59 protein-coding genes and 1 other annotated feature (2 of these 60 cut by a window edge) are annotated in these 57,671 nt (G+C 54.0%); of the genes, 28 read left to right on the top strand and 31 right to left on the bottom strand.

Features of this window, described 5'->3' with window-relative positions; all coding sequences use genetic code 11:
- The 15 genes from K0A93_01305 to coaBC form a co-directional block, all read left to right on the top strand.
- A protein-coding gene (locus K0A93_01305; GenBank protein ID MBW6510739.1) for a hypothetical protein crosses the window boundary here: on the top strand, nt 1–203 show its end. Its footprint begins 913 nt before the window's first position; 203 of the gene's 1,116 nt are visible here — the last part of the coding sequence; its start codon lies beyond the left edge, outside the window; it ends in the stop codon at nt 201–203.
- Between the two features lie 63 nt (nt 204–266).
- A complete protein-coding gene (gene rlmN / locus K0A93_01300; GenBank protein ID MBW6510738.1) occupies nt 267–1,337 on the top strand; it encodes a 23S rRNA (adenine(2503)-C(2))-methyltransferase RlmN in 1,071 nt (356 codons plus the stop codon).
- 21 nt (nt 1,338–1,358) lie between these two features.
- On the top strand, nt 1,359–2,225 hold the full coding sequence (gene mtnP, locus K0A93_01295) for an S-methyl-5'-thioadenosine phosphorylase (GenBank protein ID MBW6510737.1): 867 nt from the start codon (nt 1,359–1,361) through the stop codon (nt 2,223–2,225).
- 94 nt (nt 2,226–2,319) lie between these two features.
- Nucleotides 2,320–3,228, top strand: a complete 909-nt coding sequence (locus K0A93_01290; GenBank protein ID MBW6510736.1) for a sugar kinase — start codon at nt 2,320–2,322, stop codon at nt 3,226–3,228.
- A gap of 12 nt (nt 3,229–3,240) precedes the next feature.
- The gene (locus K0A93_01285) at nt 3,241–3,921 is read left to right on the top strand and encodes a hypothetical protein (protein ID MBW6510735.1); all 681 of its coding nucleotides are present in this window, start codon (nt 3,241–3,243) and stop codon (nt 3,919–3,921) included.
- An 8-nt stretch (nt 3,922–3,929) separates the two neighbouring features.
- Nucleotides 3,930–4,676: a tetratricopeptide repeat protein gene (locus tag K0A93_01280; GenBank protein ID MBW6510734.1), complete on the top strand. Its 747-nt coding sequence runs from the start codon at nt 3,930–3,932 to the stop codon at nt 4,674–4,676.
- A 1-nt stretch (nt 4,677) separates the two neighbouring features.
- Nucleotides 4,678–5,424 carry a helix-turn-helix domain-containing protein gene (locus K0A93_01275; protein MBW6510733.1) on the top strand — a complete coding sequence of 249 codons (747 nt, stop codon included), beginning with the start codon at nt 4,678–4,680 and terminating at the stop codon, nt 5,422–5,424.
- Between the two features lie 19 nt (nt 5,425–5,443).
- On the top strand, nt 5,444–5,977 hold the full coding sequence (locus K0A93_01270) for a zinc-ribbon domain-containing protein (GenBank protein ID MBW6510732.1): 534 nt from the start codon (nt 5,444–5,446) through the stop codon (nt 5,975–5,977).
- A 139-nt stretch (nt 5,978–6,116) separates the two neighbouring features.
- Nucleotides 6,117–6,527 carry a response regulator gene (locus K0A93_01265; GenBank protein ID MBW6510731.1) on the top strand — a complete coding sequence of 137 codons (411 nt, stop codon included), beginning with the start codon at nt 6,117–6,119 and terminating at the stop codon, nt 6,525–6,527.
- Nucleotides 6,528–6,529: 2 nt separating this feature from the next.
- The gene (locus K0A93_01260) at nt 6,530–6,976 is read left to right on the top strand and encodes a universal stress protein (GenBank protein MBW6510730.1); all 447 of its coding nucleotides are present in this window, start codon (nt 6,530–6,532) and stop codon (nt 6,974–6,976) included.
- A gap of 123 nt (nt 6,977–7,099) precedes the next feature.
- The gene (locus K0A93_01255) at nt 7,100–8,287 is read left to right on the top strand and encodes a response regulator (GenBank protein ID MBW6510729.1); all 1,188 of its coding nucleotides are present in this window, start codon (nt 7,100–7,102) and stop codon (nt 8,285–8,287) included.
- 36 nt (nt 8,288–8,323) lie between these two features.
- The gene (locus K0A93_01250) at nt 8,324–9,916 is read left to right on the top strand and encodes a hypothetical protein (GenBank protein ID MBW6510728.1); all 1,593 of its coding nucleotides are present in this window, start codon (nt 8,324–8,326) and stop codon (nt 9,914–9,916) included.
- Nucleotides 9,913–11,049, top strand: a complete 1,137-nt coding sequence (locus K0A93_01245; GenBank protein MBW6510727.1) for an HD domain-containing protein — start codon at nt 9,913–9,915, stop codon at nt 11,047–11,049. Before K0A93_01250 ends, K0A93_01245 begins: the two co-directional genes overlap by 4 nt.
- 18 nt (nt 11,050–11,067) lie before the next feature.
- The gene (locus tag K0A93_01240; GenBank protein MBW6510726.1) at nt 11,068–11,691 is read left to right on the top strand and encodes an MBL fold metallo-hydrolase; all 624 of its coding nucleotides are present in this window, start codon (nt 11,068–11,070) and stop codon (nt 11,689–11,691) included.
- 9 nt (nt 11,692–11,700) lie between these two features.
- Nucleotides 11,701–12,894: a bifunctional phosphopantothenoylcysteine decarboxylase/phosphopantothenate--cysteine ligase CoaBC gene (coaBC, locus tag K0A93_01235; GenBank protein MBW6510725.1), complete on the top strand. Its 1,194-nt coding sequence runs from the start codon at nt 11,701–11,703 to the stop codon at nt 12,892–12,894.
- A 32-nt stretch (nt 12,895–12,926) separates the two neighbouring features.
- On the opposite strand, the gene K0A93_01230 is transcribed toward coaBC, so the two are convergent.
- Entirely contained in the window at nt 12,927–13,847 is a 921-nt protein-coding gene (locus tag K0A93_01230; GenBank protein MBW6510724.1) for a zinc dependent phospholipase C family protein, read from the bottom strand.
- Between the two features lie 223 nt (nt 13,848–14,070).
- Between K0A93_01230 and K0A93_01225 the strand changes: the two genes are divergently transcribed.
- The 4 genes from K0A93_01225 (at nt 14,071) to K0A93_01210 (ending at nt 16,953) form a co-directional block, all read left to right on the top strand.
- Nucleotides 14,071–14,829, top strand: a complete 759-nt coding sequence (locus K0A93_01225) for a uracil-DNA glycosylase (GenBank protein ID MBW6510723.1) — start codon at nt 14,071–14,073, stop codon at nt 14,827–14,829.
- The gene (locus K0A93_01220; protein MBW6510722.1) at nt 14,826–15,563 is read left to right on the top strand and encodes an ATP-binding cassette domain-containing protein; all 738 of its coding nucleotides are present in this window, start codon (nt 14,826–14,828) and stop codon (nt 15,561–15,563) included. Before K0A93_01225 ends, K0A93_01220 begins: the two co-directional genes overlap by 4 nt.
- On the top strand, nt 15,556–16,371 hold the full coding sequence (gene fetB / locus K0A93_01215; GenBank protein MBW6510721.1) for an iron export ABC transporter permease subunit FetB: 816 nt from the start codon (nt 15,556–15,558) through the stop codon (nt 16,369–16,371). Before K0A93_01220 ends, fetB begins: the two co-directional genes overlap by 8 nt.
- Nucleotides 16,372–16,524: 153 nt before the next feature.
- Nucleotides 16,525–16,953, top strand: a complete 429-nt coding sequence (locus K0A93_01210; protein ID MBW6510720.1) for a peptidylprolyl isomerase — start codon at nt 16,525–16,527, stop codon at nt 16,951–16,953.
- Nucleotides 16,954–17,054: 101 nt separating this feature from the next.
- Here the strand turns inward: K0A93_01210 and K0A93_01205 are convergent, their stop codons facing one another.
- Nucleotides 17,055–20,147, bottom strand: a complete 3,093-nt coding sequence (locus tag K0A93_01205; GenBank protein ID MBW6510719.1) for a PAS domain-containing protein — start codon at nt 20,145–20,147, stop codon at nt 17,055–17,057.
- A gap of 185 nt (nt 20,148–20,332) precedes the next feature.
- On the opposite strand from K0A93_01205, the gene K0A93_01200 reads away from it, so the two are divergent.
- Both K0A93_01200 and K0A93_01195 read left to right on the top strand, forming a co-directional pair.
- The gene (locus tag K0A93_01200; GenBank protein ID MBW6510718.1) at nt 20,333–21,046 is read left to right on the top strand and encodes a hypothetical protein; all 714 of its coding nucleotides are present in this window, start codon (nt 20,333–20,335) and stop codon (nt 21,044–21,046) included.
- A 28-nt stretch (nt 21,047–21,074) separates the two neighbouring features.
- Nucleotides 21,075–21,797, top strand: a complete 723-nt coding sequence (locus K0A93_01195) for a UDP-2,3-diacylglucosamine diphosphatase (protein MBW6510717.1) — start codon at nt 21,075–21,077, stop codon at nt 21,795–21,797.
- Here the strand turns inward: K0A93_01195 and K0A93_01190 are convergent.
- The 5 genes from K0A93_01190 to K0A93_01170 form a co-directional block, all read right to left on the bottom strand.
- On the bottom strand, nt 21,782–23,143 hold the full coding sequence (locus tag K0A93_01190; GenBank protein ID MBW6510716.1) for a YihY/virulence factor BrkB family protein: 1,362 nt from the start codon (nt 23,141–23,143) through the stop codon (nt 21,782–21,784). The genes K0A93_01195 and K0A93_01190 overlap by 16 nt on opposite strands.
- Before the next feature lie 161 nt (nt 23,144–23,304).
- A complete protein-coding gene (locus K0A93_01185; protein ID MBW6510715.1) occupies nt 23,305–23,613 on the bottom strand; it encodes a YtxH domain-containing protein in 309 nt (102 codons plus the stop codon).
- A gap of 4 nt (nt 23,614–23,617) precedes the next feature.
- Complete coding sequence (locus K0A93_01180) at nt 23,618–24,004, bottom strand: DUF948 domain-containing protein (GenBank protein ID MBW6510714.1); 387 nt, start codon at nt 24,002–24,004, stop codon at nt 23,618–23,620.
- Between the two features lie 102 nt (nt 24,005–24,106).
- Complete coding sequence (locus K0A93_01175) at nt 24,107–25,516, bottom strand: insulinase family protein (GenBank protein MBW6510713.1); 1,410 nt, start codon at nt 25,514–25,516, stop codon at nt 24,107–24,109.
- Nucleotides 25,513–27,009 (bottom strand): insulinase family protein, encoded by a 1,497-nt coding sequence (locus tag K0A93_01170; GenBank protein ID MBW6510712.1) that lies wholly within the window; start codon nt 27,007–27,009, stop codon nt 25,513–25,515. Before K0A93_01170 ends, K0A93_01175 begins: the two co-directional genes overlap by 4 nt.
- A 301-nt stretch (nt 27,010–27,310) precedes the next feature.
- On the opposite strand from K0A93_01170, the gene pfkA reads away from it, so the two are divergent.
- From pfkA to K0A93_01155, 3 genes are all read left to right on the top strand, one after another.
- Nucleotides 27,311–28,273 carry a 6-phosphofructokinase gene (gene pfkA, locus K0A93_01165; protein ID MBW6510711.1) on the top strand — a complete coding sequence of 321 codons (963 nt, stop codon included), beginning with the start codon at nt 27,311–27,313 and terminating at the stop codon, nt 28,271–28,273.
- 272 nt (nt 28,274–28,545) lie between these two features.
- Nucleotides 28,546–28,989 (top strand): Hsp20/alpha crystallin family protein, encoded by a 444-nt coding sequence (locus K0A93_01160; GenBank protein ID MBW6510710.1) that lies wholly within the window; start codon nt 28,546–28,548, stop codon nt 28,987–28,989.
- A 26-nt stretch (nt 28,990–29,015) separates the two neighbouring features.
- Nucleotides 29,016–29,399, top strand: coding sequence for an Hsp20/alpha crystallin family protein (locus K0A93_01155; protein MBW6510709.1), 384 nt, complete (start codon nt 29,016–29,018; stop codon nt 29,397–29,399).
- A 174-nt stretch (nt 29,400–29,573) separates the two neighbouring features.
- On the opposite strand, the gene nhaA is transcribed toward K0A93_01155, so the two are convergent.
- Both nhaA and K0A93_01145 read right to left on the bottom strand, forming a co-directional pair.
- The gene (gene nhaA / locus K0A93_01150) at nt 29,574–30,788 is read right to left on the bottom strand and encodes a Na+/H+ antiporter NhaA (protein ID MBW6510708.1); all 1,215 of its coding nucleotides are present in this window, start codon (nt 30,786–30,788) and stop codon (nt 29,574–29,576) included.
- Between the two features lie 1,229 nt (nt 30,789–32,017).
- Nucleotides 32,018–32,887 carry a DUF1207 domain-containing protein gene (locus tag K0A93_01145; protein ID MBW6510707.1) on the bottom strand — a complete coding sequence of 290 codons (870 nt, stop codon included), beginning with the start codon at nt 32,885–32,887 and terminating at the stop codon, nt 32,018–32,020.
- A 207-nt stretch (nt 32,888–33,094) separates the two neighbouring features.
- On the opposite strand from K0A93_01145, the gene K0A93_01140 reads away from it, so the two are divergent.
- From K0A93_01140 to yciH, 4 genes are read left to right on the top strand one after another with little or no spacing between them, the layout of a single operon-like run.
- Nucleotides 33,095–34,114, top strand: a complete 1,020-nt coding sequence (locus tag K0A93_01140) for an agmatine deiminase family protein (protein MBW6510706.1) — start codon at nt 33,095–33,097, stop codon at nt 34,112–34,114.
- Nucleotides 34,111–35,010, top strand: a complete 900-nt coding sequence (locus K0A93_01135) for a carbon-nitrogen hydrolase (GenBank protein MBW6510705.1) — start codon at nt 34,111–34,113, stop codon at nt 35,008–35,010. The genes K0A93_01140 and K0A93_01135 overlap by 4 nt, the downstream gene beginning before the upstream one ends.
- Before the next feature lie 5 nt (nt 35,011–35,015).
- Complete coding sequence (locus K0A93_01130) at nt 35,016–35,669, top strand: YceH family protein (protein ID MBW6510704.1); 654 nt, start codon at nt 35,016–35,018, stop codon at nt 35,667–35,669.
- Nucleotides 35,670–35,671: 2 nt separating this feature from the next.
- Nucleotides 35,672–36,013: a stress response translation initiation inhibitor YciH gene (yciH, locus tag K0A93_01125; protein MBW6510703.1), complete on the top strand. Its 342-nt coding sequence runs from the start codon at nt 35,672–35,674 to the stop codon at nt 36,011–36,013.
- A 119-nt stretch (nt 36,014–36,132) separates the two neighbouring features.
- On the opposite strand, the gene leuD is transcribed toward yciH, so the two are convergent.
- The 22 genes from leuD to K0A93_01015 all read right to left on the bottom strand — a co-directional run.
- Nucleotides 36,133–36,663, bottom strand: coding sequence for a 3-isopropylmalate dehydratase small subunit (gene leuD, locus K0A93_01120; protein MBW6510702.1), 531 nt, complete (start codon nt 36,661–36,663; stop codon nt 36,133–36,135).
- 17 nt (nt 36,664–36,680) lie between these two features.
- Nucleotides 36,681–37,961 carry a 3-isopropylmalate dehydratase large subunit gene (locus K0A93_01115; GenBank protein MBW6510701.1) on the bottom strand — a complete coding sequence of 427 codons (1,281 nt, stop codon included), beginning with the start codon at nt 37,959–37,961 and terminating at the stop codon, nt 36,681–36,683.
- Nucleotides 37,962–38,031: 70 nt separating this feature from the next.
- Nucleotides 38,032–39,570, bottom strand: a complete 1,539-nt coding sequence (locus K0A93_01110; GenBank protein ID MBW6510700.1) for a 2-isopropylmalate synthase — start codon at nt 39,568–39,570, stop codon at nt 38,032–38,034.
- Between the two features lie 149 nt (nt 39,571–39,719).
- Nucleotides 39,720–39,945 (bottom strand) — a binding site (T-box leader).
- An 87-nt stretch (nt 39,946–40,032) separates the two neighbouring features.
- Nucleotides 40,033–40,839, bottom strand: coding sequence for a CDP-diacylglycerol--serine O-phosphatidyltransferase (pssA, locus tag K0A93_01105; protein ID MBW6510699.1), 807 nt, complete (start codon nt 40,837–40,839; stop codon nt 40,033–40,035).
- Nucleotides 40,832–41,476: a phosphatidylserine decarboxylase family protein gene (locus K0A93_01100; protein MBW6510698.1), complete on the bottom strand. Its 645-nt coding sequence runs from the start codon at nt 41,474–41,476 to the stop codon at nt 40,832–40,834. Before K0A93_01100 ends, pssA begins: the two co-directional genes overlap by 8 nt.
- A 63-nt stretch (nt 41,477–41,539) precedes the next feature.
- Nucleotides 41,540–42,550 carry a ketol-acid reductoisomerase gene (gene ilvC / locus K0A93_01095; protein MBW6510697.1) on the bottom strand — a complete coding sequence of 337 codons (1,011 nt, stop codon included), beginning with the start codon at nt 42,548–42,550 and terminating at the stop codon, nt 41,540–41,542.
- 104 nt (nt 42,551–42,654) lie between these two features.
- Nucleotides 42,655–43,149 (bottom strand): acetolactate synthase small subunit, encoded by a 495-nt coding sequence (gene ilvN / locus K0A93_01090; GenBank protein ID MBW6510696.1) that lies wholly within the window; start codon nt 43,147–43,149, stop codon nt 42,655–42,657.
- 31 nt (nt 43,150–43,180) lie between these two features.
- Nucleotides 43,181–44,878: a biosynthetic-type acetolactate synthase large subunit gene (ilvB, locus tag K0A93_01085; protein ID MBW6510695.1), complete on the bottom strand. Its 1,698-nt coding sequence runs from the start codon at nt 44,876–44,878 to the stop codon at nt 43,181–43,183.
- A 49-nt stretch (nt 44,879–44,927) separates the two neighbouring features.
- Nucleotides 44,928–46,607, bottom strand: coding sequence for a dihydroxy-acid dehydratase (gene ilvD, locus K0A93_01080; protein ID MBW6510694.1), 1,680 nt, complete (start codon nt 46,605–46,607; stop codon nt 44,928–44,930).
- Between the two features lie 149 nt (nt 46,608–46,756).
- Nucleotides 46,757–46,981, bottom strand: a complete 225-nt coding sequence (locus tag K0A93_01075; GenBank protein ID MBW6510693.1) for a YdcH family protein — start codon at nt 46,979–46,981, stop codon at nt 46,757–46,759.
- Between the two features lie 89 nt (nt 46,982–47,070).
- Nucleotides 47,071–47,787: a tRNA (adenosine(37)-N6)-threonylcarbamoyltransferase complex dimerization subunit type 1 TsaB gene (gene tsaB / locus K0A93_01070; GenBank protein MBW6510692.1), complete on the bottom strand. Its 717-nt coding sequence runs from the start codon at nt 47,785–47,787 to the stop codon at nt 47,071–47,073.
- The gene (gene rseP / locus K0A93_01065) at nt 47,788–49,116 is read right to left on the bottom strand and encodes an RIP metalloprotease RseP (GenBank protein ID MBW6510691.1); all 1,329 of its coding nucleotides are present in this window, start codon (nt 49,114–49,116) and stop codon (nt 47,788–47,790) included. It abuts the gene before it with no gap.
- Nucleotides 49,110–50,282, bottom strand: a complete 1,173-nt coding sequence (locus tag K0A93_01060; GenBank protein ID MBW6510690.1) for a 1-deoxy-D-xylulose-5-phosphate reductoisomerase — start codon at nt 50,280–50,282, stop codon at nt 49,110–49,112. The genes rseP and K0A93_01060 overlap by 7 nt, the downstream gene beginning before the upstream one ends.
- Nucleotides 50,283–50,297: 15 nt before the next feature.
- The gene (locus K0A93_01055) at nt 50,298–51,098 is read right to left on the bottom strand and encodes a phosphatidate cytidylyltransferase (protein MBW6510689.1); all 801 of its coding nucleotides are present in this window, start codon (nt 51,096–51,098) and stop codon (nt 50,298–50,300) included.
- A gap of 61 nt (nt 51,099–51,159) precedes the next feature.
- The gene (locus tag K0A93_01050) at nt 51,160–51,882 is read right to left on the bottom strand and encodes an isoprenyl transferase (protein MBW6510688.1); all 723 of its coding nucleotides are present in this window, start codon (nt 51,880–51,882) and stop codon (nt 51,160–51,162) included.
- A gap of 132 nt (nt 51,883–52,014) precedes the next feature.
- Nucleotides 52,015–52,179, bottom strand: coding sequence for a 4Fe-4S binding protein (locus tag K0A93_01045; protein MBW6510687.1), 165 nt, complete (start codon nt 52,177–52,179; stop codon nt 52,015–52,017).
- Nucleotides 52,180–52,206: 27 nt separating this feature from the next.
- Complete coding sequence (frr, locus tag K0A93_01040; protein MBW6510686.1) at nt 52,207–52,764, bottom strand: ribosome recycling factor; 558 nt, start codon at nt 52,762–52,764, stop codon at nt 52,207–52,209.
- Nucleotides 52,765–52,767: 3 nt separating this feature from the next.
- Nucleotides 52,768–53,487: a UMP kinase gene (gene pyrH / locus K0A93_01035; GenBank protein ID MBW6510685.1), complete on the bottom strand. Its 720-nt coding sequence runs from the start codon at nt 53,485–53,487 to the stop codon at nt 52,768–52,770.
- Nucleotides 53,488–53,499: 12 nt separating this feature from the next.
- Nucleotides 53,500–54,408 (bottom strand): translation elongation factor Ts, encoded by a 909-nt coding sequence (gene tsf / locus K0A93_01030; GenBank protein MBW6510684.1) that lies wholly within the window; start codon nt 54,406–54,408, stop codon nt 53,500–53,502.
- Between the two features lie 141 nt (nt 54,409–54,549).
- Nucleotides 54,550–55,389 carry a 30S ribosomal protein S2 gene (gene rpsB, locus K0A93_01025; GenBank protein ID MBW6510683.1) on the bottom strand — a complete coding sequence of 280 codons (840 nt, stop codon included), beginning with the start codon at nt 55,387–55,389 and terminating at the stop codon, nt 54,550–54,552.
- 162 nt (nt 55,390–55,551) lie between these two features.
- A complete protein-coding gene (locus K0A93_01020) occupies nt 55,552–56,910 on the bottom strand; it encodes a glucose-6-phosphate isomerase (GenBank protein MBW6510682.1) in 1,359 nt (452 codons plus the stop codon).
- A gap of 57 nt (nt 56,911–56,967) precedes the next feature.
- Nucleotides 56,968–57,671 carry the 3' portion of an rRNA pseudouridine synthase gene (locus K0A93_01015; protein MBW6510681.1) on the bottom strand. 19 nt of this gene lie beyond the right edge of the window, so 704 of the gene's 723 nt are visible here — the last part of the coding sequence; its start codon lies off the right edge, out of view — the gene reads right to left on this strand; it ends in the stop codon at nt 56,968–56,970.

The raw sequence follows: 57,671 nt of genomic DNA, 5'->3' as shown, positions 1-57,671 counted from the left end.
ATTTACGCGAAAAACATTATTCCCGCAGTGCTTTTTTTGAACACCTGCGTTGGCAACCGAAAGTATATCAACTCATCGACACCGATGCGATTCTGGGGCAGGAACTGAAAACCGGCGTCAAAGACCTCTATTGGATCGACGACACCCACTGGAGCTGGAAGGCTTCCAGGGCAATCTTTGAACAGTTTCGCTTTGAGAAATAAATTCTACACCTTACCGCAAGCTATGAACTACTTACCTGGCCTGCCACGGACCACAAAGACAACATGACTGAAACGCCGCTTATTGATATCAAGAACCTCTCCTTGCCCGAGTTGACGCAATTACTCACCGGGCTCGGCAAGGAGAAATTTCGTGCCAGGCAGATCATGCAGTGGATTTATGCGCGCGCGGTTACAGACTTTACGGCCATGACCGACCTGTCGAAGGCATTTCGCACCGAATTACAGCGCCGCTTCGTTATTTCTGACTGGATTCCGGAGACCGTTGAGGCCTCGATCGACGGCACCCGCAAGTATCTTTTCAGACTGGCGGACGGTGAAGCGATCGAAGCGGTTCGCATCCCGATGGATGAGGGCCGGGCCACCCTCTGCATCTCAACCCAGGTCGGTTGCGCCATGCAGTGTGATTTCTGTCTCACCGGCACTTTTGGGTTGACCCGCAATCTGCTCCCGGCAGAGATTGTCAATCAGGTTTGCGCCGCCCGTAAAGACGGCCCGATCAACAACATCGTCCTGATGGGAATGGGTGAGCCCCTGCATAACCTCGACAATGTCATTAAGGCATTAAATATCATCTATCTCCCGATCGGGCTTGATTACGGCCCGCGCCGGGTAACACTTTCAACCTCCGGGCTTGTCCCGGAACTGGCTGAGCTGGGGCGTCGCATCGAAGTAAATCTGGCGATTTCTCTCAACGCCACCACCGACGAACTCCGCAACCGCCTCATGCCGATCAACCGGCGTTATCCACTGGATCAGTTGATGAGAGCTTGTCGTGATTTTCCATTGAAACCGAGTCGCCGGATTACCTTCGAGTACATTTTAATCAGGGACCTCAACGACACCCCTGCCGATGCCAAACGACTGGTCAAGTTGCTGCACGGCATGCGTGCCAAGGTCAATCTGATCCCTTTTAACGAACATCCGGAATCGCCCTATCGAACCCCCGATGAAAGCACCATCGGTACGTTTCAAAGCTATTTACTCGACCGGGATATTGTCGCTATTCGGCGCGCTGGCAAGGGGCTGGATATTTCCGCCGCCTGTGGTCAACTGAAGGGCCGCCTGGAACTTCGCCAGCCGTTGGCAGCAAAACCTGTAAATCAACTGGATTGATCAATAATAAGGAGATTTGCCATGGAAGAAACAATGATTGGAGTCATTGGCGGCAGCGGACTTTACGCGATGGACGAACTGACGAACGTACAGGAAATCCGGGTTGAAACTCCGTTCGGAGATCCTTCCGATCGCTATATTACCGGCACCCTGGACAACATCAAACTGGTTTTTTTGCCCCGCCACGGGCGCGGGCACCGCTTGCTCCCCTCGGAAGTCAACTACCGCGCCAACATTTTCGGCATGAAAAAGCTCGGCGTGCAGCGAATCATTTCGGTTTCTGCCGTTGGCAGCATGCGGGAAGAGATCATGCCGGGGCATATCGTTATACCAGACCAGTTTTTTGACCGGACCCAGGGAAAACGCGCGGCAACCTTCTTTGGCGACGGGATCGTCGGTCATGTCCAGTTTGCCGATCCGGTTTGCAGTGATCTGGCCGAAGTCCTCTATACCTCTTCGGTTGCAAGCGGGGCGATAACGCACCGGGGGGGAACCTACATCTGCATTGAAGGTCCAAATTTCTCAACCCGTGCCGAATCCAACATCTACCGCAGCTGGGGGGTTGATATCATCGGTATGACCAACATCCCGGAAGCCCGACTGGCAAGGGAAGCTGAAATCTGTTACGGAACGATCGCCCTGGCGACCGATTATGACTGCTGGCACGAGACGCACGATGATGTTTCCGTTGAAGCGGTGATTGCAATTATCGAGCAAAATGTCGCCACGGCCCGCACCATAATCAAGACCGCCGCGCGGCGCCTTGACAAGCAACCCGGCTGTCCCTGCGGCGGCGCGCTCGAATATGCGATTATGACCCAAAAAGATCTGATCCCCGAATCAACCCGGAAAAACCTGCAACCAATCATCGGCAAATACTTGAAATAACCGTGTAATTCTGGTTTAGTTATTGCGTTTTTCGGATCTATTTGGTTAAATTCAAAGCGCTGCATAAAATATTTGCAACAGTCTGGAGAATTGGATGAGTATTCTGGTTGTTGGGTCGGTTGCTTTCGATTCGGTCGAAACACCTTTTGGAAAAGTCGAAGATATTCTTGGTGGTTCTGCCACCTATTTTTCGACCTCCGCCAGCTTTTTCACCGATGTCAATCTGGTGGCGGTCGTCGGTGAAGATTTTCCGGACGATCATCTGGATTTTCTTCGTTCACGCAATATCGATCTTTCCGGTCTGCAAACGATGCCAGGGGAAACATTTCGTTGGAAGGGTCGTTACGGTTACGATTTGAACGAGGCGCAGACGCTGGAAACGCATCTCAATGTCTTCGAGTCATTTCGTCCTGAACTGCCGGAAAACTATCGGGACGCGGAATACGTTTTTCTGGCCAACATCGATCCGGAGTTGCAACTCGAAGTCCTGAAGCAGGTCAAAAACCCGCAACTGGTCGCCTGCGATACAATGAACTTCTGGATTGAGGGAAAGCGCGATGCCCTGCTGAAAACGTTGCCTCATGTTGACATTCTGATCATCAATGATGCTGAAGCCCGGCAGCTCGCTGACGAACCGAATGTGATCAAGGCGGCACGTAAAATCCTCACCTTCGGGCCGAAAACATTGGTCGTCAAGCAAGGTGAATACGGTGCACTGATGGTGTCGGAGCACGCTGTATTTTCCGCGCCGGCCTACCCTCTCGAATCAGTTTTTGACCCGACCGGAGCCGGTGACACGTTTGCTGGCGGGTTCATCGGCTACCTGGCATCAACCCGCAATCAGTCAGAAGCCTGTCTGCGCCAGGCAATCGTATTCGGCAGTGTGATGGCCTCATTCACCGTCGAAGACTTCAGCCTTAACCGCCTCCGGATTCTCAATTCATCGGAAATTAAAGAACGCTTTCGTACCTTTAAACTTCTGACCCACTTCGACGACCTGTAAAGGAATTGCTTCGTGTTCAAATGGCAAGAGGCTATCGATCATCTTGACCTGCCGGCACACCGGGTCTTACGACTGCATCAGTCACAAAACCAGGTGCAGGTCGCACTCCCCGGCGTTCCTTCGCAGGAAGCAAAAGCTTACGTCTGCGCTTTCAGTGCCAAGTCAGGACTCAAGGTAACGATCGCTCTGCACCTGAAGAGCAGCAATAAGATTGCTTTTTTTTTCCATCGCCATAACATCGCCGGTCGCTCGGCCAAAGAACTCGTGCAGGACGCCCTTGACTACGCAGAATCGATGGGCTTCTCGCTATCAGACACCGATTATCATCTCGCATCGGCATCACTGCAGGAAAAATTATGGACCGAGTGCCCGCTAAGTAAAGGTTTCCCCCCGGAGGGGGCAATCGAAAACCTTGAAGAAATTGATGACATTCAGGACGTGGCGGATGAACCCCCTGATGAACCGCCTGCTGCAGTCATTGAGCTCCCGCCTGAAACTTTAACAGAGGAAGTTGAAGAGGTTGTTGAGGTTGAAGACATTGAGAGCGACCTCAACGATGAGCAGGAATCTGCGCCGGAAAGCACGGAACCCGCAGCGTTGGAATCGACCGCAAATGAGCTCTCTGCAGAAACACCCCGTTCCCCGGATAACACATTGAAAGAAAACCTCGGGCGTTTACTCGCCTCGTTTTAGGAGCCCATGTGACCCGTGTCAAAGGTATATTGACTATCGTTCTTTGCACTCTGCTGCTGATTTCCTGCAGCGCCACAAAGGAAAAAGTTGACGCAGGGGAAGTCCACTATATTCTCGGCGTATCGTACTTGCGCGAGAACAATCCGACGTTAGCCCTGAAGGAATTTCTGATCGCCTACGATTCAGAAAACAGTGGTCGAGTTCATTCCGGACTCGGCCAGGCATACCAGCTGAAGCGCGCGTTCAAGGAAGCTGAAGAGCATTACAAAACTGCTTTGCGAAGGGATGAGAACAACCCGCAATTTGCCAACAACCTGGCCGCACTTTATCTCGATATGGGCCGTTGGGATGCCGCGATCAAATATTTCAATCAGGCTGCTGACAATCTGCTTTTTACTACCCCGGAAATAGCCCTGACCGGGCTGGGCGTCGCCTATTACCAAAAAGGCGAATATCCTCAAGCGATTATCCAGTTTGAAAAATCGATCAATCTGGCACCGCGCTTTGCACAAACTTACTACCATCTCGGTGAAACTTATTTTGCGCTCGACAAACCTGATCTTGCCTTGCTCCAGTTAAATCACGCCATCGATCTTTCTCCCGCTTATGCAGCAGCATATTACAAACGGGCACTGACCTATCTGAAGCTGAAAAATAACGTAGCGGCCAAAACTGATTTCATGCGTGTTCTGGCGCTTGTGCCTGACAATGAAATCGGACGTCTGAGCAAAGATTATCTGCGGCTGCTGAAGTAACATGATGACAACAGACCTCGCTATCGGAAGCACTCTGGAAGAGCGGCGCACAACGCTTGGCTTGTCTCTTGACGAGATTGCTGCCAAAACACGCATCCGCCGGGAATATCTCGCCGCCCTTGAAGCTGAGGACTACACCAAACTTCCGGGCACAACATTTGTCACCGGATTTCTGCGCAATTACGCAGATTTCCTCGGGCTTGACGCCGACCGGATGGTGGCTGCATATATTTCCCAACGCGACGCCTCAGCAACCGACAGCGCGCCCCCGCCACGGCAAGAAGTTCTGCCGCGCTGGAGAATCCATTTTGTCGTTGTCGCATTATCAGCACTGCTGTTGGTCGGCTACTGGTTTTTTTCATCAGAGCAAATCGCTCCGTTGCAGATACCGACGGCACAACCGCCAGCAGACACTCTACCGGTGCCGGAATTGTCCCCACCGGTAGCTCCCGCTGCACTACCGATGAACGTTGCAAAGCCGGAGCAACCGCTCCCCATAAAAATATCGTTAGCTCGCCGGGGGGTGTTGCAATTGAACGCAGCGGGAGCGACACAGATCGTTCTCACCATCGACAATCGCCCTCAGCAACGCTATAATCTGAGTCAGGGTTCACGTTTGAGCTGGGAAATCAACACTCATGCCACGGTCCACATTACCGATCCTGCTCAGGTTAAACTGCAACTTAATCAAGAGCCCATCCTGTTACAAGGCAACCACGATATCATCTTTTTTCGCCCGGCGAACTGATTCACGGAGGGAGGAGCGCATGCTGCTGATTGAATGTCCCGCCTGCGCAGCACGCTACAAGGTCAAACCGGGAAAAACCCGGAAACAGACAACCAGTATCAAATGCCCTGCCTGTGAGCATATTTTTTCGATTTCACTGGCCGACGGAGCCATCATCATCAACGAAGAAGAAAAAAACACCGCTCTCCCGAAGATCCTCATCGTCGACGATTCAAATGCATTTCGCAATATCCTGGCAGATATTTTACGTTCACCAAAGGTGAATATTTTAACCGCAGCCAACGGCAACGACGCTTTACAAATGATTGCCCAGGAACATCCTCAACTGGTAATTCTGGATCACGTCCTGCCCGACATCAGTGGCGCCGCAATCGTTCAAAAAATAAAATCGTTCAGATCCTTGAGTGCAACCCGTTTTTTTATTCTCAGCGACACAATCGTGAACGGCACTCCGACTCCTGAACTCGCTGATTGCGGTGCCGACGCCTTTTCTTCAAAATCATTCAAACCTGAGCAACTGCGGGAACGCGTCGCGGCCCTGCTTCAGACATGATACCAGATCCCGCCCGTAAATCGGCCGTGATCATGCCCCACAGACTTCTACCAACCCGTTGTAATAGCGTTATTTATTTAGATATATCAGCTTGACAGACAGCAACGCCATGCTACCCTTCACTCATGAAAGGGACATCATGGCGCAATTACAATTCCACAACATACTCGTTCTCGACGATGAGAAAAATTCCCGTGTTGTCCTGTGCAAATTATTGCAGAACGAAGGGTATAACGTCAGCAGTGCCGGCAACGGCGATGAAGCTCTGGACATGTTACATACGACAAACTATCAACTGGTTATCAGTGATATCAACATGCCGGGAATGAACGGCCTCGATTTTCTTAAAAGAGCACAAAAACTTCGACCGGAAATAAAAATTATCATGGTCACCGCCTACGGCGATATCAGTTCATACCTCGAAGCCATGAACTTCGGAGCATCAGAATACCTGAACAAACCGGTGAGGATTAAAGAACTTAAATCCGTCATGCATAAACTCACTCACTGTTCCACCACTCTATCCGGTGGAGAGACACGGGAGGCTTAACCATGAGCGATTATCGTACGATTCTCTTTGCAACCGATTTTTCCGAAAGTTCTGATTATGCATTTGAACATGCTTTTGCGTTGACCAAGAAATTTTCGGCACGCCTGCTGATGCTTCATGTTATTAACGAGCCTGTCGATCTGCGCGGCTTTTACGTCCCGCATATCTCATTTGACAAACTTGAAGAGGAAATCGAAGCGGGGGCGCACAAAATGATGGAACACTTTTGTGCAACACATATTAAAGATTATGCCAACGTTGAAACCTTTATCGTCCCCGGCATCCCTTATGATGAAATTATTCGTAAAGCTATCGAGACAGACAGCGATTTGATTGTCATCGGCACCCACGGTCGTACTGGCATAGACCACATGCTCTTCGGCAGCACGGCTGAAAAGGTGGTCCGTAAATCAACGATCCCGGTATTGACCATTCGTGCCGGTGACTGATGCTGTAAAAAACTACTCTCTTTCCGTTATCTTTCACAGGGGGAATACCCTCTTGTCAAACAGACCGCCTCCGGCTATGCTGACCGATAAACGGTTTTAGTCATTCATCAACCAGGGGCAAATATGGGCGAGCGCATACTCATTATCGATGATGAGCGGGTTATTCTTAATCTCACTCACATGATCCTCAACGATCGGGGACATGTGGTTTTTACTGCTGGCAACGCGATGGAAGGACTGGCCATCGTTGCCCGTGAGCACCCGGCCCTGGTTGTGCTTGACTACATGTTGCCAGCAATGGACGGCCTCACCGCCTTACGCACAATCCGTGAGCAGTTCCCGCGTACTTACGTCGTCATGTTCACCGGCAAGGGAAGTGAAAAAGTTGCCGTTGAACTGATGAAAGCGGGAGCTTCCGATTACATTCTCAAGCCATTTTCCAATCAGGATCTGATCGATCGGATTGAAGCCGTCCTGCGCTTACGCGAGGCCGAACTCCATAACATCGAACTCCGCCAGGAACGCGAAAAACTGATTGCCAGAATTGCGAACTGGAACAGCGAGCTTGAACGACGTATTGAGGAAAAATCACGAGAACTCGAAAAAGCCCATGCCGAAATTCTCCAGATTGAAAAACTTGCGTCCCTCGGTCATCTCTCCGCCGGCATGGCTCATGAAATTCGCAACCCCCTGAACGCTATCGGACTGTTTACCCAATTACTACAGACCGAACTCGCCAACGACAGCGAAAAAAGTGAATATCTCGAAAATATCATGCGCGAAGTCGATCGTATCGATGAAACGCTGATCAACCTCCTGGCGTTACAACGACCGACCGACAATGAACGCACCCCGGTCATGATCAACGAAATCATCGAACAGGTCATTGCCGACAATCAGGCACGCATTGCTGCCAGGAATATCAACGTCAGCACCCGATTCCTCCGTCTGCCGCCGCCATTACAGGCGGCGAAAAATGAAATTACCGTTGTCTTTTCCAACCTGATCAACAATGCACTCCATGCAACAGACCCCGGTGGCACAATTGTCGCCGAGCTTGACCACGATGATACCCGGATGTTCGTATCGATCCGCGACGATGGCTGTGGCATCCCGGAAAAAAACCTGAACCGGATCTTTGACCCCTTTTTCAGTACGCGTCAAAAAGGGACGGGGATCGGTTTATCGATTGTCCACCGTTCTGTCCGTGACCACGGTGGACGCATTACCGTCCAAAGCGAGGTCGGCAGCGGCACAACCTTTCATCTTGAGTTTCCTTTTTATCTTTCCGATAACGACCGGCAAGCCTGAATCCGTTTCGACCATGAATCGACCTGGCCAATAATGATGAGATATTGTCTTCGTGAGCTGCGGCTCCTGCCGGATGAACCAGTTGAACTTTTACCTCTGAAAATCGCTGCCGAGCTGTCGCTCTGCGCTTCTTGCGTCACCAATGTACGGATCATCCGCCGCGGTCTCGACGCACGAAAAAAACCACGGATTAACTTCATTTACTCCGTTGAGTTCGACCTTGCCGATGATCTTCCCGCACCATCGCATCCGCGCCTGGAGCAGGTTGTACCTGCCCAGCCACTTTCGCAGCTGCACCTGTTAGCGCCCCGCCAGTTGCTTGTCGTCGGCATGGGTCCAGCCGGACTTTTTGCCGCCTGGCGCGCCGCGCACAGCGGCTTCAAGGTGACGCTGCTGGAACGGGGGCGACCGGTGGAACAACGCGTACGCAACGTGCAGGCTTTCTGGCAGAAGGGTCACTTCGACCCGCGCAGCAATATCCAGTTTGGCGAGGGGGGGGCCGGTACTTTTTCCGACGGGAAACTGACGACCCGCCTGCGCCATCCCGGAATCGCCCTGATTCTGCGCACCCTGGTTGACTGCGGTGCGCCGCCGGATATTCTGATCGATGCCAAACCGCACATCGGAACTGATCGCTTGCGTCTGGTGCTGATTAATTTCCGGCGAAAGCTGCTGGAAAAAGGGGTCGATATCCGTTATGATGCGACCCTGACCGGGCTCGTTGTCAACCAAGGTCGGGTCACTGCGGGGATCGTAAACGATTGCGGGGAGGTTCCCTGTGCTGCGCTGCTGCTGGCCCCCGGCCACAGTGCTCGCGACACCTACGAAATGCTCCACGCCAAGGGAGTTGCACTTGCGGCGAAAGCCTTTGCCGCCGGTTTGCGTATTGAACATCCGGTTGAGCTGATCAACCGCATTCAATTCGGCAGCAATACCGATAAACTGCCTGCCGCTGACTATGCACTGAGCTGGAACGACCCGGCGACCGGACGCGGCTGTTATTCCTTCTGCATGTGTCCCGGCGGTGAAGTGGTTGTCGCCAGTTCCGAAACCGGCGGCGTCGTTGTCAATGGCATGAGTAAACTTCGCCGGGCGGCACCTTTTTCCAACAGCGCACTGGTCGTCAGCGTTCTCCCGCACGATTGTGTCACGCAAGATATCCCCCCCGGCCCGCTGGCGGGGATCTATTGGCAACGGCGTCTGGAACAGAGTGCATTTATCGCGGGGGGCGGAAACTACCACGCCCCGGCGCAAAATCTGCTTGCTTTTCTCGAATCCGGCACCGGGCCATTGCATTCCAGTTGTCGTCCAGGCATCCGCGAAGCTGATCTGGCGGCGCTGCTGCCCGCATTTATCACCCACGGCCTGCGCACCGCCCTGCCCTGTTTTGAGCGGCGGATGCGTGGCTTTATTAGCCGCGAAGCAACCCTGACCGGGGTCGAAACCCGAACCTCGGCGCCGCTGCGGATCTTGCGCGATGAACACGGCGAATCGGTCAGTCATCCCGGTCTTTACCCGGTCGGCGAAGGGGCCGGATATGCTGGCGGGATCATGAGTGCCGCCCTTGACGGTCTGCGCGTCGTTGATCGACTTGCAGCACGTTTTAACCACGGGAGTACCACTGAATGAAATCTATTTTTGCGGCCCGCATTCGCGAACGCGACTGGGTTGACACTATCTTTCTGGTGCGTGAAAAAATCACCGCCATGGCCAAGAATGGCAAACCTTACCTGACTTTGAAGTTAATGGATAATAGTGGTGAAATCGAAGGGCGCGTATGGGATCGGGTGGAGCAATTCGCCGCCCTTTTTGAACGCGACGATTTTATTCGAGTCACCGGACAAGCCAGTGTCTATCTCGGTAAGATGCAGCTGGTTGTGCAGGAAATTTTTCCGGTCAACGAAAGGGATGTCGATCTGGCTGATTTTCTGCCGACATCCCCGCGTCCGGTCGCCGAGATGATCACCGAACTGCACTGTGTGGTCGACAGGTTGACCAACAAATCATTACGTGCCTTGATGAAAGCCCTGCTCGCCGATGAAGTATTTATGGCCAGCTATTGCAAGGCACCGGCGGCCAAAGCCATGCATCATGTCTATCTCGGCGGATTACTCGAACATTCACTGGCGATTGTGGCCTTGACAACGGATATCAGCAAACGCTACCCGGAGCTTGATCGCGATCTGCTGGTTGTCGGGGCGCTGCTGCACGATGTGGGCAAAATCGTCGAACTCGATTACAATCGCAGCTTCGATTACACCGACGCGGGAAAGCTTCTCGGCCATATCGTTCTCGGGGTTGAACTGATTGAAGCCCGCATCCGCACCTTGCCCGACTTTCAGCCGGATGTCGCGTTGCTGCTCAAGCATCTGATCCTGTCACACCACGGTCAGTATGAATATGGTTCACCGAAACGCCCGAAAACGATTGAAGCGATCATCCTGAACTACCTTGATGATCTCGATTCAAAGATCAACGGCATTCGCACCCATATCGCCAAAGAGCCGGACAGCGAAAAATCATGGACAGCCTATCACCGCCTCTACGATCGTTACTTCTTTAAAGGCTTTCCGGCGCAGCAGCCCCCCCGGGATGAGCCGCCGGTCATCCTCGCATCGCCGCCAAACACCGCGTCGTTGCCGCAGGAGCGCAAAAGAGAAGAACGCCCGCGTGAAAATCGTCGCCCCGAAAAAAAATTTGGCTACAGCCTCGGCGAGCAACTGAAGGATAAAAATCTCAGTCTGTTCGATACCGACGAATAAATTTCCAAGGAGTGCTGAATGTTACTTAAAACCCTGCCGGTTGGTCCGCTGCAAGTCAATTGCTACCTGGTTGCCTGCCCGGCAACCCGCACCGCACTGGTGATCGATCCCGGCAGCGACAGCGAAGATATTTTGCGCGTGCTGGCAGAAGACGACTGGCAGCCGACGCTGATCGTCAATACCCATGGTCACTTCGATCACGTTGGCGGCAACCTGCGGCTGACTGAAGCCACCGGCGCTGAGCTGTTGATTCACCAGCTCGACCGCCCCCTGCTCGAACGCGTAACGCAACATGCCGCCGCCTTCGGCCTGAGCACCGACCCGTCACCCCAACCGAACCGGCTGCTCAAGGATGGTGATATCATTGATGTTGGCACCCTTTCGTTTACAGTCCTTCACACCCCGGGGCACTCCCCGGGGGGGATCTGCCTCGCCGGGCACGGACACCTCTTTGTCGGAGACACCTTGTTTGCCGGATCCGTCGGTCGTACCGACCTGCCGGGAGGCGATCATCAGACCCTGATCGACAGTATTCAACACCGCCTGTTACCCTTTTCCGATAACACTATCGTCCATCCGGGACATGGTCCGGACACCACCATCGGCGCGGAACGGAAACATAATCCGTTTTTACACCCATAGGAGCACGCCATGCTGCAAGGCAAAGAAATCATTCTCGGTGTCTGCGGCGGGATTGCCGCTTACAAAGCGGCAGAACTGACCCGCCTCTATATCAAGGCCAACGCGAATGTCCATGTGGTGATGACCAGGGCGGCGCAAGAGTTTATCACTCCGCTGACGTTCCAGACCCTCAGTGGCAACCCCGTTCATACGAATCTGTTCAATCTTTATCAGGAGAGTGAGATCAGCCATATTGCGCTTGCCGAGCGTGCCGACATTTGCGTCGTTGCCCCCGCGACCGCCAACGTCATCGGCAAACTGGCGGGCGGCATTGCGGACGACCTGCTGACCACAACCCTGATGGCAACCAGGGCACCGATTCTCCTTGCCCCGGCCATGAACGTCAATATGTGGGAAAATTCCATCTGTACCGACAATCGTCAGCGGCTGCAGAACAACGGCTACCGCATCCTTGACCCGATCAGCGGAATGCTTGCCTGCGGTTGGGAAGGGAAAGGCAAGCTTCCCGAACCGGCAGCAATCTTCGCAAAGACACTGGAGTTGCTGACGCCCAATGATCTGGCCGGGCGAACGGTGCTGATCAGCGCGGGACCGACCCGCGAGGAAATTGATCCAGTGCGCTTCATCAGCAATTATTCCTCCGGCAAAATGGGCTATGCTATCGCCGCCGCTGCCCGCCAGCGAGGTGCCCGCACCATTCTTGTCTCCGGCCCGACCTGTTTGCCGCAGCCGCATGGAGTGGAGCGCATTGACGTCACCTCGGCACAACAGATGCGCACGGCGATGCTAAACCACGCGCCTCAGGCGGACATCATTATCAAGGCTGCGGCGGTGGCCGATTACCGACCGGCAACGCGGGCCGATAAAAAGATCAAAAAGAGCGACGCTTTCGACATGATTCTGGCGCTGGAGAAAACCCCCGACATCCTGGCAGAGATCGGCGAGGATAAAGGGCGAGCCATTCTGGTCGGTTTTGCCGCAGAAACGGAAAATTTGCTCGACAACGCTGCCGCGAAGCTGGAGCAGAAGAATCTTGACCTGATTGTCGCCAATGACATCAGCCAGGAAGGGGCCGGTTTCGATGGTGACACCAACATCGTGCGACTGCTTTACCGTGGCGGGCGGATTGAGGAGCTGCCTCTGATGACGAAAGAGGCCGTCGCGAACCAGCTTCTCGACCGAATCCTGGGTTTGACTCTGTGATGCGTGGGGTTGATGCGGACAGCTAACGACGATCAGGTAACGGCAATCAGATCAAGAATCTCGTCTGGATTCAGCACCCCGTCGCGAAAACGGATTTTCAGCCCGTCGAGAATCAGTGCTGCGTCTTCAGTGGAGAGTTTCCCTTCGAGCCACAGATGATGGAGGTTTTTACGCAGGATGGCGGCAGCGGTCAAAGCCCGTTCTCCGGTCGGATCAGCCCTGAAAAAAGGGCTATCATCCCCCTCGTTTAAAATACTGAAAATTGCCTGCACCGAATGGGTCAGATATTCTTCACGATCGACATCTGCAATTCGCCAACGCGAGGAGCCTTCCATCGCGCGCAACACCTGTTGCCACTGATGGAGACGATTGAGCAACAACAACGAGTTGAATAAATGTTTATTGGTTTTAAACGAAAAAATGGTATCGGACAGCACCCTGCGCATCATCGCATCGTGCTGGCGAAATTTGCGCTGGGCAACATCGCGTGCCAGCTCCCAGATTGCTGCAGGAACCCGACTTTCAAAGCGCATTTCCCAATAAGCGTGACGATGGATAACGGTGTTGTACGTCCGCACCAGTTTGTACGGCACAAAGTAGCAATGAGCAACCGAATCGGCGGCCAGGTGAGCCAGGTAACCGTAGCCACAAGCGCGTTGCGCATCGTTTTTCGCAGCAGCAAGAATTTTTCTTCCCATCCGCCACGAATGACAATGCTTCGAATGATGGGTATATTTTTTGGCAAGGGTGATATCGGCGCTGATACAGCCATAGAGAAAATCGTGCGGCCAGGCACGCAACAACGCCGCCGTCGCCTCAGGCAGGGCATCCAAGGCACCGAGAATTTCCGCGCCGAACTGCAAGTGCGCACCGACCCCCCAGGCCCAGACGCAGTCGGGAGACAATAGCAGTAAAACGAGGATAAATAATATTTTCAGCACGTTACCTTTCATGCTCAGGCGTTGTAAATGAATAATATGGTTCAAGATTGCGCTCAGATTCAGGTCAGATTTGGCCGCACTGATTGAGCCAAACCACAGACGTAGCAGGGTTACGTCGAGGATTTGACGATTGAAGTTCGGCTAAAGATGGCCTGAAGATGAGATGCAAGATGCCCATGTTATTTGTTTGCAGCTCCTTAGAGAATAGTTCAGCACACGGGAGTTGTAAAGGACCATGCCCGATCAAATCAGCAACGACATGTATGAAGCGGTCGGCGCGGCGCGTGCGCTCTTGACCCAGTTACATGATTACGGGGTCACTGAGTTTATCGCTTCCGCACCACGCGAACCAGCCCCTTGCCCACCGGGAGAATCCATCTCTCACAACGGCGTCCCTTGTCGGCAAGAAACGCTTGAAGAAATTACCGTTGAGCTCGGAGATTGTCAACGTTGTCCGCTCTGTGAAAAACGCACCAGACTGGTCTTTGGCGTCGGCGACCCGAATGCGCGGCTGGTTTTTGTCGGCGAGGGCCCGGGGCGCGAAGAGGATCAACGTGGCGAACCGTTTGTCGGTGAAGCGGGGCAGCTCCTTGACCGCATCATTGCCGCCATCGGCCTGAGTCGGGCGGAGGTCTACATCTGCAATGTCGTCAAGTGCCGCCCCCCCGGCAATCGCGATCCACACCCTGAAGAAATCGCGACGTGTGAAGTATTTCTGCGCCGGCAACTGGCTGCAATTCAACCAGAGATGATTGTTGCACTGGGGAAATTTGCCGCCCAGAGTTTGTTGCGTAAGACGATCCCGATCAGCCAGTTACGCGGACATTGGGAGGAGTACGCAGGGATTCCACTAATGCCAACTTTTCATCCGGCGTACCTGCTGCGCAATCCCTCATCCAAGCGTGAGGTTTGGGAGGACATGAAACAGGTGATACGGCGGTTGCGAGAAAACGGAGAACGTTTCAGTCACAAAGATCATAAGCCGCTGACATGACCCTGCGTTTTACAAATATCTCTAAAACCTGCCCCCTGCCTTACGGCTTGAAGGTCGTTCTCGACGATATTTCCGCGAGCATCCCAAGCGGCACCATTAGCGCTCTGATCGGTCCGTCCGGAGGGGGGAAGACCACCCTGCTGCGCCTGCTTAACCGTCTCGACGATCCGACCTCCGGAAAAATATTTCTCGACGAACAAGATATCACCACCATCGACCCGCTGCTGCTGCGCCGCACCGTCTCCCTGCTGCCGCAAAAACCGCTGATGTTTCCCGGCACTGTCCGCGACAACCTGCGGATTCCCCTGGCCCTGCACGGACGGCCGCAAAAGACCGACACGCAACAAGGCGAGCTTCTCCGTCGCTGCCAGCTCGAACCGGAGCTGCTCGGGCAAATTGCCCAGACTCTCTCAATCGGCCAACAGCAACGTGTCGCCCTCGCCCGAACCCTGCTCCTTGAACCACAGGTGCTGCTCCTCGACGAACCGACCGGCGCCCTCGACCGGCGCACGGCGGATCGCCTTGCGAATCTGCTGATCGAGAGCGGCCTGACGGTCGTGATGATCAGTCACGACCTGCGGCTGTGTGAACGTGTCGCCACGCAACTACTCTATCTTGAAAACGGCAAGCTGATTGAAACCGGGCCGCCAACGCGATTACTGAACCATCCGCGAAGCGTCGCGCTTCGCGACTTTCTGGCCGAGCCCGCAACAGTGAAGGTCGCCGATGAATAATGCCATCGTCGATCTCAGTCTCTCTGACCTTGCACTGGCCTATACCCTGATTCTGGTCAGCCTCGCCCTGTCACGCTGGCAACGTATCGGTCGTGAACGTCAACTGCTCTGGGCATCATTTCGCATGGTCGCCCAATTGCTGGCGGTCGGTTATGTCCTTCATCTGGTCTTCGCCATCCCCCATCCCGGTGCGATCCTGCTCATCCTGCTGGTGATGCTCGGCTTTGCCATGCAAGTCATCGGCGAGCGGGTCAAAGATCGCATGCCGCGTTTTTATCGCATTATCGGTGGTTCTTTGCTGGTCGGCTGCGGCGCGGTAACCTTTATCCTCTGCATCGCGATCGTCGGCTTTACCCCCTGGTATGACCCCCAATACCTGATCCCGCTGGCCGGAATGATTATCGGCAACACCATGAACGCTGCCAGCCTTGCCGCCGAACGACTGGCGAGTGAAATTCGCAACCGCCGGGAAGAAATCGAGTGCTGGCTGTGTCTTGGTGCCACGCCCCGACGCGCCTGCCGTGAAGCGATCCGTGAGGCGTTTCGCGCCGCGCTGATCCCTTCGACCAACACCATGGCAGCGATGGGGATCGTCGCTATGCCGGGGATGATGACCGGGCAGATTCTTTCGGGCATTGAACCGATGATTGCGGTCCGCTACCAGATCGTGATCATGTGTGCCATTGTCGGCAGCGTTGGCGTGACCTCGTTGCTTATCGTCCTGCTCGGTTATCGAGGGTACTTCACGCACGCCAAACAATTGCGCCCTGATCCGCAACAGCCACGGATCGACGGGAATCAGACGTAAACTGTTGGGGCTGCGGGCCTGAATTTTACAAATGACGAAAAAACGTTATAGTCCCCATTCCTCTCCACCGCCGGCTGTTCCTGACCGCCTCAGCCATGAGCGAGGTGTGGCTGCTCCGGTGTGATCCAACAACCTTGAAAGAAAGAAGAAAACATGACCTATGCTAAACAAGGGGATTCCGTCAAAATTCATTATCAGGGCACTTTGAGCGATGGCGAGCTGTTCGACTCATCCAGGGACCGTGACCCACTTGAATTCAGGATCGGTGAACAACAAGTTATCCCCGGTTTTGAAAAAGCGGTGATCGGTATGTCAATCAATGGAAAAAAGACCGTCACCATTGCCGCGGAAGACGCCTACGGTCCGCTGATGGATCAACTGATCGCGCAGGTTGACCGTGAACAACTGCCTGAAGATCTGACCCCTGAACTGGGAATGCAATTACAGATGATGCAGGAAGCAGGCGAACCGCTGATCGTCACGGTCACTGAAATGGATGACAAGACCATCACCATTGACGCCAATCACCCGTTGGCGGGGAAAGACCTGACCTTCGACCTGGAGTTGGTCGCTATCAGCTGATCTTCACAGCAAGACGCAAACCATCAAACGGGCGGATGATTAAAGTCATCCGCCCGTTTGATGGTACGATTGATCCATTTGACAGGGGGAATCCCGCTGAGTTATGTGAGTGGCAAGGAAAAATGCACCGTCGTGCCCTCGCCGGGAGCACTCTCCATCCAGATCTTGCCGCCGTGTGCCTCAACAATATTTTTACAGATACTCAATCCGAGTCCTAACCCCCCGACCGCCGTATCACTGCTGTCCGCCCGATAAAACTTTTCGAATGCACGCGCCATCTGCCCTGCCGTCATACCGATGCCCTGATCGGTGACCGAAATAAGCAACACCTCTCCCTCAACCTTGCCGACCACGTTGATCAGACCACCGGCGGGAGAGTATTTGACGGCATTGCTGAGCACGTTATCGAACACCTGACTGATTTTCTGCTGATCGATATTGATCACCAACCCGTCGCTATGACAATCCATTGCAAAACGATAACGGGGATTTTCCTTACGTAAATGTTCCAGCGTACTGCGCATCAGCTGGACCATTTCACAATCGGATTTTTCAAGGATAATCGGGCGGCGAGACTCAATCCGTCCGAGGTCGAGCATGTCATCGATAATCCGTTTTAAAATTTCACCCTTATCATAGATGTAACCCAGAAATTCGCGTTTTTGTTCACGATCAAAACCGTCTGTATCCGCTTCATTGAGCAACAGTTCAGCATAGCCGAGCACCGTTGTCAGCGGGGTGCGTAACTCGTGAGCAGCAATCGAAACGAACTCGCTCTTCATGCGATCAATCTCGCGTTCGCGCGTCACGTCACGCAAAATTGTCACTGCTCCGGAATAATTTCCGGATTTTCTCCGCACTGGTGCGATACGCGCCTCAACCAAACAGGCTTCATCGCGCTCACCCCCTTCCATCTCAACAACTATCGTCAAAAACGGCTTCTCTCCAAGCAAAACCGAAGTCAAACCACCCAGTATACTGGTATCACTCAGCACCGTTTCAATCGATTGGCCGACAACTTCGCTGGACATCGCCCCGATTAACCGCTCAGCCGCGCGGTTAATCATGACCACATGATTGGTGGTATCGGTAACGATCAGGCCATCCGCGACTGAACGCAGAATGGTATCGAGCCGCTCACGCGATTGACTGACATCGTTGAGCGCTACCAGCAATTGCGCCTCGGTATGGAAACGTGCCAGTCCGATCGCCAGTTTATTCATCACTGACCCAATCACCTCAAAGGTAGACTTGCTCACCTTCTCGCTGAAAAACAGGGCAACCGCACCCACCAGCTCCCCTTTTACCAAAAGCGGAAACCCGGCGTAAGCAACGATCCCCTGCTCCCGTATCCAGTCGGGATCGCTGATCAACGCATCACTCATTGCAGCGTTCGTCAAGTAAGGGCGTTGGCCCTTGATGACGTCGTCGATTTTCAACTGATCAACGGAAAGTCGCGCTGGGGCTCCGTCAAGATAACGTGAATGCCCGACACTGCACCTGAGCTGCAAGTCATTATCAGTAGCATTAAAATCCCAGAAACGTCCGAAAACCGCGCCGGAGTAATCAATAAGCGCGGCGCAGCATCGATCGAACGTTGTTTCCATGATTCTTCCTTCGGCCAGTGCGATACCAATTTCCGCTTCCAGGTCGGCCAAACGTGCCCGTTCTTCAAGACGAACCTCCGACTCACGCCGCTCGGTAATATCCCGCGCAATCCAGACCAGCATGCGCGCCTGCTCCTTGATTTCAGGCATCGGCATGATTCGCGCCTCAAAATATTTTTCACCCGCCGGAACGGTCAAAGGGTATTCAAACACGATTAAACCTGCAGCGTTCAGCGCATCATCCAGCTTGCTTTGGAAAAGAGCCGCCATAAACGGGGGGAAAATCTCCGTCAGGGAACGCCCCGTAATTTCACCAATGTTGACGTATGACAGTTCGCTATTAACAGATAAAACCGTCACAATAGTGCCGTGCTCATCGACAATGAACGCCAGATCCGGCAACGCATCACAAAATGATTTCAACAAGCTCTGGCTCGAACGCAAGGCCTTCTCCGAGCGTCGTCGATAGAGGATATTCAAGACGAGGAGAATGGTCGTCGTCGCCAGAATGGTAAATGCAACAGTAGAAGCTAACAGATATTTTTTATCGATTTTATAGATTGAGGACGGACCAAAGCGCACCTCGCTTCCCTTCGGCAACAACGATGCCGAAATATTAAACCGCCGTAACTCACGATCATCAAAAAGATAGCGGGCCCCCTCGGCGTAAATTACCGGTAAATCCTCAGGCCGGGCACCGCGTAAAATTTCAATGGCCTGTTGTGCCGCCATCTTCCCCTGTGCTTCACCATTGATCAGCTTGCCACCAACAATGCCATGCCCGAGAAAAAAATCCCACGAGCCGTAGAGCGGAAGAAGTGTTGCATCGCGCAGATGATCGGCGGTCTCTTCAAAGGAGTAAATGCGACCGGAACGATCACTGATCACACTATTGAGATAAAGAATCCGTCCCCCCCCCAGCGTGGCGAGACGCTCACGCAAAATTTCCAGCGGCAGGTCGTTCCAGTAGCTGAAGCGCAGCGCGGGGAAATCCGGTGCCAACTCCAGAAACAGGGCATAATTCAAGCGACCGGTGACGCTCTTTTCACTGCCGATCACAATCACTTCTTCCAGATCAGGATGAAAGCCCTGGGCCAGCGCCAGCGTGGCTGCGGCCTGCGGAGATTCCGCAACCCCGGTTATAGCGCTGACACCGGCAATGAGCTGCGGGGTAAAACCGTTGACACCACAGAAAACAATCGGCTTGTCGCGTAACAGATCGGAACGATGATTGAGGGAAAAATTAAAGGCATCGTTATCGGAGAGCATGACCAGATCAAATTGCAGCTGATTCAGTTTGTAACTCAACAGACGATCGAGATGGGATTGCATTTCCGGATCAAGCTGGAAGCGCTTGGCGTCAAGGAATTCGGTGTGCAAGTTAACCGCCTGCCCCGCAGCGGCAAACGCCTTGCGGAACCCCGTCTCAATATCGGCAGTCCATTGCAGCTCCGCATGGTACGAATGCAAGAGCAGAACGTTCACCTCACCATGATGCCCGGCAAAGACGGGAAAAGCCGTGCACACAAGATAAAGCAGGAGCAAAATCATTCGACGTGAAGAGTAGATGATGGCCGCCGCATTCATACCGTCGGTCCCTTCCTGGCAAAGTAGAAACAAACAAGTATTGCAGAATATCGCGCAGCACCCGTTTTGTCTACCGATTCGTTTCTGTTCTTCCCCCTCTCACCAATCTTGACGAGGGGACGAAGCTAGGTTAAAGTGCTGATCAGCCGATTAAAATTACACGTTCTTGCACCGCGGAGACAGCTATGAATGCTGCATCGTTCGAGATCATTTATCATTTCACCTTGCCGGATCATTCTGCGACAACGGTGGAGCTTTGCATTGACGCGGAGCAGCTTAACCTGCTCAATGAGCTGCCCAGGCCACTGCCTTCCTGGACCATGCTTGGTTTTCACCAATGCCCCAACTGTACTCTTGATGCGCAAACCTCAGCGATCTGTCCAGTGGCGGCACATCTGGTACAGATTTTACCCTCCTGCAATAAACTGATTTCGTACGACGAAGTTGATGTTGAAGTCGTCACCAGTGAACGAAAGATATCGGTTCACACCAAAGCAGAAATGGCAATCAGCGCCATGATGGGCCTGATCTTCGCTACCAGCGGCTGTCCACATATGGATTTTTTCAGACCGATGGCGCGTTTTCACCTCCCTTTTGCCACCCAGGAAGAAACGCTCTTCCGTTCCACCGGAACCTACCTTCTCGGACAATATCTGCGCCAGCGCCAGGGACACGAACCTGACTTCGACCTCAGCGGACTTGAAGCAATTTATGAAGAGATTAAAACGATCAACCTCTCGGTTGCCGCTCGTCTGCGCGCCGCGACAAAAACGGACTCGGCCTTGAACGCCCTGGTACTGCTCGACATTCACGCGCAGATTCTGCCGTACGCATTAAAAACCTTCCTCGACAAACTCGACTATCTCTTCATGCCGTTTTGGATGAGTCAGTGTCGTTAATCTCCGGTCGCCGCTAATGACAACAACCATGCGCCACATATTTATCGCCGATGCCCACCTGCGTGATCCTGCCGACGAAAATTACCGCCGGCTGGTGTCTTTTCTCAATACGTTGCGCGGCAATACAACAACCTTGGTGATGTTGGGAGATATTTTCGAATTCTGGGCCGGTTATCGCCATGTGGTCTTTGCACATTACATCCCGCTACTTGACGCCTTGAACAAACTTCAAACATCGGGGACACAGCTGATCTTCGTCGAGGGCAATCACGATTTCGACCCTGGCCCGTATTTCAGCGACGTCCTCAAGTGTCAACTGATTCCGAACAGTGCAGAGATTACGCTTGACGGTCGCACCTTCCATCTCACACACGGTGATTTGCTTGATCCCGCCGACATTGGTTATCGCCTGTTGCGCCGCCTGCTGCGCAGTCCGCTGCGGCGCGCCATCCAGTCGCTGCTGCCACCGGATTTGACCTGGCAGCTTGGCTACCGCTGGAGCCTGCGCAGTGACCGCTACCAGCAACCGGATTTCACTCCGCGCGACCCGCGTCAGTTTATTGAACCGTACACCCGCAAGCAATGCAGCAACGGGGCGGATGTCGTGGTTACCGGGCACTTTCACAATCCGTGTCGAGGACAGGTAGCGGGGGGGGAATGGCTGGTCGTGGGGGACTGGATCACGCAGTATTCCTATGCAGAATGCAGCAACGCAGAGCTCTCCCTCCATACCTGTCAGGCCACAGACTGATCATCCTCGTCACTGTTCAACTCGCGCGCCAGCGTCTCCAGGGTCAACCCGAAAAACGCTGTCTGTGCTACCGTGGCAAGTTGCTCTTCCAATTTACGCGCAACCGCCCAGACGGGTCGTTTGCCGAGTTTGGTAAAATCAAGACCATCATGACGTAACGCGTTAACGATCCCGTCAAGAGACAACGTTGCCGGGTCACACAACGGCAGAAAGGCCGTCTCTTCGTTCCCTTTGCGAACTTCGGAAAGAAACCCCAGCTCACACAGCATCCGCAACAGTTCACGCCCCAGGCGCGGGGGGATGCCCAGTCGCCGACAAATATTCTCCAGTGTCAGCGGCGGCAAACTGCGTTGAAAATTATCGGCCACCGTCAGTAAAATCGTCAGTGCAGCGACTTCACGGCTGGCGAAGCTGAGCGCTTCACCGCGCACTTCCAGGCGAATAATCGACATATTTTGCCAGGCGTAGGTCAATTCCAGCCCCAGCAGTACAATCAACCAGGACACATAAATCCACACCATAAAGATCGGCAACGCCGCCAGCGCTCCGTAAATGGCATTGTAACGCGCCACACCAAACTGAAAGTAGATACATAGCCACTGCGCGAACTGCCACAGGGTTCCCCCGACAATGCCGCCGACCAGTGCGGCACGAAAGCGCACCTTGATATTGGGCATAAAAATATAGAGCGAAGTAAATGCCGCCCACATGACCAGATAAGGCAGATAGTTGAACAGAACCAGCAGAGCGTCGCCGAGATACTCAACATTGAGCAACCAGTTCAGCAGGTGCTGGCTCTCCAGAGTCGTGGTCATCGAAATTGCCGCCAGCAAAAAAACCGGCCCGACAATCACGACCGAAGAATAGTCGGCAAAACGCCGAAAGATCGAGCGTGTTTCCCTGACCCCCCAGATATGATTGAAACTCTCTTCGATATTGGAAAGAAGCATCAAAACGGTGAGCACCAGGATCACCAATCCGACCAGGCCAAGCTGGCCAAAGCGGGTATTATCGATATAGAGCAAAATCGCGGCAACAATTTCTTCCGAGCCGAGCGTCAGTTGTTTCAGCAAAAAACGCCCCAGCGTTTCCTGCGCCCCCACGCCTTTTAACAGCGAAAACATCAATGTCAGCAGCGGCACGATCGAGAGCAACGTGGCATAGGTCAACGCCGAGGCGCGCAACATGCATCGGTCGGCAAAAAAATCGCGAAAAACCAGTACGGCAATCTGTATCTGACGGAGAAAAAACAGTCGCACCCTACTGGACTGTTGATGATCGACCTCGCAGAACAAACGATCAAAGTAATTTTTGATTTTTTCGCACAATTCAGTCGCGTTCAACATCGATGATCGCTTTCATCACGCAGTTCGTTGAGGTCCGTGCGCCATTAAACAAAAAAACCCGCACAGGTCATCTTCTGAACCACGAAGCCGCAAGAGAAACCTGAACGATTTCCCCGGCGGCTTTGTGAACAACTAACAAACCGGTCCCGATTTTACCGTTGTCAGGATTTTTTCCCCGCTGTCGGTTTTACCTTCTCGAACGCTTCTTTCCCGGCCGCTACCGCCGAAAGAAAAACTTCCTTGTTCTGATCAAGGACCCCCTTTCCTTCCTCGACAACTTCACGTACCCGGTTTTCAGCCTCGGTGACGAGCGCCTGCGACCGAACTTTCAACTCTTCCGCCGCATCGAGAACCTTTTGCCGCGTCTCAGCGCCACTGCGAGGAGCCAGTAACAGCGCGGCAACGCCACCCACCGCCGCCCCCGCCAGAAAAGCCAGCAATGAAGCACCACCGTGATTATGATCAGACATATCCCTACTCCTTTCGCTCGCGTTCTTTCGCGATAACCTTTGCTGCGGCCCTGATCCCCATCCACACCCCGACGGCACTGCCCAGGTGTCTGTTGAGATCACAGCGGACAAAATTGTGCATCGTGCGTACCGAGTCGCCAATCTCCCCGACCGCCTGAAAGAGTCCCTGTGCCTTCCCCAGCCCTTTCTCAGCCTGGTCGAGCATCTGGTTCAGGCGTGCCGTCGTTGTCCGCAATTCACTCAGGATCGGCGTCAACTCGCAACGCGTATCCTCAGTCAGGTCAGCAACTTTCGCCAGGGTTTTTTTTAATTGAATGAGGGTTGGAATAATAAAGGCAACCAGCACCGCCGCCAACACCACCGCAATTATTAAAATAACATCTGTCTGCATGAAAGAATCTCCCTCGGTGCACTGAAAAATTAATGCTAGCACACTAATTAGAGCACAATCGCTTGGAATTGCAATGGCGATTTGAACGAAACTGATACTGCTTCAGTCGAGTGACACGTTGGTGACTGGCAGATTCAAACTCTCTGGCGCACGATCAAAACTATCCACCTTGCCGACCAGCACCAGCAGTTGTTGATCGGGGTGTAAATAAGTTTGCGCCACCCGCTGCACATCAGTAATACTCACTGCGGCAATGCGTTCCCGATAGCGCGACAGGTAGTCGGGGGGATAGTCATAAAAATCAAGTTGCATCGACTGTGAAACCACCGCGTGACTATCATCAAAACTGAACACAAAGGAATTGATCAAACTTTCCTGTGCCAGCACCAATTCTTCACTACCGACCGGCTGGTCACGCATCAACCGCAGTTCGGCACGCAGCAGGTCAATGGCCTCCAGGGTTGAGGCACTTTTCGTTTCGCAGCCAGCATAAAAAACACCGGGCAAGCGTCGTCCGGGGCGAAAACCGGAATAGACGGAATAGGCCAGACCACGATTGGAACGGATTTCACGCATCAACCGTGAATTGAACCCGCCGCCGCCAAGAATAAAGTTCATTACCTGTACGGCATACACATCCGGGTTATCTTTGCGGATACCGAGTTCGCCGATCATCACCGTCGTCTGCGGCAAGTCTTTGTCCGTGACTAACACCCGCCCTTGTGCCTGGGTGGTAACTGCTGGAACAACCTGCTTCTTTGGCGCTCCGGTGGCCCAATCACCAAAAACCGCCGTCAGCTTGCGGAGCAGATCGGCGCGCTCGAAGTCACCTGAAATCGCCAGCCAAAGATTGTCCGGATGAAAAAATCGTTGCTGAAACGCAAGCAGATCAGCGCGTTCGATGGCCGTGACGCTTGCGACACTCGGCGTTCGTCCGAACGGATGGCCGGCATAGAGGGTTTCGCGGAACAGGCGGCTGGCCACGGCACCGGGCTGATCGTTACGCCGCCGGATGCCCTCGAGCATCTGCTGCCGCGTAATTTCGATCCGTTGCGGCGCGAATTGCGGCCGTCGTACCATGTCCGCGAGAAGCTCAAGGGCCGGTTCCAGATCAGCGGCACGGGCCGAAAGACTGAAATTCGTGGCGTAACTGTCGACACTTGCCGACAGGTTGATGGCCAGCTCCTCCAGCGCCTGATCAAATTCTTCAGGACCGCGTTCCCCGGCACCACCGATGCGCAAAGTACTCCCGAAAAGGTCGGTCAGGCCAACCTTGTCATCCGGTTCGCTGAGAGCTCCGCCGTCAAACATGCCGCTGATCCGTACCATCGGCAGTTCGTGATCTTCGCGCAGATAGAGACGCATACCGTTCGGCAGGGTTATCTGGTCAACCGGTGGAACAGTAAATGCCATTGGAGCAAAAGTCAGCTGGCGCGGATCGACGGGAGACGCTGCGGGCAGACACGCAGCAAGCACAAGCAGTACAACAAGGGTAATAAGCAGCCGTTTCATTCTTTTTCTCCTGCATCTTTCACCAGCGTCGCAACGGTGCGATTTTCAACGGTCAGCCGCTGGCGGGCGACATCCCGGATCTGTTCAGCAGTAATTTCCGCCAGACGCTGGTCATAGTCAACCAGATAGCGCCAGTCACCTGCAATCGTCTGATAGCTGGTCAACAACCGGGCCAGTCCGGAATTACTCTGCAAGTGGCGCAACTGATCAACCTCCAGACGGCGTTTGACCCTTTCCAGCTCCGCAGCGGGGACAAGTTCCTCCTTAAGTCGTTGCAGTTCACGATAAATCGCCGCCTCAACCTCCGCGGCAGTGTGCGGATAACGCGGGGTGGCGCTGATCACAAACAGATTTGGATAACGGGAACCGGGAGCGCCGTAAGTTGCTACCGAGGTCACCAACTGCTGTTCAAGAACCAGCGATTGATACAGTCGCGACAAACGCCCCTGCGAGAGAATGGCATCGATCAGATCAAAAACATAATCCTCAGCGGCGGGGAGCGTCTCTTTGTGAAAGGCAATCTTCACCTGCGGCTCGGCATCAAAACGGACGTTTACCCGCTTTTCACCACGTTGCTCCGGTTCCAGCGCGGCAACCGGAGGAATCGGCGTGCCGGACGGAATCGTGCCGAAATAATCATCGACCAGGGCACGCGCGTATTCAGCCTCGATATCCCCGACCAGCGCAATCACAGTATTGATCGGCGCATAATAGTGCCGCAGAAAATTGCGGGTCTTTTCCGGCGTCAAACCACGGACATCCGATTCCCAGCCGATAATCGGTTGACCGTAGGGGTGCATCGCGTAAGCGCTGTTGACCAGTGTGCTGTAGAGCAGGCGCTCGGGGTTCGATTCGTAGGAACGACGACGCTCTTCGAGGATGACATCGCGTTCGGTGTAGAATTCACGCAACACCGGCTGTTTCATGCGGTCGGATTCAATCGCCGCCCACAGTTCAATCTTGTTGGACGGCAGCGAGATCATATAGGTGGTCAGATCGGTACTGGTAAAGGCGTTATACCCGACGCCACCATTTTCTGCGTAAATGCGCGAGAACTCGTCTTTAACAACATATTTCTTATGTTCCCGTTGCAACTGACTGCGCTGATCGGCCAGCGCGGCAACTTTCTGCGGATCGCTGCGGGGATCACGGCGCAGGCGATCAAGTTGCTCTCCGACGGCCTCAATTTTTTCCAGCAGTGGTTTTTCTTTGGCGTAATCAGTCGTGCCAAGGGTTTTGGTCCCTTTGAAAAGCATGTGTTCAAGCAAGTGGGCAACACCACGCTCGGCACTGGTTTCATCCACAGACCCGATACCGATGGTCATATAAGCACTGATCGTCGGTACATCGTGACGCTCGACAACCAGCAGCGTCAGGCCATTCGCAAAGTTAAACTCACGAACCTTCTCTGCCAGGGTCGCTGCCGTGGCCAGTGAAAGTCCTCCGAGGAGCAATACGACAGCCATCGCTCCGATTCTGCACATTTTCAACATATGTCCTTTCCTCCGGTTAGTACCCTGCAACCCATAGGATTTCGAGGGATTGCGCAGGGCTTTGACGTGTCAGCAAGGCGCGATTTCTGTTGCCTAGCCGTAGCTAAGCAGCTGAAATCGGAACGTAGCTGACGCGGCAAAGAACAAGCAAGATGCGAAAGATTATGGGTGACTGGGTACTATAGTAATTGTAATCATTATAGGGTGCACAAGACTGAATGTACATGGACTTTTGACAAACCGTGTGCGGGCTGGTTAACTTCGTAGGGACGCACATTGATACGAATGGAGAACCATAAACATGAAAAGAATTGCAGTTTTGACCAGTGGCGGCGACTGTTCGGGCATGAATGCGGCAATTCGTGGTGTTGTCCGCACCGCCCTGGCCAATGACATGGAGGTCATCGGCATCATGAAGGGCTATGCGGGGCTGATCGAGGGACTTCACGAACCGTTGACCACCCGCTCGGTCAGTGGCATCCTCCAGCGCGGCGGCACCTTTTTGCAGAGCGCCCGGTGTCCGGCGATGCTCACCCCCGAGGGACAGCAGCAGGCTCTTTCCACTGTGCGGCGCCTGGAGGTGGAAGGGCTCGTTATTATCGGCGGAGACGGATCATTGCGCGGCGCGCGGGTATTGCACCAGCTCGGCGTGCATACCGTCGGCATCCCCGCCTCGATCGATAATGATATCCCCTGCACCGACATGTCCCTCGGCGTCGATACCGCCCTCAACAATATCCGCTACGCCGTCGATTGTTTGAAGGACACGGCTTCATCGCATGACCGTACCTTTGTCGTCGAAACGATGGGACGTAACTGCGGTTATCTGGCGATCGCGGCGGCCATCACCTGCGGTGCCGAGTTCGCACTGATCCCGGAGCAACCCTACGCCATTGACGAAATATGCCGCAAACTCAACCAGCGCTTCACGGAAGGGCGTGACAATTCATTGATTCTGGTTTCCGAGGGGGTCGCCAGCGCGCGGGAGATCGCCGACCAGATCAAGGACTGCGTCGGTTTCGAAACCCGCATCATGGTTCTGGGGCACTACCAGCGCGGTGGTTCACCCTCGACCTTTGATCGGCTGCTCGCCGCGCGGTTCGGAGTAGCGGCGGTCGAGGCACTGATCCAGGGGGAATCGGGAATAATGCTCGCGCTCAGCTGCACGCAGTTGGTGAGGGTCGATCTCAACAAGGTTCTGGACTCCGGGCTGAAGCCGATCGATCAGTCGTTACTCGACCTGTTAAGCCCACTGGGGAACTGACGTTCTTCTTTGTCCGTAACCCCTCGTGATGCGCAACAAACGTCACCGAATCGAGAACAGGAGAGATGGAATTTCTCAAAAATATTGCTTTTAAAAAATGCCATTACAGGGTCTTGACAACCATAAAATCATAATTATTGTTTTGACAAATGTGCTTAACAGATTTCCTGCCAGGCGCATGATATTTTCGGCCCCATTGGTAAGTCTTAATATCAAAACATAACGAGGTGGTGCACCTTGACCCACCAAAACGACGAGAGGAGGAGATCACAATGGCCATAGATATTTTTCGAGAAATGGAAGATCTGCGCCGAGAAATTGATGGTGTCTTCAAGGGCTATGGAGCGAGGGGCTTACTCGAACCCTCATTTATTCCGGGCGTCGGCTTGCAAAGATTTCCACAGGTCAACCTTGCCCAGGACGAGAATCACGTCTACGCAGAATTTCTCATGCCGGGTGTTGATTCCAAAGATCTTGAATTGACCGTGATGCGGGGAGTTTTAACCCTCTCTGGAGAACGCAAGGATCAGACCGACGGCAAAAAAACCTGGCATCGTCGCGAACGCGGCCATGGAAAATTCATGCGTACCATAGAACTGCCTTGCGAAGTCGATGCCGACAAGGTTGTCGCCAAGTACAACGACGGCATCTTGCTGGTAACGCTCCCCATCCATGAGAAAGCCAAACCAAAGAAAATCAGCATCAAGGCACACTAGACTTCATGAATTGAGGAGGTGACATCATGGGACAAAAAGATATCTCCGTAAGCAGCGACAATAAAGGCCGCGAAGAGACGCGTGATTTTTTCATCAGACCCGCCGTCGATATTTTTGAATCCGACGAGGGTTTGACCTTGATGGCTGATTTGCCGGGAGTGACCAAAGAAAACCTGCAAATCGATATAGATCGGGGACTCTTGACCGTCCAGGCCAAAGGCAAATCACACGTACTTGGAGAGCCGGTGCGCCGTGAATTTTTACATGGAAGCTACTATCGCCAGTTTCAGTTGCCGGACGAAATCGATTCCGAGAAGATTGCCGCGGACGTAAAAGACGGGGTTCTGACTCTTCTGTTGCCCAAGGCTGAAGCAGCCAAACCCCGGCGGATTGAAATCATGACCTCATAAAAAACCTGTCGCGGGAGAGATACTGACCGGGAGGTACACGACAAGTCTTGATTTTTCGCAAGATCCCCGAACGATTGCCCGGAAACAGGAAGCAAGGAATCGCCAACAACTTCAAGGGTCTACAGTTTTTTCACTGTAGACCCTTTCCATAAGCTCTACCGGCAGAGACTGATCCTACCTCTGGAGACCAGGAGCTGGCGGATCCGGGGTGCCTTTGTTTCCCGTAACAAACAATATTAAAAAACCGATGATTCCAGAGATTATCGACCCGGAGAGAATCCCCAGGCGGTGGGTGGTCAGGTAAGAGACGGGCTCTCCGCCAGTGTGTTCAAAAGCCAGGCCACCAATGAAAAGGCTCATCGTAAAACCGATGCCACAGAGTGCGGCGACACCGAGCAGATGGGGCCATCTGGCGCGGTCGGGCATACGCGCGAATCCCAGCTTGATCGCGATGATAGAGAACCCGTAGACACCGGTCAGTTTGCCAACGACCAGCCCGAGCATGATACCGAGAGGCACCGGGTGAAACAGGTCGCCAAACGACATGTCGGCCAGAGAGATTCCCGCATTGGCAAAAGCGAAGAGGGGCAGGATCAGATAACTGACCCATGGGTGCAGGTCATGTTCAAGGTGTTCAAGGGGTGAATGCTCAGGATCCTTGCGGCTTTTAAGCGGGATGGCAAAGGCCAGGGCGACCCCGGCCAACGTCGCATGCACGCCGGATTTGAGGACAAAGATCCAGAGAAATATCCCTACCCACAGGTAAGGGGCGGTCCGCTCGATACCAAGGCGATTGAAAACGAAGAGGAGGGCCAGACAAATCACCGAAAGGATCAGCATGGTCGAGGAAAGATCGCTGGAATAAAACAGGGCGATGATGACGATGGCACCAAGATCGTCCATGATCGCAAGGGCCAGCAGAAATATCTTGAGTGATGACGGAACCCGGTTGCCGAGCAAGGCGAGGACTCCGAGAGCAAAAGCAATATCGGTTGCCGCCGGAATGGCCCAGCCATTCAATGCATGCACATCGCCCAGGTTGATCAGGACATAAACCACTGCCGGGGCCAACATCCCGCCCAGCGCAGCGATTCCAGGGAGGATGACCTGTTCCCTGCTGGAAAGCTCGCCGATCAGGACCTCGCGTTTGACCTCAAGACCGATCAGCAAGAAAAAAACCGCCATAAGTCCGTCGTTGACCCAGAGGATCAGCGGTTTTGCAATGTGGAGCTGACGTCCCAGGTGGACTTCAAGGGGGGTCTCAAGAAAGTAGTCATAAACTCCATGCAACGGCGAGTTGGCGAGCAGCATCGCAAGGACAGTTGCAATCATCAGGAGGATACCGGTCGACGATTCTTTCGCAAGGAACTTTTTCAAAAATAACAACATGCTGAAGATTCTTTCTTCCGAAGCTGGTCGGGCAGCTCCGGGAATGGTTATTGAGTTGCCGCAGTGTTACCGGAGGCACTCAAACACAGCTCCGTGCAGCCGGGTTGATCATGTCGGTTGTTGTTATGGCATTTCTCTCAACATTTTTCAATATCTTCGCGTCTTCGTCAAAATCAATGACTCTCCCCTGTAACCTCTTTGGATTTGTCGAATCCGGAACCCCCCGAATAGAATCGTGGTCATAGAACTGCACCCGGTCGGGATTTCAGGATGATAACATTGAACCATCTTGACAACTTAGGAGCCGGACCCCATCGTCTTTGCTGCCCTTGGGTTTTATTTGTCCAAATCAAAATCGCTATCGGGATCGCAATCGTTCTTGCCGTTGCCACGCTGCATGACGTGATAAAGTGCGCCGGAAAAATGAATGCGGGATTTGCGTGCCATGCGAAAAGATTATCCGAATCTTTCAATCTTCGAAGCCCAAAGACTTTTTGAACCGGCGGGTTTCGTCCCGCCAGCCGACATCCTTTTGCCCGGCAGCAAAAGGATGCAAAAGTGCCTGCGCTTGCAGCGGGCATGGTGGTTGCGTATCTCTGTGATTTCAATCAGGGGAGAACGAGTGCCCAGATTTTACCGGTCTGCACCGGGACGGGGCCTCTTCTTATGGGGCCCCGTTGGCGTTGAAAATTTCTATAGCCGGGTTTCATGGCGGCATCAATACAACACGCCCCGTTCGCTACGAAGACGCCGACAGGCACGGGGCGAAAAGAACAGCCCCGTTAGACGCGGCAGATGCGCACCGACCGCGTCCCTCGTACACAGCTTCTTGAATTCCTCCCCCTGCGAATCCGACATGCTCCATGCAATGGCAGGCCCTTTTCTGCTTACTCTTTTGGGCCAGCAAAAGGATGCAAAAGTGCCTGCGCTCGCAGCGGGCATGGTGGTCGCGTATCGCTGTGATTTTAATCAGGGGAGAACGAATGCCCAGATTTTACCGGTCTGCACCGGGACGGGGCCTCTTCTTATGGGGCCCCGTTGGCGTTGAAAATTTCTATAGCCGGGTTTCATGGCAGCATCACATTCCGGGGACAGTAAACATTCCGGGGACAGTATACGCAACCTTGAATTTTAATTCTATAAACTGTCCCCGAAATCCCCCAATTCTATAAACTGTCCCCGAAATCCCCCCGGAATCCCATGTAGAACGACTTTCTTTCGGTATTTTTTCAAAAAGAGATATTGATCCCCCCGCCAAAATACTCGGAGCGCAAAGCGTAGAATTGGCCGAAGGGCAAGTTACCGTGATAATACTCACCGAATATCTGGATCGAACGTTTCTCGGCATAGGGGCTGCGGATGTTGACCCCGGCCTTGACCGTGAGATCCGTGTCCCAGTCGGTTTCCTCCCAGGCGTGCCAGAGAAAGCTGGCAAAGGGGTAAGCGGTTGAGGTGACGACAGGCTTGGTACGCAGGTAATCGATTCCCGCCTGAGCGCTGTAACGCTTGAGCGGGGTGGAGGTATGGATAATGAAGGAGGGGCCAGCAGTAAGGCGGAGACCTTTCCAATCCCAGCCGGCGAGCAGTTCGACCGTTTCGAAGCTTAAATTGATACGCGGTTCCTTCAGTTCAGCATTCTGGGGCAGCAGCAGAAACTCGTCCCCCAAGTGAGAGGACTGATGGAAGAGACGCACCCGGGCGGACCAGACACCATTTCGATAGCCGAGCGGAAAGCCGATAATATAGTCGGCGTTGATCAGGTCGAGGGACTCGGCGTCCATGTTGAATTGGGCAAGGACTGCCCCGCTGATACCGATCTGCCAGGCATCGGCTTCACCCCATCCAGGCACACGCACCAGACCAAAGCTGTCGCCAAAGCCGACTGAACCGACATTGAAGCTGCTGACGGGGAGATTAAGCCGCAGCCAGGTGACATGGGTACGTGGCTCCTTGGCGCTGGACAACGAATTGACAAAGAGGGAATCCACCGGGAAAAGGCGTGTCGACCGGTCAGCGCCCTGCTCCGCTGCTACAGCGCTGAACCCGGCAAACAGGGGGAAGAACAGGGCCAGGATCAGGCATGAAATCAGCTTTAGCATTGTGGTTGCTCCAGTGGGAGTGAGTTTGTTTCATCAATCTAGTCCAACCTCATCGCTGCGTCAATGATTCTACCCGCGAGATGCAAATTCAGCACGATTACAAAACAACATCAACCGGCAAGGCAGCAAAAAATGTCGAAAAAGCCGTTGCTTCACCGGTCAATTCTGCTAGAATCCAAGGCCTTGCTGACCGATCAGGAGCACTGCATGTCACGCCGATTACCTGCCGAATGGGAAGCACAGGATGGAGTCCTGCTTGCCTGGCCGCATAAAAATACCGACTGGGAACCGCTGCTCGCCGACGTCGAGGCCACTTACTCCGCGATCATCGCAACGATCATGCGCTTTGAGACGGTGTTGCTGGTTGTCGACTGTGCGCCAACCGTCAGCGTCAAACTGCAAAGCGCCGGGATCGATCTCGACCAGGTGCGTCTCTACGAAATCCCGACCGACGACACCTGGGCACGCGACTTCGGTCCCCTCACCGTTATCGACAACGCCCCGCGCCTGCTTGATTTCACCTTCACCGGCTGGGGGGGGAAATTCCCCGCCGCTAAGGACAACGCCGTCACCCGCGCGTTAGCAAAGCAAAACGCATTTGCTTTGCTGCCACTGGAAACGGTCGATCTGATTCTGGAGGGGGGCGGCATTGAGAGTGACGGTCACGGCACCCTGCTGACCACGACCGAGTGTCTGCTCAATCCGAATCGCAATGCGCGGCTGGATCGCGCGGCGGTCGAGGTGGAGCTGACGCGATACTTCGGTGCCAAGCGGATACTCTGGCTCAATCACGGTTATCTGGCCGGTGACGACACCGATTCGCATATCGACACCCTGGCACGCCTGACCCCGGAAGACACGATCATCTATCAATCGTGCACCGACCCGACCGACGAGCACTACGCCGCTCTCCAGGCGATGGCGGCAGAGTTGCGGGGATTTCGCACGCTGGAGGGCGCGCCCTATCGGCTGCTCCCCCTCCCCTGGCCGCGCCCCCGATACGACGCGGGCGACCGCCTCCCGGCCACCTACGCCAACTTCCTGATCATCAACGGTGCGGTACTGGTGCCGACCTACGCGGATCCGGCTGATGAGGTGGCACTGGCGGTTGTCGCCGCTGCGTTTCCGGATCACGAAATTATCGGCATCGACTGCTGTGCGCTGATCCGCCAGCACGGTTCACTGCATTGCGTGACAATGCAACTACCCCGAGGAGTGCTACGATGAACACCTTGAACGTCGCGTTAATTCAGACCACCTGCAAGGAAAATCGCATCGACAATATGCATTTACTGGAGCAACAGATTCATCACGCGGTTACCCAGGGAGCACAACTGGTCGTTCTTCCGGAACTGCACAACGGCCTTTATTTCTGTCAGACCGAAGACCTGACGCACTTCGATCGGGCCGAAACAATCCCCGGACCGTCGACCGACCGCTTTGGCGAACTGGCGCTGGAACTTGGCGTGGTTCTGGTGATTTCGCTGTTTGAGAAACGGGCAGCGGGGATTTATCACAACACCGCCGTCGTCATCGACAGTGACGGCACCATCGCTGGCACCTATCGCAAGATGCATATCCCCGACGATCCCGGCTATCATGAAAAATTTTATTTCACCCCCGGTGATCCTGACTTTTCGCCAATCAAAACCTCCGTCGGCACCCTCGGCGTCCTTGTGTGCTGGGATCAATGGTACCCTGAAGCGGCCCGCCTGATGGCCCTGGCCGGAGCAGATATGCTGATTTATCCCACCGCTATCGGCTGGGACCCACATGACGACGAGGATGAACAGCAACGTCAGCTTGACGCCTGGCGCACCGTGCAACGCGGTCACGCCATTGCCAACGGGCTGCCGGTCGTCGCCGTTAACCGGACCGGATTCGAAACTGATCCAAGTGGCGCAACCGCCGGGGCACAGTTCTGGGGGAACAGTTTTGTTGCCGGGCCACAAGGTGAACTGCTCTCTGCTGCGGGGGGCGACCCGGAAGTCGTGATCGCCGCCATCGACTTCAATCGCAGCGAAAAAGTTCGCCAGATCTGGCCGTTTTTGCGTGATCGTCGGATTGATGCCTACCAGGACATCCTGAAACGCTACCGTGATCAGGAACGTGGAGAAGGATGAGTTCAATGAATATGTTACTGAATGACATTGAAGTGCGGGTCCTTGGCTGCCTCGTTGAAAAAGATCTGGCAACCCCGGAATACTACCCGTTGACCCTCAACGCCCTGACCAACGCGTGTAACCAGAAATCGAATCGCGACCCGGTCATGGCCCTGGCAGACACTGACGTGCTCAGGGCGCTCGACACCTTGCGTTTCAAGGGCTTCGCCATGGAGGCGGGCGAAGGGGGACGGGCGACTAAATATGCTCATTCCGTCGACGCCAAACTGCATCTCGATCCCGACGAACTGGCGTTGCTGGCGGAGCTGCTGCTGCGCGGTCCGCAGACCCCCGGCGAGCTGCGCACGCGCGCCAACCGAATGCGCCCCTTCGCTGACCTCAACGCGGTCGAAGATGTTATCGCCGAGATGATGGAGCGCGACAAGGCATTGATCGTTAAGCTCCCCCGCCAGGCGGGACGCAAGGAATCACGCTATGCCCAGCTGCTCGCCGGTGAGCCGGAGCTGGAAACCGTCGCGGCACCCCCCGCAGCCGCCCGCCTGAAGCTCCAGGCGGAAGATGAGCGCAGCGCCGCACTGGAGCAGCAGCTGACCGAGCTCAGAGAAGAACTGGCAACCCTGCGCCAGGAGTTCGCCACCTTTCGCAAGGAATTTGAGTAACGATGAGCAGTGACGAGTTCCGCACCGTCTGGTCCGATGGTCAGGGGCGCACACGTCCCGAAAAAAACCGCCGTTCCGCCGACACGGCTCCCCCCGTCCCGCATGACGGTATCGTCCGCATCGGTCGCAAAACCAAGGGGCGCAAGGGGAAAGGGGTGACGCTGATTTACGGCGTCCCGCTGAGCGGTGAGGCGTTGAAGCAACTGGCGAAGGAATTGAAACAGAAATGCGGCAGCGGCGGGACGCTCAAGGATGGTGTCATTGAGATTCAGGGCGACCACCGCACCGTGCTACAGGCCGAGTTGGTTAAAAAGGGGTGGACGGTCAAACTGGCGGGGAGCTAGCTAGCTGCAAATCTCCGTACCGGTCGATATCACCTCGTGTTTGGACACGGCGACCCATGAATCAGAACAGGGCCGGACAATCTGCCCGGCCCTGTTCTGCGGTTTCTCACCCAGATGAATCAATAGCGGGCGTCGGCAAACTCCACCCACCCACCGGCTTCGACCAGTGCCTTGTCGAACGGGCTGATCTCGAAGGAGAAGGACTCCTGGGCGCTTCCCGCCGAGGCGGTGACCATCTGCGCGGGGAGGTCGACAGCGACACGCAGCGCTCCTCGGGTCTCCAGCGCAATGATCTTTTCGATAGCGGCTTTGGGCAGTTCAATCGCCAGCATTCCGCAGTTGAACATGTTCTGGCGGAAGATGCGCGCATAACTTTCGGCAATAATGGTGTGAATGTCGTTGACTTCAAAGACCCACGGGGCGTGCTCGCGTGACGAACCGCAGCCGAAATTCTCCCGCGAAACAACAACTGTCGCGTTCTGCAGCAAAGCCCCTTTGGGATCGAAATCACCGAGGCTGAGGTCTTCGAGAATATACGGCTTGAGGGCTTCCTTGGTCACCTCGGTCAGGTACTTGGCCGGAATGATCTCATCGGTATTGATATCGGACCGGTCGAGGACAATCGCCGGACCGCCAAAAACTTTTTTCATCGTCAATTCTCCCTTACTCAATAATCACGCGGATCGGTGATAACTCCGGTGATGGCCGCCGCTGCCGCACTCGCCGGACTCATCAGATGCACCATCCCCCCCTTGCCCATCCGTCCGGCAAAGTTGCGGTTGGTGGTCGAGGCGCAGGCTTCCCCTTCGGCGAGAACCCCGTTACTCATGCCGAGGCAGGCGCCGCAGGTCGGGTTGGTGACACAGAACCCGGCGTCCATAAAAATATCCAGCAACCCCTCATCCATCGCCTGTTTGAAGATCACCGGGGTCGCCGGGGAGACGATACCACGGACCGCATCGGTAATCTTCCTCCCCTTGAGGATCGCGGCGGCCTGGCGCAGGTCTTCAATGCGCCCGTTGGTGCAGCTGCCGATGTAGATCTGATCGACCCTGGTGCCAGCCATCTCGGTCACCGGTTTGACACAGTCAGGTTTGTAGTTGTAGGTACACTGCGGGCCAATCTTGCTGATGTCAAAATCAAAAACCTTGTCGTAGTCGGCATCGACGTCAGCGCACCAGGTGCTGTACTCGTTGAGCGCAGCTTCTTTGGAGGTGAACTCCTGTTGAATAAAGGGCCAGAGGTAATCAACGGTGACCATATCGGGTTGGCAGATACCGCTGGTGCCGCCTGCTTCGATGGCCATATTGCACAACGTCATGCGGGCATCCATATCCATCGCGGCAACAACCGGGCCGTGAAATTCGATGACCCGGTCAGTGGCGCCGTTGACGCCGAGCTGGCCGATGACGTAGAGGATCACGTCCTTGGCGTAAACGCCGTTACTCAGGGCGCCGTTAAGATTAACACGGATCGATTGCGGCTCGCGGAAAGCGCAGACCCCTTTGAGCATGCCGACTTCGAGGTCGGTGGTGCCAACACCGGCGGCAAAGGCCCCGAAGGCGCCGTGGGTGCAGGTATGGCTGTCCCCCATAATGACGGTAAAACCGGGACGGATATAGCCTTTTTCCGGGAAGATCGCGTGACAGACACCGTTGCGACCGACATCAAAGAAATCCTTGATCGCGTGACGCCGTGTCCAGTCGCGCAACATCTTTGCCTGCAGGGCGGTCTTGCTGTCCTTGGCCGGGGTGACGTGATCGATGACCGCCTTGATCCTGGTGTTATCAAAAACCCGGTCCTTGCCGCGTGCTTCAAGATCAGCGATTGCCACCGGGGTGGTAATTTCATGACAGAGCACCCGATCGATATCGAGTACCCGGGTTCCCGGAAACGGCTCGTCACGCAAATGTGCGGCGAAGATTTTTTCTGCGGTGGTTTGTCCCATAACCTCTCCTTGTGTTTCCATCAAAATAACGCGGCCCCCGCAGCTTCACGAGGCGCTCAACGATTGCTGTTTACAAAGAAATGTGCGTGCGCTCGATCACCGAAGCCATTTTGTTGAGGGCGTTGATATACGCCTTGGCGCTGGCGACAATGATATCTTCGTGCGCCCCCTGGCCGAGGACTTCACGGCCATTTTCTACAAGCCGTACGGTGCATTCGCCCTGGGCATCGGTCCCACCGGTGATCGCCCCGACACTGAACTGTTTAAGTTCTGCCCCGCTGCCGGTCAGTTTCTTGATCGCCTTGAAGGCGGCATCGACCGGCCCGGCACCGGTAACGGCAGCCTTCTTGACTTTGCCGTTGACGTCCATCTCGACGGTGGCGGTCGGCGCGGCAAAGGTCCCGGAGGACACATTGATTTGTACCAGTTTGTAGCGTTCCTCCATACGAATGACCTCGTCGGCAACGATTGCGTCGATGTCTTCGTCGAAGATTTCTTTCTTTTGATCAGCCAGCGCCTTGAACCGGACGAAAGCCTTCTCAATATCTTCCTTGTCCAACTCATAGCCGAGATCCTTCAGCCGCTCAATAAATGCGTGGCGTCCGGAATGCTTGCCAAGCACCAGCTTGTTGCGGTTGAGACCGATTGACTCAGGGGTCATGATCTCGTAGGTCTGCGCATCCATCATCACCCCATGCTGATGGATACCGGCTTCATGAGCAAAAGCGTTGGCCCCGACAATCGCCTTGTTCTGCTGCACGACGATTCCGGTGACAGTCGAAAGCAAACGGCTGATACCGTGGATATACTCGGTGTTGATACCGGTCGTGAACGGCATGATATCGCGACGGGTGCGAAGTCCCATCACCACTTCTTCGAGAGAACAGTTGCCGGCACGCTCGCCGATCCCGTTGATAGTGCATTCAACCTGCCCGGCGCCGGCCTGTAACGCAGCAAGGGAGTTGGCAACGGCGAGTCCGAGATCGTTATGACAGTGAACCGAGATGACTGTGTCATTGATATTCGGCACATTGTCTTTGAGATATTTGATAATATTGTAAAACTCGAACGGCATGGCATAACCGACGGTATCCGGGATATTCACCGTTCGTGCCCCTGCGGCAATGACCGCCTCGACGACTTCGGCAAGAAATTCGAGTCGGGTGCGCACCGCGTCCTCACACGAAAATTCAACGTTCGCGGTATAACCAGCGGCATGTTTTACCGCAGCCACAGCGGCTTCAAGGACCTTCTCCGGAGCCATTTGAAGTTTGCGCTGCATATGAATGTCGGAAGTGGCGATAAAGGTATGAATGCGGCCGCGTTCACCGGCATGGTGCAGCGCCTCCCAGGCACGATCGATATCTTTGAAACTCGAGCGGCACAGTCCGGCAATTTCCGGCCCCTTGATCGTTTGCGCAATCTTTTTGACCGCCTCAAAATCTCCGATCGAAGCGATCGGAAACCCGGCCTCGATGACATCGACGTTCATCTTTTCGAGGACATGGGCAATGCGCAATTTTTCATCAATGTTCATACTCGCGCCGGGCGATTGCTCGCCGTCACGCAAAGTCGTATCAAAAATCTTGATTCTGGTCGGTTCACTCATGATGATTCTCCCCTGATCGTTCGGTCTGTGTAACAACAATGTGACACAATTCCAGTTGAATATCTTTTCTGCGAGGGGCGGCGCTCCATCAAGTCATTTGCCACGCCATCCCCCCTGTTCACAACAAAAAAAAGCCCTCACCCATTAAATGCAGGGGCGAGAGCTGAAGCTTCGCGGTACCACCCTGTTTTAATCTCTTGCGAGATCCTTCGTTGGTCCGTTACGTGGACTGACGGCATGAACTACTGCGGTCGCTAAACCGGTTCGCGCATGCGGCTCCGAGGCCAGTTCGGCGGGATTTCGTACCGGCTTGCAGCAACCGCCGACTCTCTGTAACGAAACCATCCGCGTACTCTTCCTCATCACAGCCTGTGACAATGTTCAGACATTAAAGCCGGGCAAAACGTTATCGTCAACCTTTTTTTGTAAAGACCAGGGTGAACCGTCCGTTTTTTCAGCGGATCAGACGTTGTTTTGGTCTGGCGGAAGTTCTTCCGTTGTTACCGGTGGATCTTTTTCCGGGTCCTTGTTTTTTCGCCGCAACTTTCCGAGCAGATAACCAACCGGGCCGGAGAAAGTATAAGCAAGAAAAATACTGAAAAACATGATCTGCGGCTCGGCAACGATAACGATAAGCAACATGATCGCACCGACCAGAATACCGAAAGGCTGCCGTCTGAACAGTTCGGGGTCTTTAAAGGAATAATAGCTGAAGTTGCTCACCATCAGTGCAGCCAGAATATAGATAAGGAGGAGCACCGAAACTTTTTTAAGCAGCGGCCCGGAACCACCAAGATGGTAAAAGAGCAGGACACACGCGGCGACCATGCTCGCCGCCGCGGGAATCGGCAGGCCGACAAATCGTTTCGATTCGACAGTATTGACCTGCACGTTAAACCGCGCCAGCCGCAATGCGCCGCAGACAACATAGAGAAATGCCGCCAGCCAGCCCAGCTTGCCGAAAGGCTTGAGGGCCCAGGAATACATCAAAAGACCAGGAGCAACACCGAAGGCAACAAGATCGGCAAGTGAATCATACTCGACGCCAAAATTGCTGGTGGTCCCGGTCAGACGGGCGACTTTTCCGTCAATGGTGTCAAAAATTGCAGCAATCAGCACAAACCATGCGGCGATATGATAATCGCCGTTCATCGTGGCGACAATCCCGTAGAAACCGGAAAAAAGCCCCCCGGTGGTAAAGAGGTTTGGCAGGATGTAGACACCCTTACGCAGATTTTCGTGCCGACCTTGCAACCGATCTTTACTCATGCCAATACCCGATGACCGATTCCCCCGCAACGGTACGGTCACCAATGCGAACAGTGATTTCGGTCCCTTTCGGTAAATAAATGTCAACCCGCGAACCAAATCGAATCAGACCAAAACGCATACCACGGGTCAACAAATCCCCCACGACCGGGTAAGTGACAATCCGTCGTGCGATCAGGCCGGCGATCTGAACGAAGAGGATCTTGCCTCTGTCACTTTCGACAAAAAGTCCGGCTTGTTCATTCTGGAGACTGGCCTTGTCGAGCGAAGCGTTAAAAAATTCTCCACGATTATAAAACCGGGCAAGCACCTTCCCTGAAAAAGGGGCACGGTTGACATGGACATTGAACACGTTCATGAAGATGCTGATTTTTTTCACCTCTTCGCCAAAATAGCGCTCTTCCATCACGTCACCGACAAAAATCACCTTGCCATCCGCAGGCGCGACGATGGCATTGGCATCAGTCGGCGGGAAGCGTTCCGGATTACGAAAAAAATAGACCGTAAAAAGGGTCAGCGCGAGCATGATGGTCGCCAGACAACCCCAGTCAAGCAACGCAAAAATCAGTGTAACGAAGGCAAACAGCGCGATAAAAGGAAAACCCTCGACGGCCACCGGTTGATGTTGATTACGCATGAATCATCACATCCTTTATCCAGGATTAAAAGAAACTGCCGGGGACACGCCCCGGCAGATCGATCAGTTTTTTTCTTTATCAACAATTTTCTTGATCCAGGGCATCATGCTGCGCAGGCGTTCACCGACCAGTTCGATCGGGTGCGCGGCATTGAGCCTCCGCCGGGCGGTCATCTCGGGATAGTTGGCTTGTCCTTCGAGAATAAACCGTTTGGCGTATTCACCGTTCTGAATATTGTCCAGACACTGTTTCATCGCCTTGCGACTTTCCGCGTTGATCACCTGGGGGCCGGTGATATACTCGCCATACTCCGCATTATTGGAGATCGAGTAATTCATGTTGGCAATCCCGCCTTCGTACATCAGATCAACAATCAATTTGAGTTCATGAAGGCATTCGAAGTAAGCCATCTCTGGCGCATACCCCGCTGCGGTCAACGTTTCAAAACCGGCCTTGACCAGTTCAACCGCTCCACCACAAAGGACCGCCTGCTCACCGAACAGGTCTGTTTCGGTCTCATCCTTGAAGCTGGTCTCAATAATCCCGGTACGCCCGCCGCCGATGGCACTGGCGTACGACAGAGCCACATTTTTGGCTTTACCGGAGGCGTCCTGGAAAACTGCGATCAGGTCAGGGATGCCGCCACCACGTACAAATTCGGAGCGCACGGTGTGCCCCGGGGCCTTCGGCGCGATCATGATCACGTCCAGGTCGGCCCGCGGGACGATCTGATTGTAGTGAATTGCGAAACCGTGGGCAAAGGCAAGCGTCGCCCCTTGCTTGACGTTCGGCTCAATTTCATCGCGATAAAGCTGAAACTGAAATTCGTCGGGGGTCAGAATCATCACCAGATCGGCAGCGGCAACAGCGGCGGCGACACTCTTGACCGTCAAACCGGAATTTATCGCCTTTTTCGCCGAGGTCGAACTTTCACGCAGAGCAACGGTGACATCGACACCGGAATCCTTGAGGTTATTGGCGTGGGCATGGCCCTGGGAACCGTAACCGACAATCGTCACCTTCATTCCTTGAATGATTGACAGTTCGGCATCTTTGTCATAATAAACGTTCATTTTTCCTCCTCAGCAGGGTCATTTTTGTGTGGTCAATTCATGTAACACATTCAGGTTGTTTATTCCATCTTTTTCAGGCAATCAGGGTCGGGAAAAAACCGTCATTACTGCGTCTTCCACCCCTTTGCGCCGCGTCCCAAAACCACCGGACCGGAGCGAATCAGCTCCTTGATCCCCATCGGCCGCAGCAATTCAACAACGGCATCGATTTTCCCCGGTGCTCCGGTGACTTCTACCGTATACGAGCTCTGGGTCACATCGACGACCTTGGCTCGAAAGATATCTACGATACGCAGCACTTCAGCACGGGTCGATTCCTCGGCATTGACCTTGATCAGCCCCATCTCCCGTTCGGTATAATCCTGACCGGTGAAATCGATCACCTTGATCACATCAATCAACTTGTTGAGTTGCTTGTTGATCTGCTCCAGAATCCGTTCGTCGCCGCTGGTGACAATAGTCATCCGTGAAATAGTCGGATCGATCGTTGGCGCCACGGAAAGGCTTTCAATATTAAAGCCGCGTCCCGAAAAAAGCCCAGAAACTCGTGGCAGCACGCCAAATTCATTTTCCACCAAAACCGAAATGGTATGTTTCATCATTCAATCACTCCTCAGCACCTGGCTGTCATCAGGACGCCAGCACCATTTCATTGATACCCGCACCAGCCGGAACCATCGGCAACACATTTTCTTCACGGCAAACCTTGAATTCCATGATGACTGGCCCCGGCGTGGCAAAGGCCTGTTTGATCACTGCCTCGACTTCATCCGGGGTAGTGGCTTGTAAGCCGGTCGCCCCGTAAGCTTCTGCCAGCTTCTTGAAATCAATCGGCAGTTCCATACACGTCTGGCTGTAGCGGCGATTGAAGAACAGTTGCTGCCACTGCCGGACCATGCCGAGAAAATTGTTGTTCAGAATGGCAATCTTGACCGGCAGGCGATATTGCACCAAGGTCGCCAACTCCTGAGAGTTCATCTGGAACGAGCCGTCACCAGAGATATCAATGACCTGCCGCGTGGGGAATGCCGCCTGGGCACCGAGCGCGGCGGGCAGACCGTAGCCCATCGTGCCGAGCCCGCCTGAAGTCAGAAAGGTCCGCGGCTGAATAAAATCATAGAACTGGGCAGTCCACATCTGATGTTGACCGACTTCCGTCGTAATAATCGCGTCTTCGTCGGACAATTCACACAGTTTCTCAATGACAAACTGCGGTTTGATCTCCTTATTCGAACTCTTGTATCCGAGCGGCTGCTCTTTCTTCCACACCTCAATCTTCGCGCGCCACGGCGCAAGTTCGTCCCGCAGGGTTGCCACTTGCGCGTCGTATTCGGCGAGTTGTTTGAGCATTTTTTTCAGGACATCCTTGAGATCGCCAACGATCGGCAAATCGACGCGCACATTCTTTTTGATCGAAGTCGGATCGATGTCAATATGGATAATCTTGGCATGGGGTGCAAAGGTCGCAATCTTTCCGGTGACGCGATCATCAAAACGGGCCCCGATAGCGATCAGCAGATCAGCATCGGTCACTGCCATATTGGCGTGATAGGTGCCGTGCATGCCGAGCATCCCGAGTGACAGCGGATGCGTGTTCGGAAATGATGACAGCCCCATCAGGGTCATGGTCAGCGGCGCCTGAATCATTTCAGTAAATTGTTTCAGTTCCAGATTGGAATTCGACAGCGCTGCTCCGCCACCAACATAGATAACCGGTTTACGGGCCGCCAGAATCATCTTGATCGATTTTTCTATCTGCCGCGAGTTGCCGCTGTAATTCGGTTTATAGCCGCGCAGTTCAACTTTGTCCGGGTACTCAAATTTATGTGTGGCCATCTGGATGTCTTTCGGCAGGTCAACGAGGACCGGGCCGGGACGACCGGTGCGGGCGATATAAAAGGCCTGTTTGATGATTCGGGCCAGATCCTTGATATCCCTGACCAGATAATTGTGTTTGGTGATCGGGCGCGTAATACCGATCATGTCGGCTTCCTGAAATGCGTCGTTACCGATCAGCGGCGTCGGGACCTGTCCGGTAATAATGACCATCGGAATCGAATCCATGTAGGCAGTAGCAATACCGGTGACCGTATTGGTTGCACCGGGACCACTCGTAGCGATGGCAACACCGACCTTGCCGGTGGCCCGCGCATAACCGTCAGCGGCATGAACCGCAGCCTGTTCATGGCGATTGAGAATATGTTTGATCGGCGAATCCATCAAGTCATCATAGATATTGATGACCGTCCCCCCTGGGTAGCCGAAAACGGTATCAACGCCTTCGAGGCGCAGACATTCAAGTAAAATCTGTGATCCGGTCTTTTTCACCAATTCCTCCTCAGTTGAAACTTTTCGTTCCCTGGCAAGTGGTTGCGCGTTATTTCAGTGGAGCTGTCGCTTGACAAATTGCGCCCGTATTGGCCGAGGTGACAACCTGGGCATAACGTGCCAGCCAGCCGGTTCTGATCTTCGGTTCCGGAGCCTGCCAGACGGCACGACGTTCTGCCAGAACCGTTGCATCAACCAGCAATTCAAGCGAACGCTGCGGAATATCGAGTTTAATCCGGTCACCGTCGGCAATCAGGGCGATCGGGCCACCGACGGCGGCTTCCGGCGAAATGTGACCGATGCAGGGCCCGCGGGTACCGCCGGAAAAACGACCATCGGTAATCAATGCCACACTGTCCCCCAGCCCCAGCCCCATCAACGTCGCGGTCGGAGCGAGCATTTCACGCATCCCCGGCCCGCCTTTCGGTCCTTCGTAGCGAATCACGACCACATCGCCCGCCACGACGGTTCCGTCCATCAACGCGGCCATCGCGGCCTCCTCCGCATCGAAGCAGCGTGCCGTGCCTTCGAAGGTCATCATCTTCTCCGACACCCCGGACTGTTTGACAACCGCCCCGTCCGGCGCAATATTGCCGTGCAGAATGGCAATCCCCCCTTCAGCCCGCACCGGGTTACTGCGTGGATGGATCACGGCGTGATCAACATGCTTGATCGCCGCAGCAATCTCTCTGACAGACAGACCGGTCAGGGTTGGATTATCGAGAATCTTGTCGCCCAGCTCGTGGAGCACGCCAGGAACCCCCCCCGCCGCATCCAGATCTTCCATGAAATGGATACCACCAGGATTCATTGAGGCCAGCTGCGGCGTGGTGCGACTGAGTGCGTCGAAAATTTCCAGCGGCAGTTCGACTCCGGCTTCACGCGCAATCGACAGCAGATGCAAGACGGTGTTGCTCGAACCACCGAGGGCCAGATCGACCCGCACGGCGTTTTCAAAGGCGGCGCGGGTGAGGATGGAACGTGGCGTGATATTGTCATTTACCAGGGCAACAATCCGTTCACCGGACGTGAAAGCAATGCGCCGCTTCAACGAGGAAACCGCCAGTGCGGTACCACATCCGATCAGGCTCATACCGAGGGTTTCAGTCAGGATCGCCATCGTGTTGGCGGTAAAAAGTCCCTGACACGATCCGGCAGAGGGGCAGGCATTTTCTTCACAGGTGCACAGCTGCGCCTCGGTCATATTCCCCGCTTTATACTGCCCCATCGCCTCGAAAGTATCGGTCACAAACGAATATTGCCGCCCTTGAGCACCGCGCCCGGCGAGCATCGGTCCGGCGGTGACAACAATTGCAGGAATATCCAAACGTGCTGCCGCCATCAACATCCCTGGGGTAATCTTGTCACAGTTGGTCAACAACACCAGACCGTCAAGACGGTGGGCTTCGGCAACCGACTCAATCATGTCGGCGATCAGTTCACGGGTCGGCAATGAATAGTGCATGCCACGATGTCCCATGGCGATTCCGTCACACACGCCGGGGATACCAAACATAAATGCGTGCCCGCCACCGGTGTGAACGCCTTTTTCAATCTGCCGTTCCAAATCACGCATGCCGATGTGACCGGGGATCAGGTCGGTAAAAGAGCTGGCGATGCCGATAAAGGGCTGTTTCATCTGACTCCGCGGAACTCCGGTTCCCATCAGCAGGGCACGGTGCGGTGTTCGTTCAAAACCCTCAGTGATGGCAGAACTGCGTTTTTTCATGGTTTAATTCGTTCCTTCTGATGATCAATCGACAAGTGCCCCTGTCGCTGCCGGATGTATAAAACGGCGCCGCGATAAAATCCCGGCGCCGCACAGATAAAAAGGGGTCCGGAGGCCCGAACCCCTCAGATTCTCTCGGGTGAAGAGGACTAGACCTCACGAAAGTTATGCAGAATCTTCTGCATTTCATCTTTTCCTACCAACTTCAGCTTTTGTACCTTCTTCCGCGCAATTTCTTCATCGGGCGTCAGATAAACCTTCTCTTCAAAATCGGTCAATTCTTTTTCCAGGATCAGGTGTTCTTCATACAACATACGGAAGCGTGGGTTATTATTGCACAACTCTTCAACGACGGTCAAATCTGCTTCCTCCATCAAGGACCTCCCGGGATAGGGTTAATGAATACACCGAACTGCCATTTTAAAATAACCAATGGGGCCAACCTTGTCAACAGTCTATCATGTCATTGGGGCAGTGTTCGACCGCTTTTTTCCCACATAATTTCAGCCTCGGAACGACGAATATAAACCGGAGTTAATTGCCCGGATGAGAGCGTGCGTTTCGCCCGGTATTCACGATCGGCAAGAGCCGCAGCAAGAGCCGCACGTGGTTCAGCCAGAGAAACCGGCGCAAAATGAGCACGTCGACCGAGCCGGGCCTCAATCAACGGTCGATAAACAGTGGCACCATCGCCGACAAAAAGGGTTTCCTCGTCAATTTCGTCCAGCAACTGTTCCGGTGTCATCACGCGTTCAGGGTGGGACAAGACCGGTTCATCCAGTTGTCGGCAATAACGACCGACATAGACTTCACTTTTACGTGCATCGAGAAGTGCGCAAATCGGCAAGTGACTGGCCGGAAACTGGGCAGCCAGGGTCAGCAATGATGAAATAGCGATGGTCGGTCGATTGGCCGCCGTGGCCAATCCCTTCACCGTTGCGACACCGACGCGCAAGCCGGTAAATGCCCCTGGTCCAACGACCGCAACAAAGGCGTCAAAATCAGGGATATCCTGTTCCAGCCCGGCGAGCATCTGGCGAACATTCGGCAGCAGCAGATCTGTGTGGGTACGGGGGGAGCGCATCACCATCTCGCCAAACACACGACCGTCTTCAATGACCGCAATACTGGTACAGCGGGTTGCGGTGCAAACAGCCAGCAACCGTGGAGACTTGACCATTTACGCGCCCCCGACAAAAATACGAACGATATCGTTATAAAATGCCAGAACCATCAACATCAACAACATAATTAACCCGACCTGCTGGGCAATCTCGCGCGTCCGCAACGGCACCGGTCGGCGCATCAACATTTCGAAAAAATTAAAAAAGAGATGCCCACCATCAAGAATCGGGATCGGCAACAGATTCAAAATCCCCAACTGGATACTGAGAAAAGCCAGCACCGTGCAAATACTCGACAGGTCGGTCTGCGCTGCCTGACCTGCAATCTGAATAACCGTGATCGGGCCACCGATATTTTTCGATGAGATTTGTCCGGCGAACATCTTTTGCATGAACGTCAGCGTCAATTCGATCAGCTCAACAGTTCGGTCAGCGCCAGCACGCACCGCGTCAATAAAACCGAAGCGTTTAAAAAGGGTTTCCTGGTGTGGTGCAATACCGATCAGCAGATCATCTTTGCCATCACGCTGGATCGGCAGAACCTCGACTGAAAGTTCCCTGCCGTCGCGAATGAGGTGAAACTGTTGTGGTCGCTTTCCGTAATTCTGAATGACGTCGCGCAGATCATACCAGGAGTTGATCGGGGTTGATTCAATCGCAACGATCTGATCACCCACTTCAAAACCGGCGGCCAACGCCGGCATTCCCGGTGCCAATCCGCCGACCAGAGGCGCAACATCCGGCATTATGCCGATCGATTGCAACCCTTCAATCCCGCCGTTTTCCGGTTCCAGTGTGATCAGCAGGGTGTCACCACTCCGAAGGATTGTGAATTCCAGTGGCGCACCGACATGGGAGAGGAGTGTCTTGTTCGTACCGTCCCAGCTGGAGACGGCATCGCCATTGACCGCGACGATCAAATCATTGCGCTGCAAACCGGCAGCTGCTGCTGGCGACGCGTCAACCACATAACCGGCTCGCGGTGCATTTTCAACATAAGCGGGCAGGTTCACCCCGACCATATAGGCAATCGGCAGGACAATAAAAGGGAGCAGCAGATTCATAATCGGGCCGGCCGCAATAATTGCCGTGCGCTGGGCGATCGTTTTATCTGCAAAGGAGTGCTGCCGCTCTTCAGGCGTCAGCTCCACGACTTCGCCCTGTTCACCGATCCCCTCGCCGAGCATCTGGACGTACCCCCCCAGCGGGATTGCACAAAGCAGATATTCGGTCTCCCCCCACTGTTTGGAAAACAGTTTTGGGCCGAATCCGAGGGAAAACTTCAGCACGCGCACGCCCGTGGCCTTGGCGACCCCAAAATGTCCCAGTTCGTGGATAAAAACCAGAATACCAAGGAGGATGATCCCCGAAAAAACAGTCAGCATAAAGCCTCCGCAGCACGTTGATCGATCAGGTCATACGCAGCCTTACGCCCCATCTTGTCAGCCGCAAAGACAGTTTCAAGTGTATCGAGTGGCTGGGCAACATGACCATTCAGCACCACAGCGATAATCTGCGCAATATCAGAGAAGGAAATTCGTTCTGCAAGGAATGCTTCAACTGCAACCTCGTTGGCAGCATTCATCACTGCCGGCGCGGTACCGCCAATCGCCAGTGCCGTGTAAGCAAGGGGCAGACACGGAAACTTTTCAACGTCCGGGGCATGAAATGTCAACGCCCCATACTGGCATAAGTCAAGTGGAGGTAAATCAAGAGCCAGTCGTTCCGGCCAGGAAAGAGCATAGGCGATCGGTGTTTTCATGTCAGGAATGCCGAGTTGCGCAATCACCGAGCCATCCACATATTCAACCATTGAATGAACAACACTCTGCGGATGAACATGAACGGCAATGCGCTCGGCAGGCAGAGCAAACAACCAGTGCGCCTCGATCACCTCCAGCCCTTTGTTCATCATCGTCGCAGAATCAATCGAAATTTTCCGCCCCATGGTCCAGTTCGGGTGAGCCAGTGCATCAAGCGGTCGCACCGAGTGAAAATCGTCACTGGAACGGTGCAGAAACGGACCGCCGGAAGCCGTCAGAATCAAGCGTCGAACATCCTGCTGGCGATGCCCGCGCAACGATTGAAATATGGCGGAATGCTCGCTGTCGACCGGGAAAAGATCGACGCCGGCAGCGGTGATCGCCTCCATGAATAGCGAACCGGCTGTCACCAGCGTTTCCTTGTTAGCCAGGGCAATATCTTTCCCGGCGACAATCGCTGCCATAGTCGGGCGTAAACCGGCCGCACCGACAATCGCCGATACGACCATTTCTACATCTGGATGGGAGGCACAGGCGGAAAGGCCTTCGACGCCGAAAAGAATTTTCGGGGCATTTTCCCCGAGGGTGTCACGTAACCGGCGCGCATCGACTTCCTCACACACCGCGACCATCTGCGGCGAAAAGCGCCGAATCTGCTCGATCAGCAACGTCAGATTCGCCCCGCCGGTGAGCGTTATAACAGAAAATCTGGCGGGATAAGCCGCGACAACTTCGAGGGTACTGACGCCGATTGATCCGGTGGACCCGAGGATTGCTAGTTTCTTCATGGGTAGTGCAACACGTTATCCGTACCCCGCCCACAGCGCATAATAATAGGCAACAGGAAATGCAAAGAGTAAACTGTCCAGACGATCAAGTACGCCACCGTGCCCAGGGATCAACGTCCCTGAATCTTTCACGTTAGCCCCGCGTTTCAACATCGACTCAAAAAGATCGCCAAGTTGACCGACAATGCCAAGCAGAATGCCAAGAATAACGGCATCAACCAGCCGCAGATGGCCGAAGAACCAGAATTTGACCAACACTGCACCGAGGATACTACCGAGCAGGCCACCACAGGCGCCTTCAATACTTTTTTTCGGGCTGATTGATGGATAAAGACGTCGGCAGCCAATGGCGCTGCCTACAAAATAGGCGCAGGTGTCACAAAACATGATAATAAAAAGAACCAGAAAAATCCACTCACGCCCATCCGGCACCCCGCGCAGCAGCGGTACGTGTCCAAGTAAAAGTGTAATATAAAGAATGCCGAAAAAGAGGATCGCCAGTTGTCCGGTAACTTTTCCCAGATTATTGAAACGCAGCAAAAACCAGCAGGCGAAACCAAGCGTCATCAAGGTCAATAGCCCGACCAGCAGGAGAGGTGACTGCTGAATCATCGCACTCAGCAAACCGAGTGCAAAGAGGCAGGCAGCGAATTTTTCAGCGCGGCGTTCTCCGGGCAGGGTCATGGCGAAGAATTCATGGAGGGCCAGACAGATGACACCACCAATCAGCAGGCTGAAGAAAAAATAATTTGCATAGACAATAAAGAGGACCAGCAGCGGCAGGCCGATACCAGCGGTTATCAGTCGTTGTTTAATGTTAATCCTCCGGAATTCAAGCAGTAACTGGGTCCTTCCAGCAACACCCAGATAGTTATTTTTAAAACCGACTCTTTTCCATTTGTGCTCCGGTCAAACCAAAACGACGTTCACGGCGAGAAAATTCGACCAACGCTTTGTTCAACTCGTCGGCAGTGAAAGCGGGCCAACAAATCTCCGTGAAATAAAGTTCTGCATAAGCCAGTTGCCAGAGGAGAAAATTACTGATGCGCATTTCACCGCTGGTGCGAATCAGCAGGTCAGGATCGGGCAACCCGGCAGTATCGAGTCGACTCGCAAAAAGCTCTTCAGTAATATCCTCAACAGACAAACCACCATCCAGAACATCTTTCGCCAAAGTGCGACAGGCGTTGCTCAACTCCCCCCGCGATCCGTACGACAGTGCCAGGACCAGAGTCATCGCACTATTTTCGGCAGTTTGTGCAACAGCATCAGTAACCGTTCGACGAGCACGTTCCGGCAATCGCGCCAGATCACCTATAACCCGCAGCTGGATTCCCTTTTCCATCATTTCAGGCAACATCGCTTCCAGAAAATACCCGAGAAGCTCCATCAGGCCACCAACTTCAGCCGATGGACGTTGCCAGTTTTCCGAGCTGAAGGCATAAAGGGTCAGATAACGAACGCCGAGTCCGTGACACGCCTCGACGATCACGCGCACCGTTTCGACGCCGCGCTGATGACCGGCAATGCGCGGCAGGTTTCGCGCCTCCGCCCAACGACCGTTGCCATCCATAATGATAGCAATATGCTCTGGGATCATGTCATTCACATGGAATCCGGTTGACAAAAGATGTCGGTAATCTAGCACATTTCATCGTGTCGCGACAAGCATGGTGAGCGGATTCAACCTGTTGAAAAAAATAAAAAGGGCGCCACAAGGCGCCCCTTTAACTCAGTCAACGATGGCGTCGACCGGACAACTTTCAGTGCAAGCGCGACATTCCGTGCAATCATCGGTAATTGTATAGGAATCTCCTGATTCAACAATTGCGCCCAGGGGACAGGTATCAACACAGGTTCCACAGGCAATACATTCTTCATTGATTCTCAATGCCATTTTTTCCTCCTTGGCGACGCGGGATCTTCAGATCTCCATGACCTCCGCTTCCTTATTACTGACAACCTCATCAACCTTGACAATGAATCTATCCGTTAAATCCTGGACTTCCTTTTCACCACGTTTCAGGTCATCGGCGGAAAGTGCCTTCTCTTTCTCCATTTTTTTCAGACTTTCGTTCGCATCGCGACGAATATTCCGCACCGCAACCTTGGCATCTTCCCCCATCCGTTTGATGACCTTGGCCATTTCTTTACGCCGTTCTTCGGTCAATGGCGGGAACGAAATACGGATCAACTGACCATCGGAATTCGGATTCAAGCCCAGATCAGAACGTAAAATCGCTTTTTCGATTGCAGGAATCAGGTTCTTTTCCCACGGCTGAATGGTAATCATCCGCGGCTCCGGAACGGATAACGTTCCGACTTGATTCAGCGGGGTCGGGGTGCCATAGTAATCGACGCTGATATTGTCAAGAAGTGATGTTGTTGCCCGACCGGTGCGCACCTTGTTCATCTCTTTTTTCAGAGCTTCAACCGCCTTCTCCATCCTTCGTTTGGAGTCGGCAAGCGTTTCATTGTACATGAATCACTCTCCTTTGACGATTGTACCGATAGCTTCACCCAAGACAACTTTCTTGATATTCCCGCTCCGGGTCAAATCAAATACAACAATCGGCAGATTATTATCCATACACAGCGAGGTCGCTGTGGCGTCCATCACTTGCAATCCGTTGCGCAAAACCTCCAGATAAGTCAGACTTTCATAGCGGAGGGCATCCGGGTGGGTTGTCGGATCGGCACTGTAGATACCGTCAACCTTGGTCGCCTTGAGGATCGCTTCGGCATTGATCTCCATGGCACGCAAGCTGGCAGCGGTGTCGGTGGTAAAGTAGGGATTGCCGGTTCCAGCCCCAAAAATAACCACCCGTCCCTTTTCCAGATGACGTACTGCCCGCCGCCGGATATACGGCTCAGCGACCGCCTGCATCTCGATGGCCGACTGTACCCGCGTCGCCACACCAGCGTTCTCCAACGCGTCCTGCATTGCCAGGCTGTTCATCACGGTAGCCAGCATGCCCATGTAATCAGCACTGGCCCGATCCATTCCTTTTGATGCAGCCGCCACACCACGGAAAATATTGCCTCCGCCGATCACCAGTGCCACTTCGACACCAAAATCGACCACTTCACGAATCTCCGCGGCAATTCCCGCGATCACTTCGGGATCAATCCCGTAACCCTGCGTTCCGGCCAGCGCTTCGCCACTGAGTTTGAGCAGGATTCTTTTATATACCGGCTGAGCCATGGTGATCCTTGATTACTTCGTCATTGCCGCGACTTCAGCAGCGAAATCATCGGTCCTTTTTTCGATTCCCTCACCCAGTTGATATCGAGCATAACGAGTCAACTCAACCGCTCCGCCAATTTCCTTGGCCAAAGCTTCGACGACCTTGGCCACTTTCAGATCGGGATCGATAACATAGGCTTGTTCGAGAAGACAAACTTCGCCAAAATATTTATTGATCTGTCCTACAATGATCTTCTCGATAATCTCGTCTGGTTTACCACTTTCCTTGGCTTTGGCCCACATGATCTCTTTTTCTTTATCGACCACATCCGCCGGGACATCGTCCCGTTTCAGGAACTGTGGATTGGCAGCGGCAACATGCATGGCCAGCAGCCGCGCGGTTTCAGCAACACGGTCAGCAGCAACGGTCGACTGCAATTCAACCAGAACACCAATCTTGCCCCCGGCGTGGACATACGAGGTCACAACGCCGCTTGATTCGAAGCGTGTAAAGCGACGAACATTAATATTTTCACCAATTGTGGCTATCTGATGGTTCTGTTCTTCACCAACGGTACGACCAGTCTCCGGAAAAGCTGTTGCCAACAAAGCATCCAGATCTGCCGGATTTGCCTCGATAACAGCTTGCGCAACTCCGGCACTGAAAGCCTGAAACGCTTCATTTTTAGCAACAAAGTCCGTTTCAGCGTTGACTTCGACCAGCACGCCGATATTCCCCTTGTTGGCACTGACAACGGCACCTTCGGCAGCCACACGTCCCGCTTTTTTCGCGGCTGCGGAAAGACCTTTTTTGCGGAGAAAGTCGATAGCTTCCTGCAAGTCACCATCGGTTTCATTCAGAGCTTTTTTGCAATCCATCATTCCCGCGCCCGTCTTGGCGCGCAATTCAGCGACCAGTTTTGCTGTAATCTGTGCCACAATGTCCTCCTGACACCGCCGTGCGACGGTGTAATAAAAGTTTCCTTATTTAAATTGTCCCATTCGTGGAAGCAATTGTTGGTTCGGAAAAAAGGCGACCGAATGCCGGTCGCCTTTTATAATTTAACCAAAACAACAAAATCAGGCTTCAGTTGCAACCGATGTTTCAGCTGTTTCCGCAACCGGAGCGACGTCTGCAACCGGGGTTGTTTTTTCTTCAGCCGGGGTCGCCTTCGCAACCGGGGTCGCCTCTTTGACATCGGCCCCTTCGGCATCGGTCCGCAGAGCAATCTCACGCGCCTGGACACCTTCTTCACAGGCATCCGCCATCTTGGCGGCAAAGAGACGGATTGCACGGATCGCGTCATCATTACCGGGGATGATATAGTCGATACCGTCGGGATCACAGTTGGTGTCAACCACGGCAACAACCGGAATACCAAGTTTGACAGCTTCCTTGACGGCAATCGTTTCACGTTTCGGATCGATAATAAAGATTGCACCGGGCAACTTGGTCATATGCTTGATACCACCAAGGTTTTTCTCCAGTTTGATGCGTTCGCGCTCAAGCTGCAACGCTTCTTTCTTGGTAATCAAATCATAGGTACCATCGGTTGACATCAACTCAATTTTTTTAAGCCGGTCAATACTGGCCTTGATCGTCGAAAAGTTGGTCAACATACCACCAAGCCAGCGGTTGTTGACGTAGTATTGATCGGCACGGCCGGCCTCTTCAACGATCGCATCCTGCGCCTGTTTCTTGGTACCGACAAAAAGAACCTTATCACCGTTCTTTGTAACATCACTGAGAAAGGTGTAGGCATTTTTGAAATAACGAACCGTCTTTTGCAAATCAATAATGTAAATACCGTTGCGCGCACCGAAAATATACGGTTTCATCTTCGGATTCCAGCGCTTTGTTTGGTGACCGAAGTGAACACCGGCCTCCAGGAGTTGCTTCATTGCGATTTGTGCAGCCATTCTTCTTTTTCTCCTTCAGGGGTTTAGTTTCCTCCGCCCGCATCTGCTCCAGCATGACCCGACCGACGGTTAGGCACCCATACACGGATCAACGGACGTGTGTTTTGAGACAGCGCCTGTAGATAACACAAATGATTGTTAAAAACAAGGGTAAAGTCTGCTTCAGGCAGAACTCCCGGCAGCGGTATCAGCGCCCCCATGCAGCAGTAATTTTTTGGTCAATTGCTTGCCAAGCTCAACGCCTGGCTGATCGAGCGGGTTGACGTTGAAGAGCGCACCGGCAAAGAGTGTTTGCACCTCAAACAAATAAAACAGCGCACCAACCGTGCGCGGGCTGACCTCCGTCAGCCAGATCGTGCAATTTGGCCGATGATTACGCGTCAGCGCCTGCGCGGTTGCCTGGTGTTCACAGCGGAGCAGTTCATCCATCCCGCGACCTGTTAAATAAGCGAGTTCCGGCAACTGCGCGAAGGCGGGGATCGGCACTTTCAGCCCATAATCGCGCGGCGCGATAAAGGTCACCGTCTTGTCGAACGGGCCTTCCATGTAAAGTTGTACCTGCGAATGCTGATCTGTCGCTCCGAGGGCCTTGATCGGTGTCGGCCCGACAAAAACCTCCTCCCCGGTCAACGATTGACGCTTACCGAGACTTTCGGCCCACAGCTGACGGTACCAGTCTGCCACATCGCGCAGTCGATCACTGTACGGCATCATCACCGAAATGCGCAGCCCCTTCTGATAAGCAAGATACTGCAACGCCCCGTTCAGGTAAGCCGGATTCGCCAGCAGATCGGCATCCATCGCCTGCGTCATGAATTCCGCCGCACCGGCCAGTAACGCGGCAATATCGACCCCGGCCAGAGCCAGTGGCAACAGTGCAACCGGGGTAAACACAGTGAAGCGCCCACCGACGCCGGAAGGGATCGCACAGGAGCGCATCCCGCTGTCATTGGCCAGGCGCCGCAACGCTCCCTGCTCCGGGTCAGTAATCAATACAAAATGATCCTGCCACGCGTCCCCCTGATGCTCTTCAACCCAGTGACGCGCAATGGCAAACTGACTCCCGGTTTCAACCGTCGCTCCCGACTTGCTGATTACAAGAAAAAGCGTTTCGTGCGGCTCAAGCAACTCCAACGTGGCCCCGAACCCGGCAGGGTCAACATTATCCTGAACGAAAAGGCGCGGAGCTCCACCCCGCTTTTTTCTGGAAAGTAAATTATGGTGCAAAGCACCAAGCGCCCGAAATGCTGCCGTTGTCCCGAGCGCCGATCCACCGATACCGAGAACGACAACATTTTCAAAGCGCCCCCGGAGTTCATCCGCCAGCTTTTGCACCGTTGTCAGCATGGCTTGGTCGGTGGGCAGATCGTAAAACGGCAACTCACCGGCAGCATGACGCGCCATCAAGTCAGCATGAATACGCGCACAGCGCGGCATCAGTGCCGCAAGTTCCGTCGGCGCGATACCATATTCTTCGCCAACAGCGGTAGCCAGCATATTGTCATAATCAAGCTCAAGCATCGCTTTACTCCAAGGTTCAGGATAATCGAGGTTACTGATAAATGGCGGATGGCGCAATTATGCCCGATAAGCCAACTTTTTCAAGCGGGCGACTTCGTCGCGGGTCAGTTCGCGCCACTGGCCCTCCGCCAAGTCGCCCAGGGTTAAAAACGCATAGTTGGTCCGCTTAAGCCGACTGACCGGAAAGCCGACAGCTTCACACATGCGACGCACCTGACGATTGCGCCCTTCGCGGAGCGTCAAATTGAACCAGCCATGACTGCCGGTGGAGCGTACACCACCGATCCTGGCGGGGGCGGTCATGCCATCTTCGAGCATCACCCCCACTTCAAGCTGCCGGAGCATCGCATAATCGACTTTCCCCCGCACCCGCACCAGATAGGTTTTGTCGATCTGATGCCGCGGGTGCGCCAGCTGCTGGGCAAAATCGCCATCATTGGTCAGCAGCAGCAACCCCTCGGTGGTCAGATCGAGTCGACCGACCGGATAGAGACGTTCCGGCAGGGCAGTGACCAGCTCGCGCACTGTCTGACGTCCCTCGGGATCGCTCATCGTGGTCACATAACCGACCGGTTTGTTGAGCATGAGATAACGGTGCTGTTCGGCGCGCGGCAGGGGCCGACCATCAACGACGATCTCGTCAACAGCCGGATCGGCGGACATCCCGATAGAGGCAACGGCACCGTTAAGCATGACTCGACCGCTTTCAATCCATTTTTCCGCTTCACGACGTGAGGCCAAGCCGGTCTGGGCCAGAAGTT

Source organism: Desulfuromonadaceae bacterium (genome assembly GCA_019429445.1).
GTDB lineage: Bacteria > Desulfobacterota > Desulfuromonadia > Desulfuromonadales > JAHYIW01 > JAHYIW01.
The sequence above is the reverse complement of the archived record's forward strand: the minus strand, read 5'-3'. Positions and strand labels throughout refer to the sequence as shown.

Coding starts and splice junctions, on each gene's coding strand:
- K0A93_01110 (MBW6510700.1), bottom strand. CDS start 39,570: ATGAGTGAACCGACCAGAATCAAGATTTTTGATACGACTTTGCGTGAC.
- K0A93_01185 (MBW6510715.1), bottom strand. CDS start 23,613: ATGTCTGATCATAATCACGGTGGTGCTTCATTGCTGGCTTTTCTGGCG.
- K0A93_01175 (MBW6510713.1), bottom strand. CDS start 25,516: ATGAAACGGCTGCTTATTACCCTTGTTGTACTGCTTGTGCTTGCTGCG.
- K0A93_01155 (MBW6510709.1), top strand. CDS start 29,016: ATGGGACAAAAAGATATCTCCGTAAGCAGCGACAATAAAGGCCGCGAA.
- rpsB (MBW6510683.1), bottom strand. CDS start 55,389: ATGGCTGCACAAATCGCAATGAAGCAACTCCTGGAGGCCGGTGTTCAC.
- pssA (MBW6510699.1), bottom strand. CDS start 40,839: ATGAGTAAAGATCGGTTGCAAGGTCGGCACGAAAATCTGCGTAAGGGT.
- K0A93_01145 (MBW6510707.1), bottom strand. CDS start 32,887: ATGCTAAAGCTGATTTCATGCCTGATCCTGGCCCTGTTCTTCCCCCTG.
- K0A93_01210 (MBW6510720.1), top strand. CDS start 16,525: ATGACCTATGCTAAACAAGGGGATTCCGTCAAAATTCATTATCAGGGC.
- K0A93_01170 (MBW6510712.1), bottom strand. CDS start 27,009: ATGTTGAAAATGTGCAGAATCGGAGCGATGGCTGTCGTATTGCTCCTC.
- K0A93_01045 (MBW6510687.1), bottom strand. CDS start 52,179: ATGGCATTGAGAATCAATGAAGAATGTATTGCCTGTGGAACCTGTGTT.
- K0A93_01020 (MBW6510682.1), bottom strand. CDS start 56,910: ATGCTTGAGCTTGATTATGACAATATGCTGGCTACCGCTGTTGGCGAA.
- K0A93_01200 (MBW6510718.1), top strand. CDS start 20,333: ATGAATGCTGCATCGTTCGAGATCATTTATCATTTCACCTTGCCGGAT.
- K0A93_01270 (MBW6510732.1), top strand. CDS start 5,444: ATGCTGCTGATTGAATGTCCCGCCTGCGCAGCACGCTACAAGGTCAAA.
- K0A93_01250 (MBW6510728.1), top strand. CDS start 8,324: ATGAGATATTGTCTTCGTGAGCTGCGGCTCCTGCCGGATGAACCAGTT.
- K0A93_01245 (MBW6510727.1), top strand. CDS start 9,913: ATGAAATCTATTTTTGCGGCCCGCATTCGCGAACGCGACTGGGTTGAC.
- K0A93_01135 (MBW6510705.1), top strand. CDS start 34,111: ATGAACACCTTGAACGTCGCGTTAATTCAGACCACCTGCAAGGAAAAT.
- K0A93_01050 (MBW6510688.1), bottom strand. CDS start 51,882: ATGATCCCAGAGCATATTGCTATCATTATGGATGGCAACGGTCGTTGG.
- mtnP (MBW6510737.1), top strand. CDS start 1,359: ATGGAAGAAACAATGATTGGAGTCATTGGCGGCAGCGGACTTTACGCG.
- ilvD (MBW6510694.1), bottom strand. CDS start 46,607: ATGAAAAAACGCAGTTCTGCCATCACTGAGGGTTTTGAACGAACACCG.
- K0A93_01140 (MBW6510706.1), top strand. CDS start 33,095: ATGTCACGCCGATTACCTGCCGAATGGGAAGCACAGGATGGAGTCCTG.
- frr (MBW6510686.1), bottom strand. CDS start 52,764: ATGTACAATGAAACGCTTGCCGACTCCAAACGAAGGATGGAGAAGGCG.
- K0A93_01075 (MBW6510693.1), bottom strand. CDS start 46,981: ATGGAGGAAGCAGATTTGACCGTCGTTGAAGAGTTGTGCAATAATAAC.
- leuD (MBW6510702.1), bottom strand. CDS start 36,663: ATGAAAAAAGTTTTTGGCGGTCCGGCGATTGTCCTCGACCGGTCCGAT.
- K0A93_01290 (MBW6510736.1), top strand. CDS start 2,320: ATGAGTATTCTGGTTGTTGGGTCGGTTGCTTTCGATTCGGTCGAAACA.
- K0A93_01160 (MBW6510710.1), top strand. CDS start 28,546: ATGGCCATAGATATTTTTCGAGAAATGGAAGATCTGCGCCGAGAAATT.
- K0A93_01275 (MBW6510733.1), top strand. CDS start 4,678: ATGATGACAACAGACCTCGCTATCGGAAGCACTCTGGAAGAGCGGCGC.
- K0A93_01240 (MBW6510726.1), top strand. CDS start 11,068: ATGTTACTTAAAACCCTGCCGGTTGGTCCGCTGCAAGTCAATTGCTAC.
- yciH (MBW6510703.1), top strand. CDS start 35,672: ATGAGCAGTGACGAGTTCCGCACCGTCTGGTCCGATGGTCAGGGGCGC.
- tsaB (MBW6510692.1), bottom strand. CDS start 47,787: ATGGTCAAGTCTCCACGGTTGCTGGCTGTTTGCACCGCAACCCGCTGT.
- K0A93_01225 (MBW6510723.1), top strand. CDS start 14,071: ATGCCCGATCAAATCAGCAACGACATGTATGAAGCGGTCGGCGCGGCG.
- K0A93_01255 (MBW6510729.1), top strand. CDS start 7,100: ATGGGCGAGCGCATACTCATTATCGATGATGAGCGGGTTATTCTTAAT.
- K0A93_01230 (MBW6510724.1), bottom strand. CDS start 13,847: ATGAAAGGTAACGTGCTGAAAATATTATTTATCCTCGTTTTACTGCTA.
- rseP (MBW6510691.1), bottom strand. CDS start 49,116: ATGCTGACTGTTTTTTCGGGGATCATCCTCCTTGGTATTCTGGTTTTT.
- K0A93_01100 (MBW6510698.1), bottom strand. CDS start 41,476: ATGCGTAATCAACATCAACCGGTGGCCGTCGAGGGTTTTCCTTTTATC.
- ilvC (MBW6510697.1), bottom strand. CDS start 42,550: ATGAACGTTTATTATGACAAAGATGCCGAACTGTCAATCATTCAAGGA.
- pfkA (MBW6510711.1), top strand. CDS start 27,311: ATGAAAAGAATTGCAGTTTTGACCAGTGGCGGCGACTGTTCGGGCATG.
- K0A93_01115 (MBW6510701.1), bottom strand. CDS start 37,961: ATGGGACAAACCACCGCAGAAAAAATCTTCGCCGCACATTTGCGTGAC.
- fetB (MBW6510721.1), top strand. CDS start 15,556: ATGAATAATGCCATCGTCGATCTCAGTCTCTCTGACCTTGCACTGGCC.
- ilvN (MBW6510696.1), bottom strand. CDS start 43,149: ATGAAACATACCATTTCGGTTTTGGTGGAAAATGAATTTGGCGTGCTG.
- K0A93_01195 (MBW6510717.1), top strand. CDS start 21,075: ATGCGCCACATATTTATCGCCGATGCCCACCTGCGTGATCCTGCCGAC.
- K0A93_01190 (MBW6510716.1), bottom strand. CDS start 23,143: ATGTTGAACGCGACTGAATTGTGCGAAAAAATCAAAAATTACTTTGAT.
- K0A93_01260 (MBW6510730.1), top strand. CDS start 6,530: ATGAGCGATTATCGTACGATTCTCTTTGCAACCGATTTTTCCGAAAGT.
- nhaA (MBW6510708.1), bottom strand. CDS start 30,788: ATGTTGTTATTTTTGAAAAAGTTCCTTGCGAAAGAATCGTCGACCGGT.
- K0A93_01130 (MBW6510704.1), top strand. CDS start 35,016: ATGAATATGTTACTGAATGACATTGAAGTGCGGGTCCTTGGCTGCCTC.
- K0A93_01205 (MBW6510719.1), bottom strand. CDS start 20,147: ATGAATGCGGCGGCCATCATCTACTCTTCACGTCGAATGATTTTGCTC.
- coaBC (MBW6510725.1), top strand. CDS start 11,701: ATGCTGCAAGGCAAAGAAATCATTCTCGGTGTCTGCGGCGGGATTGCC.
- rlmN (MBW6510738.1), top strand. CDS start 267: ATGACTGAAACGCCGCTTATTGATATCAAGAACCTCTCCTTGCCCGAG.
- K0A93_01060 (MBW6510690.1), bottom strand. CDS start 50,282: ATGAAGAAACTAGCAATCCTCGGGTCCACCGGATCAATCGGCGTCAGT.
- pyrH (MBW6510685.1), bottom strand. CDS start 53,487: ATGGCTCAGCCGGTATATAAAAGAATCCTGCTCAAACTCAGTGGCGAA.
- K0A93_01220 (MBW6510722.1), top strand. CDS start 14,826: ATGACCCTGCGTTTTACAAATATCTCTAAAACCTGCCCCCTGCCTTAC.
- K0A93_01180 (MBW6510714.1), bottom strand. CDS start 24,004: ATGCAGACAGATGTTATTTTAATAATTGCGGTGGTGTTGGCGGCGGTG.
- K0A93_01265 (MBW6510731.1), top strand. CDS start 6,117: ATGGCGCAATTACAATTCCACAACATACTCGTTCTCGACGATGAGAAA.